The following is a 56027-nucleotide window of genomic DNA, read 5'->3' on the forward strand; positions in this document are numbered from 1 at the left end:
TGGTACTCACCGCCGTTGGGGCTCGCTGGGGTGGTGGTGGTGTTCGGGTTGCCCGCGACCTTGATGAAGGTCTGGAACTCCGGGTCCTTCGAGAGGTCGGGGGAGGCGAGCCCGGCGGGCGTCGAGGGGACGTTGTTGATGGTGTTGGCGAAGTTGACCAGCGACTGCGTGTCGGTGGTGAGGAACTTGGTGAACTCCCAGGCCGCGGCCTGCTGCTTGCTCGTCTTCGAGATGCCGACGATGGTGCCGCCGATGTAGCCGCGGCCGTAGGTGTCGGCGAGCTCGTCGGGCACCGGCACCGGCGCGGTGGCGTAGTCGACCTTGGAGGCGTCGGCCTTGATGGAGGCGACCCGCCACTCGCCGTCGATGGCCATCGCCACCTTGCCCGCCTCGAACGGGTTCTGCGCGGAGAACTCCTCGCCGAAGGTCGCGCGGTACTTCTCGAGCTTCGCCGCGCCGCCGAGCGAGTCGACGAGGTCCTTCTGGTACTTCAGGAACTCCGTGACCTTGGGGTCGGAGGCGAGGGCCGACTTGCCCGAGCTGTCGAGCCAGGTGATGCCGTACTGCGACATCCAGTGCGCGGGCGCGTTCTCGTACATGTGGAACAGCGGCATGAAGCCGAGCTGGGAGTAGCCGGTCGACGTCTGCTTCGTGAGCTTGAGCGCGTCGGCCTTCAGCTCGGAGAACGTCTTCGGCGGGGCGGTGATGCCGGCGGCCGCGAACATCGCCTTGTTGTAGTAGAGCCCGTAGGCGTCGCCGAGGAGCGGGAGCGCGCACTGCACGCCCTTGAAGGAGGTGTACTGGACCATCGTCTTGACGTAGGTCGTGTCCTTGTCGATGCCCGAGGCCTTCAGCAGCGGGTCGAGGTTGACCAGCGCCCCGTTGCAGAACGCGCCGACGTTGTCGGTCGTGAACGAGGACACGACGTCGGGACCGTTGCCCGAGCGGATGCCCTGCAGGATCTTGTCGTCGGTGATGTTGCCGGTCGACTTCACCGTGATGTTGGGGTGCGCCTTCTCGAACGACGCGATCGTCGCGTTGATCGCCTTGAGCTCGTGCGGCTGGCTCCAGCCGTGCCAGAACGTGATGGTCACCGGCTTCGCGGCGTCGACGGAGGTCGCGACGCTGGGGGAGCCGGCGGAGGTGCCCCCGCTCGTGCCCCCGGTGCAGGCCGAGAGCGCGAGCGGGATGCTCGCCGCGAGGGCGAGGGTGGCGAGACTGCGCTTCATCGGGGTCAACCTCCGGGACGGCGTGCGTGGTGTGGGTGGTGTGCTGTGGACTAGCGGGCCGCGGCGAAGGCCGCGTCACGAGCGGTGTCGAGCGCCGCGTGCAGGGCTCCGGCGAGGATGGGGGTGCGCAGAGCGCCCAGGCGCACCGCGGGGACGGTCATGGCGAGCTCGCCGAGCTGGCGCTCGACGCGGCTGCGCAGCGGCTCGCCGCCCGCCTGCAGGACGCTGCCCGAGAGGACGACGGCCTGCGGGTCGAGCACGGCGACGACGGCCGCGAGGCCGAGGGCGTAGCGCTCGGCCAGCTCGTCGAGCAGCTCGCCGGCGCCCTCGGCGGCCGAGCTCGCTGCCCGGCGCACGACGGTGACGGCACTGCGCCCGGGCACGCCGAACTCCTCGCCGAGCTCGAGGATCGCCGGCAGGCCGGCCAGCTTGACGAAGCCGCCGCTGTTGGCGCGGATGACGTGGCGGACGACGGGTGCGCCGGGCACCGGCAGGTAGCCGAGCTCCCCGGCGCCTCCGGTCGCGCCGCGGTGCAGCCGGCCGTCGACGACGATGGCGGCGCCGAAGCCGTCGTCGTCGTGCCACATCAGGCAGAAGTCCGACGCGTCGACGGCCGCGCCGTCGCGCTGCTCGGCGAGCGCGATCAGGTTGACGTCGTTCTCGACGTCGAGCTGGACGCCGACCTCGCGGCGCAGGCGGCCGAGGAGCCCGGGCTCCTGCCAGCCGGTGAGGTGCCGGGCGTAGCGCAGGTCGCCGGTCTCGGGGTCGAACGACCCGGGCGTCGAGATGACGACCGAGGCGAGGCCGGCGGGGTCCATGCCGGCGGCCGCGCTCGCGCCGGCCAGCCCTGCGGTGACGTCCTCCACGGCGTCGGCGGGCTGCTTGCGGGTCGCGCGGACCTCCGCCTCTCCCACGACGGTGCCGCGCAGGTCGCTGACGACGGCGACCAGGCGGCCGGGACGCACGTCGAGCGCCGCTGCGTAGGCCGCGGTGGGGTCGAGCTCGTAGACCTGGGCCGCCGGGCCGGGGCCGCCGCTGCTCGTGCCGACGCTGCGGACCAGGCCCGCCTCGACGAGCCGCACGAGCAACTGGCCTGCAGTGGGCTTCGAGAGTCCGGTCAGCGAGCTCACCTGCGTGCGGGTGAGCTGGCCGTGCTCGAGGAACAGTGCGAGCGCCGCGCGGTCGTTGATCGCGCGCAGCAGGCTCGGCGTCGCCGGCTGCTGGGTCGCGGCAGGTGACGTGCGCGTGACTCGGCCGATCGGCACCGGGCGGCTCCATCCGGTAGGAAGGTTTCCTATTGGTCGAGGACCATAGGAAGCCGCCGGCCATTCGTCAACACCCTTCCTCGAACGACTCCGAGTCGTTACACACCCGCAACGCGCTCAGCGCGGCGAGCGGGCCACCCACACGACGTCGGGCTCGCCGCGCGCCACCTCGGTCTCGTGCCGCGCGACGGTGGCGAAGCCGGCGCGCAGCCGCTGCTCGTAGGCCGCCGACCGCCCCGCGCTCCAGACCCCGAGTGCGCCGCCGGGCGCCAGCGCGCGCGCCGCCAGCGCGATGCCGTCGGCGTCGTAGAGCGCGGAGTTCGTGCTGCGGACGAGCCAGTCCGGGCCGTTGTCGGTGTCGAGGCAGATGGCGTCGAAGCCGCCGGCCGAGGCGGCGAGCAGGTCGCGGACGTCACCGAGCACGACGCGTACGCGTGCGTCCTCCACCGCGCCTCGCGTGATCTCGCGCAGCGGGCCGTCGGTGTGCCAGCGCACGACCTGCGGCTCCAGCTCGCTAACCACGACCTCGCCGACGTCCGGGAGCGACAGTGCCTCCAGCAGGCTGAAGCCGACACCGAGCCCGCCGACCAGCACGCGGGCGGGGGCGGCCGCCGAGGCGGCGACCGTCTCGCGCACCAGCAGCCGCTCGGAGCGCCCGTCGCGGGTGTCCATGAGGAAGACCCCGTCGGAGATCACCTGGAGCACGTCGCCCTCGCGCCGCAGGACCAGCTCGCCCGCGACGCCACGGACCCGCTGCAGGACCTCTGCGCTCACGTCGCCATTCTCGACCGCCGCCGTGCCGAGCGCACCAGCCACCAGCCGAGCATGCCCACCACCAGCGCCAGAGGTACGAAGGGCAGCACTGCACCCAGTGCCGTGAGCACGACCGTCACGCTCGCCGCGAAGGCGTCGGCGCCGGAGTGCAGGCCCGCGGTGAAGCCGGTGCGGTGCACCGGCACCACGGCCGAGCGGCCGACGAAGGTGACCGTCACGGTGGCGAGGGTCGTCGAGTCGCTGAGCGTCGCGTGCTGCGCCTCGAGCGACTCGAGGTCGGCGACCCGGCGCGACAGCTCGCCCTCCATGAGCACGACGTCCTTCACGTCCTTCGCCCGCGCGTAGAACTGGCGCACCCGGGCGACGCTGGCCCGGGCGTTGGCCAGCCGGGCGTCGACGTCCTGCACCTGCTGGGTCACGTCGAGGTCCTTGCGGGTGCGCACGAGCACGTCGCCGTAGCCCTCGACACCGGAGACCAGCGCGTCCACGCGGGCCGGCGGGACCCGGAGGACCACCTGCTCGCGCGCCGCCGCGCGGTCCTCGGGGTCGTCCCGGCCGTCCTCGCCCTCGACGTGCCCGCCGAGCCGCTGGGCCAGGGCGCTCGCTCCGGCGACGGCCTTCGCGACGTCGCGCACGCGCACGGTGCGGCCCACCGTCACCACCAGGGCCTGCGGGTGGAGGGCCGTCCGAGCGGCCGTGCCCCCGGCTGACGACCCCTCGGCGGCTGCCCCGCTCGACGCGGCGGGAGCCGCCATCGGCGCGCTGGCCGGCGCGGGCGCGGCGCCTACGTCCGCCGAGGCGGACGAGCCGGCCGAGCCGCTCGCCCCGCCAGCGCTGCACCCGCCGAGGGCGAGCCCCGCCGCGACCAGCCCCGCCACCAGTCCGGACACCACAGTCGTACGCCGCACGGCCGCCTCCTCGTCCCGCCGGCTCTGCGCCGGACGCAGGTGCGACGCGGCGGCCGGCGGACCCGTTCCACCGCCCGAGGGCACGGTTTGGTCACGGCGGATCATCGGCATGTCACTGTGGTGGGCATGCACGTAGTGGTCATCGGCGGCGGGATCGCCGGGCTGGCTGCCGCGCTCGAGCTCGCGCGCTCGCCGGAGCAGCCGACCGTGACGCTGCTCGAGGCGGGCAGCCGGCTGGGCGGCGCGCTGCGCGTCTCGGACGTCGGCGGCGTGCCCGTCGACGAGGGCGCCGAGTCCCTGCTGGCGCGGCGCACGGAGGCGGTCGAGCTCGCACGGTCGGTCGGACTCGGCCCGAGCCTGGTCAACCCCGCGCGCACCGACGCGGCCGTGTGGACGAGGGGGCGGCCGCGGCGGCTGCCCGCCGGCTCGGTGATGGGCGTGCCCGGCTCTGTGCGCTCGGTGCTGGGTGCCGACGCGCTGAGCGTCCCGGAGCGGGTGCGGGCGGCGGTGGGGCTCGTCTCGGGGGAGCGCTACCCCGTCGGCGACGTCGCCGTCGGGCCCTACCTGCGCCGCCGGCTCGGCGGCGGGGTGGTCGACCGCCTGGTCGAGCCGCTGCTCGGCGGCGTCTACGCGGGCCAGGTCGACGAGCTCTCGCTCCAGGCGACGGTCCCCGCTCTCGCCGGCTCGCTGTCCCGCCGGCGCACGCTGCTGGCCGCCACCTCGCGCGCGCGGCGGATGGCCGCGCTGCGTACCGGTCCGGTGTTCACCGCGCCCGTGGGCGGCGTCGGCCGCCTGCCCGAGGCTGTCGCCGCCGAGCTGCGGCGGCGTGAGGTCACGATCGCCCTCGACGCCCCTGTGACCATGCTGACCGGCAGCCGGCGGGGGTGGCAGGTCGTCTACGGCCACCCGCGCGGCTCGCAGGCGGTCCACGCCGACGGCGTGGTGGTCGCCGTGCCGGCACCGGCGGCGGCGCACCTGCTGTGCAACGACGTACCCGCCGCCAGCCGCGAGCTGGCGAGCGTGCAGTACGCCAGCGTGGGCATCGTCACGATGGCGTTCGACGAGCGCGACGGTGCCTGGGCCCCGCCCGGCAGCGGGCTGCTCGTGCCCGCGGTCGAGGGCCGGCTGGTCAAGGCGGTCACGCTGAGCTCGCGCAAGTGGGGGTGGTACGCCGAGGCCGCCCCCGGCCGGCTGCTGCTCCGGGCGTCGGTCGGCCGCTTCCGCGACGACGAGGCGCTCGGGCTCGACGACGACGCGCTGGTCAAGGCGGTGCGCGACGACCTCGTCGACCTGGTGCGCATCGCCGCCGAGCCGACGGACGTGCGCGTCACGCGCTGGGTCGACGCACTGCCGCAGTACGCGGTGGGCCATCCCCAGCGCGTGCGCCGGGTGCGCGACGCGGTCGCCGAGCGCCCTGGGCTCGCCGTCTGCGGAGCGGCCTACGACGGCGTGGGCATCCCGGCGGTCATCGCCTCGGCCCGCGAGGCCGCCCGCGCCGTGCTGGCCGGCGCCGGTCGCGCGACAATGGAGCCATGACCGACGAGACGACTGCACGACCGAAGGCCCGCGAGCTCAACAACGTCATCCGCTACACCATGTGGTCGGTGTTCAGGGCCAGCGGGCCGCTCGGCGACCCGGGTGCCCGCGCCGGGCTCGCCGACGAGGTCGAGGCCGTCTTCGCCGAGATGTCGCAGAAGCACGACGTCACGGTGCGCGGCACCTACGACGTGGCCGGCCTGCGCGCCGACGCCGACCTGATGCTGTGGGCGCACGCCCCGACCAGCGACGCGCTGCAGGAGACCTACTCGAAGCTCCGCCAGACGGCGCTCGGTCGCGCCCTGACGCCGGTGTGGTCGCAGATGGCGCTGCACCGCCCGGCGGAGTTCAACAAGGGCCACATCCCCGCGTTCCTCGCCGACGAGACGCCGCGGTCCTACATCAGCGTCTACCCGTTCGTCCGGTCCTACGAGTGGTACCTCCTGCCCGACGCCGAGCGCCGGGCGATGCTCGCCGAGCACGGGCAGATGGCGCGCGACTACCCCGACGTGCGGGCCAACACGGTCGCGTCGTTCTCGCTGGGCGACTACGAGTGGGTCCTCGCGTTCGAGGCTGACGAGCTGCACCGCATCGTCGACCTGATGCGCCACCTGCGCGGCTCGACCGCCCGTCGGCACGTGCGCGAGGAGGTGCCGTTCTACACCGGTCGGCGTCTCCCGCTCGCCGACCTCGTGGCGACCCTGCCCTAGGGCTCAGGCGGGGTCGAGCCGCAGCGCGACGGAGTTGATGCAGTAGCGCTGGTCGGTCGGGGTGGGGTAGCCCTCGCCCTCGAACACGTGGCCCAAGTGGGAGCCGCAGCTCGCGCAGCGGACCTCGGTGCGCACCATGCCGAGCGACCGGTCGCTGATCAGCTGGACGTTCTCTGCCTTGCTCGGGTCGTAGAACGAGGGCCACCCGCAGTGCGACTCGAACTTCGTGTCGCTGCGGAAGAGCTCGGTGCCGCACGCGCGGCACGAGTAGACGCCCTCGCGGGTCTCGTCGGTGTACTCGCCCGTGAAGGGCCGCTCGGTCGCGGCCTGGCGCAGCACCGCGTACTCCTCGGGGGAGAGCTGGGCGCGCCACTGCTCGTCGGTGCGCTGGACCGGGTACGTCTGTGCATCGCTCATGCATCGACCGTACGTGTGGTGCGCGGCGTCCGCGCGGCCGGGAAGATGGTTGCTCCTGCTAACGTTCTACTGCTCGATGTCACGGCTCCCGCAACGGCGAGGGACCCGGCGCCCCGTGCGCGCCCGGCACCGCCAGGTGGCACCGCGAGAAGAGACCGCGTCACTCCGAGGAGCACAGCCATGTCCGTCGCCACCACCCAGCGCCCCGCCTCGCGCGGGCTGTCCCGGCACGCCACCTGCGTGCACGACGGCGAGTGGGTCTACCGGGTCACCCTGACCGGCACCCACTGGTACCGCTGCACCGGCTGCGACGTCGAGGCGCCCGAGTCGGCGCTGCGCGGCGCCGCCTGACCGACCGTCCGGTAGGTCCCTCGGCGGGGTGATCGGGGCGGCGCTGCCCGCTCGCTATCCTGGCGGCTCGTGCCCAGGACAGTGGAAGGCCTTCCTCGATGACCGTACGCCGTGTCGCCCTGCTCACCGCCGGAGGGCTGGCGCCCTGCCTGTCCTCCGCCGTCGGGGGCCTCATCGAGCGCTACACCGAGATCGCGCCCGAGGTGGAGATCATGCTCTACCCCGACGGCTACGCCGGCCTGCTCGAGGGCCGCGGCACGCTGGTGACCCCCGAGGGGCGCGCGCAGGCGGGCAACCTGCACCGCTTCGGCGGCAGCCCGATCGGCAACAGCCGGGTCAAGCTCACCAACGTCAAGAACCTGGTCGAGCGCGGGCTGGTCGCCGAGGGCGCGAACCCGCTGCAGGTCGCCGCCGAGCAGCTGCAGAGCGACGGCGTCGACGTCCTGCACACCATCGGCGGGGACGACACCAACACCACGGCCGCCGACCTGGCCGCCTACCTCGCCGAGCACGACTACGCGCTCACGGTGGTGGGCCTGCCGAAGACCGTCGACAACGACGTGATCCCGATCCGGCAGAGCCTCGGCGCCTGGACGGCCGCGGAGCAGGGCGCGCTGTTCGCCCGCAACATCCTCAACGAGACGACCTCGAACCCGCGGATGCTCATCGTGCACGAGGTCATGGGCCGCCACTGCGGCTGGCTCACCGCCGCCACGGCCAAGGCCTACCGCGACGCGCTGGTCGCTGACGAGCGCGCCGGCCGCTTCGCCCCGGCGCTCGGCCTCGACGCCCGGCGCCTCGACGTCCACGGCGTCTACCTGCCCGAGCTCGAGTTCGACATCGAGGCCGAGGCGACCCGCCTCCAGGCGCTCATGGACGAGCTGGGCGGGGTCAACCTGTTCGTCAGCGAGGGCGCCGGCGTCTCGACGATCATCGCCGAGCTCGAGGCACGCGGCGAGGAGGTCCAGCGCGACCCCTTCGGCCACGTCAAGATCGACACGATCAACCCGGGTGCCTGGTTCGCCAAGCAGATGGCCGCCAAGGTCGGCGCCGAGAAGACGATGGTGCAGAAGTCGGGCTACTTCAGCCGGTCCGCGGCCGCCAACGCCGAGGACCTGCGCCTGATCAAGAGCTGCACCGACCTCGCGGTCGACGCGGCCCTCAAGGGCGAGCGCGGCGTCGTGGGCCACGACGAGGAGCGCGGCGGCGTGCTGCGGGCGATCGAGTTCGAGCGCATCAAGGGCGGCAAGGCGTTCGACACGACCACGCCGTGGTTCGTCGAGCTCATGGCGACGATCGGCCAGCCGGTCGGTGCGCCGGTCGCCGCCGACCACTGAGCCGGTGCCCGCGCTGAGGCGCGCCTGACGGAACGGATGACGACCACGGAGCGCACTCCTGCGGAGCTCGCCTCGGCTCTCGACGAGCTGGAGCGCCGGCGCGGTCTCGGCGTCGACGCGACGCTGGCCGAGGCCGTGCAGGCCCAGGAGCAGGCTGCGGCGCTCGAGGAGCCCGTCCTCGAGCGCCGGGCCGTGCTCGTGCAGTCCGACATGCTGGGCCGCAAGGGCGACCTCGCCGCCAGCGCGCAGCGGGTGTGGAGCGTGCACCAGTGGGCGATGGCCCACGAGAACCGCCCGCTGCTCGCGCGCAGCCACCGGCTCCTGACGCGTACGTTCCACAACCTCGGCGACGACTCCGCGAGCCTCGAGCACGCGGTGCTCGCCATGGAGGCGGCCGACGACGACACGGCGCCGGTGCTGCGCACCAGCCTGCTGTCCAACCTGGCCGACGCGCTGGGCAACAACGGCTCGTACCAAGCGGCCTACGAGCGCTACGCCGAGGCCGAGCGGCTGCTGGTGGCGCTCGACGCCCCTGAGGACCTGATCAACGTCCTCAACAACCACGCCTTCACGAGGTTCGAGGCCGGTGACCTGGCGACCGCCCAGCGCCTGGCCGGGCGGATGCTCGAGGTGTCGGAGTCGCGCGGGCTGGCTCTCAACCCCGGCATGCTCGACACCCTCGCGGCAGTCCGCCTCGCCGCCGGCGACTACGCGGCGGCCGAGCAGAGCGCGCTCGACGCGGTCGAGTTCATCAAGAGCGGGCGCTACCACCAGGTCGAGCTGCTCGCCCAGCACCTCGTGACCCTCGCGCGGGCGCGCCGGCTGCGCGGCGACCTCGAGAGCGCCGAGCGCGCGGTGCAGGAGGCGCTGAGCCGCTGCGAGGACTCGGACCTGCGCGGCTTCCGCGTACGCGCCCTGGCCGAGGCGGCCGCCGTGGCCGCCTCGACGGGGCAGTGGCAGCGTGCCTACGAGCTGCACGTCGCCTTCCACGACGAGGGCGAGGTGCTCACGTCGGCGCAGCGCGAGGCGGCCGCCCGCACCCGCCAGGCCATCTTCGAGACCGACGAGGCGCGCGCGGCGGCCGAGCGCTTCCGCGAGCAGGCGCTGCGCGACTCGTTGACCGGCCTGCGCAACCGGCGCTACTTCGACGAGGAGCTCGAGTCGATGCTCCAGGGCGCCGCGCCTGAGCAGCTCGTGCTCGCGCTGGTCGACCTCGACCACTTCAAGCACGTCAACGACACCTACTCCCACGAGGTGGGTGACAGCGTCCTGCGCGCGACGGCCGAGCTGCTCGAGGCCTGCCTGCGCGAGCGCAGCCCGGGCGACGGATGCTTCGCCGCCCGCATCGGCGGGGAGGAGTTCGGCATCGTCCTCCCCGGCGTCGCGCTCGACGACGCCACCTCGTTCGCCGAGCTGCTGCGCGTCCGGATGCGCAGCCACGACTGGAGCCCGCTGCTCCACGACGACGTCCAGACCATCAGCGTCGGGCTGGCCGTCGGAGCGGTCGGCCAGGGCGCTGCGAGCATCCTGCGCGAGGCCGACGCCAACCTCTACGCCGCCAAGGCGAGCGGGCGCGACCAGGTCGCGTGGACGCCCGCCGACGACGCGGCGGACCGGCGGCTCTACCGCTGAGGGCTCCGGACCTCGCTGTCCGTCGCGTTGAAGGTCCTCAACGCTGGGCAGCAGTGCTTGTCGCGCGCGTCGCCTGCCGGTAGGGTTCGAACACACGTTCGAACGACGGGAGGTGGTCTCGTGCGACCTGCAGGTCAGGTGCCTGTGGTGGGCTACGAGCCGCCGCCGGCGGACGCCACGTGGTCGGGCGAGCTGGTCGACCCCGAGGAGCTCGAGGACTGGGTCGACTGGTCCGACACGCAGTGGTCGGACGCGCAGTGGGCGGACGCGCACGGGATCGATGTCAGCCGGGCGGCGGGCGGTGACGAGTGGGGGCTGCTCGCGCGCCCGGGGCAGCTCTCCGGTGAGGTGCTGGCGGGGACGGCGCCCTCGACGGCGTTGGTGGCGGCGTTGTGCGCGGTCGCGGACCCGCGCGAGGCGGGCGCGTCGAGCTGGTGGGTGGACCCGGCCGGCCCGCGGCAGGAGTCGCGGGCGTTGGACGAGGCCGAGCTGATGGTCGGTGTCGCACAGGCCTGGGACCGGGTCGCCTCATGGGCTTGCGCGCGGCGGGAGACTGCGGTGCAGCAGGCCCGGACGCTGATGGTGGCGATGCCGGCTCCGGACCCGGTGGGGGTGCCGCGCTGGTCCGGGGCGGAGGCCGCCGCCGCCGAGCTGGCTGCGGCGCTGCGGATCTCCCCGCGGTCGATCGACGCCCGCCTGGAGCGCGGGGCCCGCCTGCACACCGCGCACCCGGGCGCGCTGTGGCTGCTGGAGCAGGGCCTGCTCAGCTGGGCGCACGCCGGAGCTGTGGTGGACGCGTGCGCGCCCCTGGCGGATCCGGCGCTGGTGGCGGCGGTGGAGGCGCGGGTGCTGCGCGCCGCGCCTGAGCAGACCCCCGCCCAGCTTCGGCGCTCGCTGGCGCGGGCGGTGGCCCGGGTCGACCCGGCCGGGCACGCCGCCCGCCACGAGCAGGCTGCGAGCGAGTCGGTCGGGGTGCGGATGGTGGCGCTGCCCGACGCCCTCGTCATGATCACTGCGGTGCTGCCCGCGCCGGCCGGGCGGAGCGTGCTCGGCGCCCTGGACACCCTCGCGACCGCGATGCGCGCCACCACCAGCACCACCGAGGACGACGCCACCACCAGCCGGGACGGCGACACCGCCGGCGGCACCGACGGCGGTGTCGGAGCGGGCGCGGGTCGGTCGGGGTCACGCAGGCGGGTGGGTGCGGCTGAGCGCGCGGACGCGTTGGTCGCGCTCGCCGCCGCGCTCGCCGCCCACCCCGAGCTGGTCCCCGGGCTGCTCGACGCCGAGCCCGCCCGCCCACTGGTCCGGGTCACGATCAGCGCCGCGACCCTGCTCGGACTCGCCGACGAGCCGGGTGAGCTCGCCGGCTACGGCCCGATCCCAGCCGGCATGGCCCGCGCGCTGGCCGCGGACGGCGTCTGGGCCCGGTTCGTCACCGACCCGGCCACCGGGCAGCTGCTCGAGGCCAGCCCGTACCGCTACACCCCCAGCGCCCGGACCCGCGCCTTCGTCCTGGCCCGCGACCAGACCTGCCGGCACCCCGGCTGCGCCACCCGCGCCGAGGCCACTGACCTCGACCACGTCGCACCGTTCGACCACGCAGACCCGCCCCGCGGCGGACCCACCACCCCCGCCAACCTGGCACCCCGCTGCCGGCGCCACCACAACCTCAAGACCTGGTACGGCTGGCGCACGCGCACCACACCCGACGGTGCCGTAGTCCACCGCACACCACTCGGGCGCACCTACACCGTGCCCGTCCCACCCCAACCCACCACCGAGCCGTGGTGACGGGTCGAGGTGTGCCGCGCTGAGGTGATCCCACCGGGTCGTGCTCGGCCGAGAGGGCAGTTAGTCGCCGACGTAGTCGGGGTCGGTGAACTCGCCGCCCTGGAGCGCGGGGTGCTCCGCTCCGGGCCATCGCTCGGCCCAGGCCTCCGCGTCGTCCTGGGGGTGGTAGCCGAGCACGTCCCAGCCCTCGGTGGAGAAGAACGAGCGCGTGTTGGCCGAGACGCCGTAGCACGTGAGCGGCGAGCGGACCGGCGCCGTCAGCGCAGCCGTCACCAGCCGGACGGTGTCGCCGTGGCTGAGCCAGCCCCAGAGGTACCCGGGTGCCACCGGCTCGGCGCCGAAGCCGATGATCCGCAGGTTCACGACCTCGAGGCCGTAGCGGTCGGCGTACATCGAGCCGAGGTGCTCGCCCCAGAGCTTGCTCAACGCGTAGAACGTGTCGGGGCGCGACGGCGCACCTGGAGCGACGGTCTCGCCCCACGGGTAGAAGCCCGAGACGTGGATGCTGCTCGCGAAGACGACTCGCCGCACGCCCTGCCTACGGGCCGCCTCGTAGACCGACCAGGTGGTGCGTACGTTGCTGTCCTGGATCTGGTCGAAGCTCGCCTCGTGCGCGCGGGCGGCGAGGTGCACCACCGCGTCGACGCCGGCCAGTGCGTCTTCCGTCGCCGCGAGGTCGCGCAGGTCGACCGTCCGGACGTCCTCACCAGGGTGGCGGCGCTCTGTGGGGACGATGTCGAGCAGTCGCAGCGTGAACAGCGCAGGATCCAGCCCGGTGCGCAGCGCCGAGCCGATGCCGCCGGCGGCACCCGTGACTGCGACCGTCAGTGGACTCATCGGCCGTCCTCTCGCTACAGCTCCGCTCGGCACAGCATGATGCACGTGCGCCTGCGCACCCCTGCGAGACGGACCGCTACGGCCACGTGTGGCGGGTCGAGCGCCCGGTCGCGCCGCGCGTGCCGGTCAAGGCGAGGTAGGCGCCAGGGCGAGGTAGTAGCGTCGCGCCATGGCCTCACCGTTCACCGAGGTCGAGGTCGGTGACCGTGTCGTCAAGGTGACCAACCCCGACCGCGTCTACTTCAGCGCCCGTGGCGAGACGAAGCTCGACCTCGTCAACTACTACCTCGCGGTGGGCGACGGGATCGTGCGCGCGCTGCGCGAGCGGCCATGCATGCTGCAGCGGTTCCCCGAGGGCGCCGAGGGCGAGAAGATCTACCAGAAGCGGGTGCCGACCTCGCACCCCGACTGGCTGCAGACCGTACGCGTCAAGTTCCCCAGCGGTCGGCACGCCGACGAGCTGTGCGTCACCCACCTCGCCGACGTGGTGTGGTGCGTGCAGATGTCGACGGTCGAGTTCCACCCGTGGCACTCCCGGCGCGCCGACACCGAGCGCCCGGACGAGATGCGCATCGACCTCGACCCGCAGCCGGGCACCGACTTCGACGACGCGCGCCGCGTGGCGCTCGAGGTCATCAAGCCGATGCTCGACGAGCTCGGCTGGGTGGGCTGGCCCAAGACCAGCGGCAACCGCGGCATGCACATCTACGTGCGCATCGAGCCGACCTACGAGTTCACCGACGTGCGCCGCGCTGCCCTGGCCTTTGCGCGCGAGGCCGAGCGGCGGGCGCCCGACCTCATCACCACCAAGTGGTGGAAGGAGGAGCGCGGCGAGCAGATCTTCGTCGACTACAACCAGAACGCGCGCGACCGCACGATCCGCTCGGCCTACTCCGTGCGGGCCTCGCCCGACGCCCGCGTCTCGACACCGCTGACATGGGGCGAGCTGGCGCACGTCGACCCGACGTCGTTCACCATCGCCACCGTGCCTGCGCGCTTCGCCGAGCTCGGCGACGTGCACGCCGGCATCGACGACGTGGCGGTGGGCATCGACCCGCTGCTCGAGTGGGCCGAGAAGGACGCGGTCGACCGCAAGCTCGAGGACGCGCCCTACCCGCCCAACTTCCCGAAGATGCCGGGTGAGCCGTCACGCGTGCAGCCGAGCCGCGCGAGGAAGCCCGCGAGCGACTAGTCCTGCTTGTCGAACGTCACGTCGACCTGCTCGAAGCCCTTGCTGCGAGCGGCTTTCGCGGTGCCGGTGTAGGTCTTCTCGTCGCCCGGGGTCAGGTCCACGTCGTCGGTGAACGGCGTGAGCAGCGCCCGCGGCCACAGGCGGTCGACGCGCACGACGTTGATCTCGGCGCACAGCACGGTGGCGGCCGACGCGAGGTAGAGGAACGCGAGCAGGCCCAGCACGACCGCGAACAGGCTGTTGACGGCGCTGGCGCTGCGCACGACGTGCGAGACGTAGGTGGCGCCGAAGCTCTGCAGCAGCTGGTAGACCACGGCCGCGCACACCGCCCCGGGGATGACCTGCCGGATGGTCAGCGACCGGGTCGTCGCGTGCCGGAAGGCGAGGACGAAGACGCCGGTGTTGACCACGACCGAGCCGGCCACGAAGCCCGCGCGCACGACGAGCTGCCACCACGTACCGTGCCCCTCGGTCAACGCGCCGGCGCCGGCCGCCAGCGACGAGAGCACCGCGGTCAGCGCCACTGCGACCCCTGCGGTCGCGAGCAGCGCCAGTCCGCGGAGGCGGGCGAGGAGCGGGTTCGGCCGGTTGTTGCGCGGCACCTGCCACACGGTGTTCATGGCGTTCTGCACGGCCTGGCCGATGCCGAGCCCGCCGTACAGCGCGCCGAGCAGTCCGATGACCAGACCGGTCGGGCCGCCGCCGATGCCGGCGGGGTTCTCGTCCAGCTGCTGGCGGGCGATCGGGAACTGGTGCAGCGCCGAGCCGACCACGGCGTCACGTGCCGACGCGTCGCCGGCGAGGACGAAGCCGGTCACGGTCGAGAGCAGCAGGAGCAGCGGGAACAGGGAGATGAAGCCGTAGTAGGTGATCAGCGCGGCGAGGTAGGGGCCCTGGTCGTCGGCGTACTTGTAGACCACAGCGATGGGCAGGCCCAGCGCGGGGCGGCGCTGCTGCAGCCGGTCGAGGCGGGCGGAGAGCGGCACGGGCACCTTCCCACTCCGGTCACGTCGTGTGACAAAGGGCACGGTTCCCCACCGGCGCCGCGTGGAATCACACTGTCAGTAGCGCTGTTGAGCATCACAGACGCCGCAACACGAAGGGGGAGTGCCATGATCGACACCGTGGAGATGCACGAGGCCGGCTCCGAGGAGATCGTGCTCGTCGCCAACCCGAAGCGCATCCGCCTCTAGCTCGTCCTCCGCTCCCAGAGCCCCGCAGCCACGACGGCTGCGGGGCTCTTCTGCGTCCGCGTCCTGTGCAAGACGCTCTAGGACACGACGCGGTCGGTGCCCGCCACGACGTGGAGCACCGGCTTGCCCGTCGCCTCGCGCACCCGGGAGGCCCAGTCGCGGCGCAGCGCCTCCTCGACCAGGTGCGGCGCGGTGACGACGATGACCTCGTCGGCGCGGGTGGCGGCCGTCACGGCATCGCCCACGGGGTCGTCGCCGGCCAGCTCGCCGCCGGCCTGCACGCCGACCTCCGACAGAGCGGCGAGCGAGGCGTCGAGGGCGGTCTGCGCGTAGCCGCTCGGGTCGCTGCGCAGCTCGGTACGCGGCACCAGCCGCCCGAGGGCCACCTCGTCGAGCGTGTCGACCAGGGTCGGGGCGTGCGTCTCGACCGGCACCAGCACGTGGGCCTGCACGGGCTCGTCGCCGTGGAGGGCGGCGATGCGGGCGACGTCGTGCGCCGTCAGCGCATCCTCGGTGAGGACCAGGATCGTGTACACGCGCTCACCGTACCGGTCAGGCTCCCGACAGCACCTCGCCGAGGTCGTAGCTCACCGGCACCTCGAGCTGGGCGTAGGTGCAGCTCTCGGGCGTGCGGTCCGGTCGCCAGCGGTTGAACTGCGCGGTGTGCCGGAAGCGGGTGCCTTCCATGTGGTCGTAGCGCACCTCCACCACGCGCTCCGGGCGCAGCGCCACCCACGAGAGGTCCTTGCCGGCGTTCCACCGCGACTGGGCGCCCGGCAGGCGGCCCTCGGCGTGCGCCTCTGCCTCGGCCCACTGCTGCCACGGGTGGCCGGTGGGGTCGTCCATGCGCAGCGGCGCGAGCTCCTCGACCAGCTCGGCGCGCCGCTTCATCGGGAACGAGGCGGAGACGCCGACGTGCTGCAGCGCTCCGTCGGCCGCGTAGAGCCCCAGCAGCAGCGAGCCGACGACGTCGCCGCTCTTGTGCCACCGGAAGCCGGCGACGACGCAGTCGGCGGTGCGCTCGTGCTTGATCTTGAGCATCGCCCGGACGTCGGGCTGGTAGGCGGTCGCCGTCGGCTTCGCGACCACGCCGTCGAGCCCGGCGCCCTCGAACGACTCGAACCAGCCCCGGGCCACCGACACGTCGTCGGTGGCCGAGGTGACGAATACCGGGGCCCGGGCTGCGCTGAGAGCCTGCGTGAGGCGAGCACGGCGCTCGGCGAAGGGCAGCGGCACCAGGTCGTCGTCGCCCAGGGCCAGCAGGTCGAACGCGACGAAGGAGGCGGGCGTCTCGGCGGCGAGCCGGTCGACGCGCGACTTGGCCGGGTGGATGCGCTGCAGCAGCGCCTCGAAGTCGAGGGTGTCGCCCGTCGCGCTCGGCACGATGACCTCGCCGTCGACGACGCAGCGCTCGGGCAGCTGCTCGAGGACGGCCGCGACCACCTCGGGGAAGTAGCGCGTCAGCGGCCGCTCGTTGCGCGACCCGAGCTCCACCTCGTCGCCGTCGCGGAAGACGATGCAGCGGAAGCCGTCCCACTTGGGCTCGTAGAGGTAGTCCCCGGTCGGGATGTCCTTGACGGCCTTCGCGAGCATCGGCGCCACGGGCGGCATCACGGGCAGCTGCATGTCCGGCATCCTGGCACGCCGGACCGACAGGGATGCTGGTCACGTGCACCGACTCGCACCAGGCCGGCGGACGCTGGCGTCGCTCCTCGCCACCTCGGGCGCGCTCCACTTCGCCCATCCCGAGCCGTTCGTGCGCATCGTGCCGCCGATGATCGGCCACCAGCGGACGTGGGTGTACGTGAGCGGTGCGGCGGAGCTCGGATGCGCGGCGGGTCTGCTCGCCCGCGGTCGCGTCCGCCGGGCGGCCGCTCTGTCCACGGCGGCCCTGCTCGTGGCGGTGTTCCCCGCCAACGTGTGGATGGCGTGGTCGGCGTGGCGCGACCGCCGGTCCGTGGCCTACCTGCTCGCCACGCTCGTACGCCTGCCGCTGCAGGTGCCGCTGGTCGCGGCCGCGCTCAGCGTCCGGTGACCCCGTCGACCATCTCGCGCAGGATGTCGGCGTGCCCCGCGTGACGGGCGGTCTCGCCGGTCATGTGGGCGAGCACCCACCGCAGCGGCAGCTGACGGCCGTCCACCGCTCGCGCCATGGGCGCTGCCGGGTCGTCGATCTCCCGGATGCGCTGGTCGCTCTCGGCGATGGCGGTGCGGTAGGCCTCGAGGACCTGCGCCACGCTCGCCGACCTGGGCGCCTCCATGGCCATGTCGGCCGACTCCTCGGGCACGTCAAGGCGGAGGTGGTAGCCGAACCAGTAGCGCTCGCAGCCGGTGAGGTGGTGGACCAGACCGAGCAGGGACGTGCCGCTGGGCACGCCGGGACGGCGCAGCTGCTGCTCGTCGAGCCCGGAGGTCTTCTTCAGCACGCTGGAGCGCACGAAGCCCAGGAACGCCAGCGCCACCTCCAGCTCGCTGCCGTCGGGGCGGGGGACCGGCTCGCGCTGCGACTCCGTCACCGCTCGAACCTACGCCCCTCCGCGGCCGTAGCGGAGGAACAGCGAGCCGTCCTCCTCCAGCACGCCGGTCAGTGCGAGGCCGGCGAACAGCGACGGCCCGTGCAGCACCCGGGGCGCGTCGCCGGCGCGCAGCTGCGGCGAGACGGTGAGGCAGAGCTCGTCGAGCCGGTCCGCCGCGACGACGTCGCGCAGCAGGCCCGGGCCGCCCTCGCACAGCACGCGCTCGAGACCCCGCTCGGCGAGCTGGTCCACCGCGGACGCGAGGTCGACCTCGTGCTCGCCGGCGACCACCACGTCGGCCACCTCGGCGAGCGCCGCGACGCGGGCGGGGTCGGCGGCCTCGCTGGTCACGACGAGGGTGCGGGCGCCGCCGGTGAACAGGGCCGAGCCGAGGTCGAGGTCGAGCGCCCGCGAGACCACGGCGATGGCCGCCGTGGGCGGCTGTCCGGCCGCCGCCCGGCGCTCGGGGAACGTCTCCTTGGGCAGCACCGCTGCGTACCCCTCGGCGCGTACGGTGCCCGCCCCCACCAGCACCACGTCCGCCAGCGCGCGCAGTACGCGGAAGACCCGGCGGTCGGCGGCGGAGGACAGGCCGCGGCTGCGGCCGTCGGCGGTGGCAGCGCCGTCCACGGAGGCGACCATGTTGCCGCGCACCCACGGGCGGTCGACGGGGTACGCGTACGCCTCGAACAGCGCGTCGTCGTCGAGCGGTCCGGCGGGGGAGGGGAGCAGTCGCTGCACCCGGCGCAGTCTGGCAGGCCACGTAGAGTCGTGCGCCGTGACCGCAGCCGAGCTCCGCGACGTCGACCGGCTCTCCGACAGGGCGCCGCGCGTGTCGCCGGAGCGGCTGGTCGCCGAGCTGGTGCCGCCGCCGCACTTCGCCGAGGCACGTTTCGAGACCTACGTGCCCGACCCCGCGCAGCCGACGCAGGCGGCTGCCGTCGCGGCGCTGTCGGGCTTCGCCGCAGAGCTGTCGTCCCCGCCGAAGAAGGGGCTGTTCCGGCGGGCTGCGCCGACCGGGCCGGGCGGGGTCTACCTCGACGGCGGCTTCGGCGTGGGCAAGACGCACCTGCTGGCCTCGCTGTGGTTCGCCGCGCCCGGGCCCAAGGCGTTCGGCACCTTCGTCGAGTTCACCAACCTGGTCGGCGCGCTCGGCTTCGCCCGGACCGTCGACGCGCTGGGGCAGCACCGCCTGGTCTGCATCGACGAGTTCGAGCTCGACGACCCGGGTGACACGGTGCTTGTCTCCTCGCTGCTCTCGAGGCTGTCCGAGCGCGGGGTGCGCCTGGCGGCGACCAGCAACACGCTGCCCGGCGCCCTGGGCGAGGGCCGCTTCGCCACGCAGGACTTCCTGCGCGAGATCCAGGGCTTGTCGGAGCGGTTCGCCTCCGTGCGCATCGACGGCGAGGACTACCGGCACCGCGGCCTGCCGTTGGCACCGCAGCCGCTGTCGGACGACGAGGTGCGCGCCGCAGCAGGGGCGCGCGACGGCGCCACGCTCGACGAGTTCGCCGTGCTGCTCGCGCACCTCGCGTCCGTGCACCCCAGCCGCTACGGCGCGCTGCTCGACGGGGTGGCCGCGGTGCACCTGCTCGGCGTCACGCCGGTGGCCGACCAGAACGCGGCGCTGCGGCTCGTGGTGCTGGCCGACCGGATGTACGACCGTGACATCGTCGTGCGCGCCAGCGGCGTGCCGCTCGACCAGCTGTTCCCCGACGAGCTGCTGCGCGGCGGCTACCGCAAGAAGTACCTCCGCGCGCTCTCCAGGCTCACCGCCCTGGCGCGCTGACCGGGTTCACCAGCCGTGGCGGTCCAGCACCTGCACCGACGGGCCTGACGGTCCAGGCACCTCGACGGCCACGCGCTCCTTCGCGCTGATCCCCACCACCCGCGAGCCGCGCGGGAGGGGCAGGTCCTTCGCGGCGTGGCCGTGGCGCCAGACGACCGGCCGGCACGGCGGCGGCCCGGCGCACGCGGCGACGTCGCCGTCGTAGCCGATCACCCCGCTCACGACGTCCACGCCGCCGGGCGCGACGAGGGCACGGCCGCGACCGTCGGGCTCCCAGAGCGCCAGGCCGCCCGTGCCCTGCCGCGCGACGTAGCTGCCCAGGACGTGGCCGTCCTGCGCCAGCGTGTGCGAGAGGTAGCCCGCGGGTGCCACGTCAGCGCCCCGCGGAGGCTGCAGCTGCGTCGTGCCGCCCGGGCCGCGCACGCTCGGGCGCACCCAGTGGGCGCCCTCCTCGTCGTAGCGGTAGTTCCAGCCCAGCAGCCGGCGACCGGGGGCGATGCCGAACGCCCCGTCCGGGACCGGCTGCCGGGTCCGCGTCGCAGGGTCCCAGATGGAGAACCCGGCGTAGATGAGCATGGCGTCGTCGTCGGCGATGCCGACGAAGTCGCCCTGGACCGGGTCGTTGACGGGGTACTGCTCCTCGGGCTGGGCGTCGGGACCGCGCCAGACGACCTGGTGGTCCTCCTCGCTCGAGTAGCCCTCCTCGTCCCATTCGTGGGTGAAGATCCGGCCGACGATCAGGTCGTGGCGGTTGACGGCGAAGACCTCCGAACGGTTCCCGAGCCCGGCCGTCTCCAGCACGTGCAGCGTGCCGTTCCGGTCGCTGGCGACCGCCTGCTCGTGGCCGGGGGGCCCGTTGGTGCCGACGACCAGGTCGTCGGTGATGCCGGCGTAGTTCCTCGACACCGGTCGGCGCGAGCGGCGGCCCCTCGGCAGCCGACGCGGGCGCGGCCAGGACGGTGGAGAGGAGCAGGACCACGGCGACGCGTACGGTGCGCACGCGCCGACCGTAGCCCTCCGGCTCACCCGACGGAAGGGCTCAGGCGTCGAGCTCCACGACGGCGACCGAGTCGGCCGGCAGGGTGAGTGCGGAGCCGGACAGGCGTACGCCGTCCTCGCTCGCCAGCAGCACCTCGCCGGTGACGGCGTGCTGCGCCTGCTCGGTCCCGAGGTTGGCGACCATCTGCACCACGCCGCGGCCGAGCACGACCACGGAGCCCTCGACCGAGAGCGTCACCTCGCTGAGCCGGGGGTCGGTGAGCTCAGGGCGCGTGCGCCGCAGCGCGATGAGCGAGCGGTACCACGCGAGCAGCCCGCGCTCGTCGCGCGCGCGCTCGTCCCAGTCGAGCACCGAGCGGTCGCGGGTCGCGGGGTCCTGCGGGTCGGGCACGTCCTCGGCGTCCCAGCCGTGGCCCGCGAACTCCTTGCGCCGCCCCTGCCGGATGGCCTCGGCCAGCTCGGGCTCCTGGTGGTCGGTGAAGTACTGCCAGGGCGTCGCCGCCGCGTACTCCTCGCCCATGAACAGCATCGGCGTGAACGGCGAGGCGAGCACGAGGGCGGCCGCGACCTTGAGCCGGCCGTCGGACAGCGTCGCGGCCAGGCGGTCGCCGGTCGCGCGGTTGCCGACCTGGTCGTGGGTCTGGGTGTAGGCGACGAAGCGGTACGCAGGGGTGAGCTCCCGGTCGACGGGCGCGCCGTGGTGCCTGCCGCGGAACGAGGACCAGGTGCCGGCGTGGAAGAACGCGCCGGTCATCGCGCGGGTCAGGGCGAGGTAGGGGTCCTCGGCGAAGTCGCTGTAGTAGCCCTGTCCCTCGCCGGTGACCAGCGCGTGGAGCGCGTGGTGCACGTCGTCGTCCCACTGCGCCGTCAGTCCGTAGCCCCCGGCCTCGCGCGGGCGCACGAAGCTCGCGTCGTTGCGGTCGCTCTCGGCGATCAACGACAGGGGTCGCCGCATCGCGGTAGACAAGCGGTCGACCTCGGCCGCGAGCTCGGCCAGCAGGTGGGTGGCGCGCTCGTCGACGAGCGCGTGGACCGCGTCGAGGCGCAGCCCGTCGATGTGAAACTCGCCGAGCCACTGCGTCGCGTTGTCGATGACCCAGCGGCGCACCTCGTCCGAGCCGGTGTCGTCGAGGTTGACGGCCTGGCCCCACGGGGTCGAGTGAAGGTCGGTGAAGTAGGGGCCGAAGCGCCCGAGGTAGTTGCCGCTCGGGCCCAGGTGGTTGTAGACGACGTCGAGCACGACGCCGAGACCTCGCGCGTGGCACGCGTCGACGAACCGCTTGAGCCCGTCGGGGCCGCCGTAGGGCTCGTGCACCGCGTAGAGGTGGACGCCGTCGTAGCCCCAGCCGTGGGTGCCGGGGAAGGCGGCCACCGGCATGACCTCCACCAGGTCGACACCGAGCTCGACGAGCGCGTCGAGGCGGCCGATCGCAGCGTCGAAGGTGCCCTCGGAGGTGAAGGTCCCGATGTGCAGCTCGTAGACCACCGAGCCCGCGAGCTGGCGACCGGTCCAGGCCGCGTCGGTCCACTCGAAGCGGTCCTCGTAGACGCGGCTCGCGGCGTGGACGCCCTCGGGCTGCCAGCGCGTGCGGGGGTCGGGGGTCGGGTCGCCGCCGTCGACGACGTAGGCGTAGTCGGTGCCGTGCTGGGCCTCCGGGACGTCGACCCCCCACCACCCCTGCGCCTGCGCGGACAGGGGCACGCGGCGCCCGCCGGTCTCGACCTCTACGGACTCGGCGTCAGGCGCCCACACTCGGAAGTACGTCACGGGTCGGAGCCTCCCACCGCGAGCGCCTCCCTAAGCCACCGGGAACCCGGAGCAACGACACGCGAACGTCACATCGCAGGAGCAGTCGCGAAACACGGCTCGGCGAGTGTGCTCCTCGCGGGGACGACGACCACGAGGGAGACTCTGTGACACCGACAGATGCGGACCTGGATGCCTACATCCGGACCCGTCTCGCCCTGCTGGGCATCGACATCAGCGTGCTCGCGCCGACCGGGCCCGCCGACCCCGCGACGGGCTCGCCCTCCCAGGAGGGGCTGCTGGCCAGCGTGCGCGGGCTGCTGACGGGCACGGTCCCGCAGATCTCGCCCTGGTTGCCGGCCGCCACGTCACCGGAGTACGCGCAGCAGCAGGCCGTTCCGGCCCTCTACCCCTCGATCCTCCAGGCCTGGAGCGGGAAGGTGCACGACTGATGAGGGACACACCGCTCGACGACACCGCCGCGCCGCTCGACAAGGGCATGGCCCGGCGCAGCTTCCTCGCCCGCACGCTCGCCGTGAGCGCGGCCGCGGCGGCCGGCGGCGCGACCCTCGCCCCGGGCCAGGCTCTCGCAGCCACGGGCGAGAAGCACTCCGACCCGAAGCCGGCGCCCACCCCGACGTTCTCGCCCGAGGCGTGGGTGAAGCCGCGGGCGGCCGCGGTCGCGGACATCACCGAGCTGACGGTGGCCGAGGCGGCCTACCAGATCCGCAGCGGAGCGGTGAAGCCCGCGGAGCTGGCCGCCGCGTACCTCGCGCGCATCGCCGAGCTCGACGGCACCTACAAGGCCTACAACGCGGTACGCAGCAGTGCCGTCGCCGCGGAGGCGAAGGCCGCGGGCCGGGGCGACGGCCGATCGCCGCTGCACGGCGTGCCGCTGTGCATCAAGGACAACTACTTCACCAAGGGCACCGAGACCACCGCCAACTCGACGATCTTCGAGGGCTTCGTGCCCGACTACGACGCGACGGCGGTGGCGCGGCTGAAGGCGGTCGGCGCGCTCGTCATCGGCAAGGGCCAGATGGGCCCGCTCGCGACGACCCGTGCCACCAAGCCCAACGGTGAGGTCACGACGGTCAACGCGTGGACGCCGACGGACCCCAGCTACGACCCCGGCGGCTCCTCGAGCGGCCCGGCGACCTCCACGGCGGCCCGTCTCGCGGCGTCGAGCATCGGCACGCAGACGGGTGGCTCGATCATCCTGCCCTCGGCGCAGCAGGGCCTGACCGGCCTCAAGCCGACGATGGGTCGTGTCTCGATCCACGGCGTCATCCCGCTCAGCTTCACCCGCGACCACTCCGGACCACTGGCTCGCACAGCGATGGACGCGGCCATCATGCTGACCGCCATGGCGGGCGCCGACCCGGCCGACCCGCGCACCCTGGGCCTGCCCAAGCCGGCCGACTACGTCAAGGCCGCTGCTCCCGTGGTCACCGGTGGCAAGCCCTCGATCCGCTGGCGCACGAAGATCGGCGTTCCGCCGGGCTACGTCAGCGGGCCGCAGGCGGCGCAGCGCAAGGCCTACCTCGACACCCTCGAGTCGATCCACAAGGTCGACCTGGTCGACGTGGCCCTGCCCGACGAGTGGGCGCTGCTGACCGGCGCCTTCAACGCCGTGCGGCTGCCCGAGCGCACCGAGCCGTTCCTGCCGTTCCTGCGAGAGGACGTGCGGCTGTTCGGCGTCTCGCTCGGCTCGTGGATCCAGGGGCTCTTCCTCTCCGGTGACGAGTTCATCACCGGCCAGCGGGCCAAGGCCGAGCTGCTCGACCGGGTCTACGCGACCTTCTTCGAGCACTGCGACGTCGTGCTGCAGACCGACGTGGTCCCCTTCGACATCCTCGGCCTGCCGGAGATCACCATGCCGATCGGCTTCACCACCTCACCCAACGGCGCGACGGTGCCGGTCGGCGCGATCCTCGGTGCGTCGGCCTACGCGGAGGACCGGCTGCTCGCGGTCGCCGCGGCCTACCAGCAGGTGACCGACTGGCACCTGCGTCGGCCGGCCGACCCGCCGAAGGCTGCGGCTCACCGCCTCTCGCTCTCCGCGCCGCTGCGGCTGTCGTTCGAGGAGGCCACCGCCCAGACGGCCTGACCCGCAACCGCGGCGAGGACGGCGAACAGCGCCGCCTCGCCGCGGTAGTGGAGGACCACTGCGTACCTCGCTGCCTCGGCGAGCAGGATCGCGGGTACGGCTGCGGCCCCCACCGCACGCCACCCGACGCTCGGGCCCTGCCTGCAGAGCCAGCCCGCGCCGGCGAACACCGGGCCGGCGACCAGACCCAGGACCGCCCAGGTGCTGACGTGGGCGCCCACCGGGAAGCCACGTGCTCCCGCTGTGAGGTAGTAGCCCGCGACCTCGGCCACGCACAGCAGCGCTCCTGCGGGGAGCGCCAGCGCCAGGGTGGGGGCCAGCACCCCGACGACGAAGGCCGGCGCCACCCAGGGCGAGGCTGCGTTCGCGAGCGCGGACCACGGCCCGTGGAGGACGGTCTGGGCCCACGACGTGGCGGCGCCGACCACCAGGCCGACGACGGCAGCGCGGAGCAGGGTGGGAGTCATGGTCCTGACCGTAGGCACTCCCGCGTGGCCAGGCCTCCGCCTCGGGTGCCGGTCGGCGGTACTCCAGGACCGGTCTAGCGCAGCCGCAGGCGCACCACGCGGAGACCGCCCGGTACTCGCAGGTCGCCTTCGACGCGGGCGGGATCGCAGTCGAGCGTGACCGGCTCGCTGGCGTCGACCACCGCGAAGAGCTCGTCGCCGCGGCGGGTCCAGCGCACCCACGGCTCGTCGGACGGGCGGGCGAGCGACGGGTCCACCGGCGTCACGGCGTTCACCACGTCGGCATTGACCGCCATCCAGTCGGCGAGGCCCTCGAGGCACCGGCGCTGCAGCTCAGGCACGCGGCCTGCGGCGTCCGGGCCGACGTTGAGGAGCAGGGTGCCGCCGCGCGACACCACGTCGACGAGGAGCTTGACCGCAGCAGGGCCGTCGAGGTGGTGGCTGGCGTCCTCCACCGAGTTGTAGCCGAACGACAGTCCGATGCCCCGGGTGTTCTGCCAGGGGCCGGTGCCCTCGACGGAGGTGCCGAGCTGGTACTCACTGGTCCGGAAGTCCCAGTGCGTCAGCCCCCGCCGGTCGTTGACGACACCCTCCGGCGCTGCGGCGTAGAAGCGGTCGAAGACGTCGGCGATGCTGAAGTCGCTCTCGGGCTTGCCGGCGTCGGGGTACTCGATGTCGCCCCACAGCAGGTCGGGGCGGTAACGCTCGACCAGGTCGACCAGGTGCGCGTGGGCGTAGCGGGCGTAGGTCTCGTCGTTGGGCCGGTGCTCCGAGAAGTCGTCGGTCGTCAGCGGCGGGAACGGCGCCGCGTGCCAGTCAAGACCACCGGAGTAGTAGACCCCGAAGCGCATGCCGGCCGCCCTCGTCGCGTCGGCGAAGGCGGCCACCAGGTCGCGACGGGGCCCGCGGTGCACGGTGTTGCGCGTGCCCGTGCCGGGCGCGTCCCACAGGGCGATGCCGTCGTGGTGCTTGGTGACCGGGACCAGGTAGGACGCGCCGGCCCTGCGGAAGAGCTCGACCATGCCGGCCGGGTCGAACTCCTCCGCATGCCACTGGTCGAGGAAGTCGTCGTACGGTGCGCCGCCGTGCACCTGCTGGTGGTGCAGCTGCGCCGGCGACGCGTCGATGCGGATGGTGTTCGCGTACCACTCGGCGTAGGGGTTGTGGACGAACCAGTACGCCGGGTCCACCGCCCCCAGCTCGCCCGTCGGCTCCGCCCACGCGGGCACCGAGTAGGCACCCCAGTGGACGAAGATCCCGAGCCCGGCCTCCGCGAACCAGCGGGGCACCGGGCGCACGAAGCGCTCGTAGGCCGCGGGGCGTACGGGTTCGTCAGCGAACATCGACACCGCAGGTCACCTCGTCAGCAGCGCCACCGGCAGCGTCCCGAGGAGGTCGGCGAGACGTACGTCGCCGCCGCTCCTCGTGCCGCCACCGAGCCGGTCGGTCCACGTGCCCTCGGGCAGCGCGACCGTCGCGTCGCCCCAGCCGCCGCTGCGCGCCAGCCCTTCGGGCAGCCGCGTGACGACGACCGCCACGTCGTCGCCGCGCAGGAAGGCCACGGCGTGGGGCGAGCTGGAGGCCAGCGGGGTGTAGCCGGCGGCCGCGTCGAAGGACCCCGGCCGCTCGGCGCGCAGCCGCATGGCACGGCTGGTGACGAGCAGCTTCTCGGCGTCCACGCCGTCGGCCGCGGCGCCCCCGTCGAGCGACTGGAGGAGGTCGCGTCGGCGGTCGTAGTCGACCGGCCGGCGGTTGTCGGGGTCGACGAGGGACAGGTCGACGAGCTCGGTGCCCTGGTAGACGTCGGGCACGCCGGGCATCGTCAGCTGCACGAGCTTCTGGCCCAGCAGGTTGGCGCGGGCGGCGGGAGCGAGGCGCTCGACGAACCTCGACACAGCGGCGACGACCTCGTCGTCGGCGAGCACCGACTCGGCGAAGCCCTTGACCGCCGCGTCGTAGGCCTCGTCGGGGGAGGTCCACGTGGTGTGCACCTTCGCCTCGCGCGTGGCCTTCTCGAGGTAGCCGGTGAGCCGCTCGGCGTCGATCGGCCAGGCTCCGACGACCGTCTGCCACACGAGGTGCTCGGTGGACGGGTCGGGCCAGCCCTCGCTGCTGCGGTGCTTGGCGGTGAGGGCGCGCCACTCGGTCACCGCGGTGGCCCACTCGGCGGCGATCTCGCTGAGGACGGCGAGCCGGGCCCGCACGTCCTCGGAGCGCTTGGTGTCGTGCGTCGACAGGCTGGTCATCGCCAGCGGCCAGCGCTCCTGCTGCCCGGCGGCCCACTCGTGGAACTCGTCGGCCGAGACGCCGAAGCGCGTCGGGTCGCCGCCGACCTCGTTGAGCGCGACCAGCGGGTGCCAGCGGTAGAACGCGGTGTCCTCGACGCCCTTGGCCATCACCGGCCCGCAGGTCTGCTGGAAGCGGGTGAGGAACTCGTCGCGCTTCGGCCCTCGGCCCAGGCGGCCGAGGACCAGCTCGCGCACCAGGTCGAGGGTGTCGTGCCGCTCCTCGGGCAGGTGCGCGCGCGCGACCTCGGTCGCCTCGTCGACGACCCGCACGGCCTCGGCCGACGGCTCCTCGCCGGGGACGACGTAGGCGCGGTAGACCGGGAAGGCGACCAGCAGCTCGACGATGGCCTCGCGCAGGCCGCGACGGGTGTGGTCGCGGTGGTGCACGTCGTCGGAGGCGACCGCGGCCGCCACCTCGACCAGCCGGGCGACCTCGGCGTAGAGCGCGTGCTCCACGACCCAGCGCTTGGACTCCTCGACGACGGCGGCGAAGTCGGTCCCGAGCCCGGTCAGGGAGTCGTAGAAGGTGGTCAGCGGCTCCTGCCCGGCGGGGTCGACGAACAGCCCGCAGACGCGCAGCATCGCGTCGTAGCCGGTGGTGCCGGCGCACGGCCAGTCCTCCGGCAGCTGCTCGTGCCCCTCGAGGATCTTCTCGACGACGACCCACGCGCCGCCCGTGGCCGCGTCGAGGCGGCGCAGGTAGCCGCGCGGGTCGGCGAGGCCGTCGGGGTGGTCGATGCGCAGGCCGTCGATGCCGCCCTCTCGCAGCAGCGCGAGCAGCACGGCGTGGGTCTCGGCGAAGACCGCCTCGTCCTCGACCCGCAGCCCGGCCAGGGTGTCGATGTCGAAGAAGCGGCGGTAGTTGAGCTCCTCGTCGGCGACCCGCCAGTAGGCCAGGCGGTACCACTGCCGGTCGACGAGCTGCGGCATCGGCAGCGACTCCGTGCCCGGGCGCACCGGGAACACGTGGTCGTAGTAGCGCAGCAGCGGCTCGTCGCCCTTGAGGTCGAGGGTGAGCTCGCCGCCGTCGAGCACCTCGCCGATGCGCGAGCCGAGCACCGGCATCAGCAGCGCGTGCGACTCGACCGACCAGTCCACGTCGAACCACCGGGCGTAGGGCGAGCCCGGCCCGTCGCGCAGCACCGACCAGAGGGCGCCGTTCAGCGTCTCCGGTGTCGGCACGGCCATGTGGTTGGGCACCACGTCGACGACGGCGCCGAGCCCGGCCGCGCCCAGGCGCTCGCGCAGCTGCGCGAACGCCTGAGCGCCACCGAGGTCGTCGCTGAGCCGGGTGTGGTCGACCACGTCGTAGCCGTGGGTGCTGCCCGGCGCGGCCTGCAGCACCGGCGAGAGGTAGACGTGCGAGACCCCCAGGTCACGCAGGTAGTCGACCTGCTGCGCGAGGTCGGCGAAGCCCCACTCCGGCCGCAGCTGCAGCCGGTAGGTGCCGGTCGGCACCGGCCGGCCGCTCGGTGTGCTGGGCATCAGTGCGCCCGGCGCATGATCAGCAGCGAGCGCGGCTCCACCTCGATGTCGTTGCCGGCCTTGACCGGCGGACGGTCCTCCACCAGGGGAGCGGCGGTGTCGAGCTCGACGTCCCACGCCGAGCCGTAGGCGCCGTCCGGCATCGTGAAGGACACCGGCTCGTGCGAGGCGTTGAAGGCGAGGATGAACGAGTTGTCGCTCACCGCCTGGCCGCGCTCGTCGGGCTCGCTGATGGCGTCGCCGTTGAGGAACACGCCGACGGCCTTGGCCTCGGCCTGGTCCCAGTCGCCTCCGCCCATCAGCTCGCCGCTCGGCTTGAACCAGGCGATGTCGCTGATGGCGTCCTCGGTGCCCCGGATCGGGCGGCCGTGGAAGAAGCGGCGGCGGCGGAAGACCGGGTGCTCACGGCGCAGGCGCACGACCCGCTGGGTGAACTCGAGCAGCGACCACTCGGCGCGCGACTCCTTCCAGTCGACCCACGCGATCTCGTTGTCCTGGCAGTAGACGTTGTTGTTGCCGCCCTGGGTGCGGCTCATCTCGTCGCCGTGCAGGATCATCGGCACACCCTGCGACAGCACGAGCGTCGCGAGGAAGTTGCGCTTCTGCTGCTCGCGCAGCGCGACGATGTCGACGTCGTCGGTCGGGCCTTCCGTGCCGCAGTTCCACGAGCGGTTGTGGCTCTCGCCGTCGGCCCCGCCCTCGCCGTTGGCCTCGTTGTGCTTGTCGTTGTAGGACACGAGGTCCTGCAGCGTGAAGCCGTCGTGGGCGGTGACGAAGTTGATGCTGGCGAAGGGCCGGCGCCGGTCGTCCTGGTAGAGGTCGCTCGAGCCGGTCAGGCGCGAGGCGAACTCCGCCAGGGTCGCCGGCTCGCCGCGCCAGAAGTCGCGGACGGTGTCGCGGTACTTGCCGTTCCACTCGGTCCACAGCGGCGGGAAGTTGCCGACCTGGTAGCCGCCCTCGCCGACGTCCCACGGCTCGGCGATGAGCTTGACCTGGCTGACGATCGGGTCCTGCTGCACGAGGTCGAAGAACGCCGACAGGCGGTCGACCTCGTGGAACTGGCGGGCCAGGGTCGAGGCGAGGTCGAAGCGGAAGCCGTCGACGTGCATCTCGGTGACCCAGTAGCGCAGCGAGTCCATGATCAGCTGGAGCACGTGCGGGTGGCGCATCAGCAGCGTGTTGCCGGTGCCGGTGGTGTCGTAGTAGTGCTGCGGGTCGCCGTCGACCAGGCGGTAGTAGGCCTGGTTGTCGATGCCGCGGAACGACAGCGTCGGGCCCATGTGGTTGCCCTCGGCGGTGTGGTTGTAGACCACGTCGAGGATCACCTCGATGTCGGCCTGGTGCAGCGCGCGCACCATCGACTTGAACTCGAGCACCTGCTCGCCGCGCTGGCCGCTCGAGGAGTAGGTGTTCTGCGGGGCGAAGAACCCGATGGTGTTGTAGCCCCAGTAGTTCTTCAGACCGCGCTCGACCAGGTGGTGGTCCTGCACGAACTGGTGCACCGGCATCAGCTCGACGGCCGTGACCCCCAGCGACTTCAGGTGGTCGATCATCACCGGGTGCGCGAGCCCCGCGTAGGTGCCGCGGATCTCCTCGGGGATGTCGGGGTGCTGGATCGTGAGGCCCTTGACGTGGGCCTCGTAGATCACCGTCTCGTGGTAGCCCCGGCGGGGGTGCCGGTCCTCCTGCCAGTCGAAGTAGGGGTTGATCACGACCGACTTCATGGCGTGCGGTGCCGAGTCCAGGTCGTTGACCTGGTCGGGCGCGTCGAACTTGTAGTCGAACAGCGCCTCGTCCCAGTCGATGTCGCCCTCGTATGCCTTCGCGTACGGGTCGAGCAGCAGCTTCGCGGGGTTGCACCGCAGCCCCTGCCCGGGGTCGCGGGGCCCGTGGACCCGGAACCCGTAGCGCTGCCCGGGGCGGACCCGGGGCAGGTAGCCGTGCCACACGAAGGCGTCGACCTCGGGGAGGTCGACCCGCGTCTCGGTGCCGTCCCTGTCGAACAGGCACAGCTCCACGCGCTCGGCAACCTCGGTGAACAGCGCGAAGTTGGTCCCCGCGCCGTCGAATGTCGCACCCAGGGGGTACGCGCTTCCCGGCCAGACCTCCATGCTCTCCCTCACGTCGTTCGTTCGTGTCCAGGGCGCGCGAGAGCGCGCCTGTTCGGCGCCCACCCTCTCATCGGGCGCGGCGCGCTACCCCAGCCTGCCCCGGGGTGGCTCACTCCATGCGGCGACCGCCCCGACGACGACGACGGCGGGGGCGCGTACGCCGCGCTGCGTCGCGACCTCGGCCACCGTCCCGAGGGTGGCCCGGGTGAGCCGCTGCTGGGCGGTGTAGCCGGACTCGACGACCGCCACGGGCAGCGCCGCGTCGGCGCCGGCGTCGCGCAGCGCCTCCGACACCGCACCGAGGTGCGTCACCCCCATGAGCAGCACGAGCGTCCCGCCGGAGCCGAGCAGCGCAGCGAGACCTCCGGCGACGCCAGGCTCGAGCAGGTCGTGCCCCGAGGAGACGGTGAAGGAGCGGGCCAACCCGCGGCTGGTGACCGGGATGCCCTCGGCGGCGGGGACGGCGACCGCGCTGGTGACGCCGGGCACGACCTCGACCGGCACGCCGGCCGCGCGGCAGGCGGCGAGCTCCTCGGGGCCGCGGCCGAACACGTAGGGGTCGCCGCCCTTGAGCCGCACCACCCGCCGCCCGGCGCGCGCGTGCTCGACGAGCAGCCGCTCGATGTCGCGCTGGGGCACGGGGTGGTTGCCGGGCTGCTTGCCGACGTCGACCACGACGACGTCGTCGTCGAGCTCGTCGAGCAGCGCGAGCGGGGCCAGCCGGTCGGTGACCACGACGTCGGCCTCCGCGAGCAGCCGCCGGCCCCGCGTCGTGAGCAGCCCGGGGTCGCCGGGCCCTCCGCCGACGAGGGCCACCGAGCCCATGCCGTCGGCGGGCGGGCGGTGCCTGCGCAGGGGGAGCGAGCCGGTGTCGAGAGCCAGGGCCACGGCGTCCCGCAGCGCGCGGGCGCGGCGGGGGTCGCGCCCGCCGGAGACCGCGACCACGACGTCGCCGCGCCGGGACACTGCGGGCGTCCACGCGGTGGAGGCGGCTGCGTCGTCGGCGCGCACGCACCAGACGCGCGCCCGCTCGGCGTCCGCGGCGACCGCGGAGTCGACCGCGGGGGAGCCCGTGGCCGTCTGCACGAGCCAGGCGCCGGCGAGGTCGGCCGGCTCGTAGTCGCCCCGCCGCCAGGTGACGGCGCCCGACTCGGCGAGCGTGCGGAGGTCGCCGATGACGTCGGGCGCGACGACCAGGACGTCGGCGCGGGCGTCGAGCAGACCGCGTACGCGTCGCAGCGCCACCGGGCCCCCGCCCACGACGAGCGCCCGGCGCCCGGCGAGCCCCAGCAGCAGCGGGTAGCCGGGGTCGGGCGAGGGCTCGGGGGAGTCGCTCATGTCGGGCGGCAGCCTACCGAGACCCGTGCCGACCCAGGTGCATCACGCGGCTGCGGAGCTGCTCAGCACAGGTGGGACGGCACGGAGGGGGAGCCATCATGCAGACGGTGCACGCGCAGCTGCGCCTGGAGCGCGACGAGCGCAGTGGCGCCCGGCGCTGGCAGGCGGTCGTCGCCGAGCCGAGCTCGGCGCTCGACGGGCTCTGCGCCTACGGGCACACCTTCGGCAGCGCCCGCGACGCGCTGCTCGGCCAGCTCGCGGCCGTGCTGCCCGGCGACCAGATGCCCGCCGGGCTCGTGCTCGACGCGAGCGTCCAGGCCGACGGGGCTACTCGGCTGAGCGCAGCGACTCGTGCGACCAGCGCAGCGAGCTGAGGTAGGCCGAGGAGAGCTCGCCCACGTCGATGCCGTGGGAGCGGGCCGCGCCGAGGTCGTGGCGCTCGTGGCCGAGCACCACCTCGAGCACGGCGCGCTCGGGCGTGGGCTCGCCGCGCAGGCCGTCGGCGAGGGACCCCTCGAGCGGGATCTGGGTGAGCAGGTCGGCGCCGCTCATCCCCAGCAGGCCGGCGACGCCCTCGAGGATCCCGAGCGTGAACGCGGTGTCGGGGCTCGCCCGCGGCACGCGGTCGGCGAGCAGCTGGCAGGCGCGGGCCCGCGCGGTCACGGCCTCGATGTCGGAGCCGCCCGAGCCGGCCGCGACCGTCGAGACGCTCAGCAGCATCACCCAGGCACGGAGCTGCGCCAGGCCCACCCGCACCATCGCCTCGCGCAGCGAGCCGATGCTGCGGTTGGCCGCCGAGCCGGCCGAGTTGGCGACCCGCAGCAGCTTCCAGGTGAGGGCGGGGTCCTGGGCGACCAGGCGCTCGACGGCGTCGAACTCGACGGCCGGGTCGGCCAGCGCCGCGAGCAGCTGCACGGCGGCGAGCTGGGCCGGCGCGAGAGTCTGGGTCGTCATGGTCTGCGGGCGGCCGAGGTGGTAGCCCTGGAACAGCTCGAAGCCGAGCGCCCGGCAGCGCTCGAGCATCGCGGCGTCCTCGATCTTCTCGGCGAGGAGGACGGCGCCGTGGCCCGCCGACACGCCGGCGACGCGGACGACCTCGTCCCACGTGGTCTCGAGCACGTCGACCTTCACGTAGTCGGCGAAGGGCAGCAGCGGCTCGGTCTCGGCGCAGAGCACGAAGTCGTCGAGCGCGATGCGGTAGCCGGCCGCCTTGAGCCGCTCGACACCGGCGAGCAGCTCGTCGTCGACGACCAGGGACTCGAGGATCTCGAGCACCGCCACGTCGGGGGAGAACGGCACGGGCAGCTCGCCGACCGCAAAGGCGCGGCTGAGGTTCACGAACCCCCGGCGGCCGCCCAGCAGCAGCGAGGCGTCGAAGTCGGCGAAGGCGGCGACGATGACGGCCGTGGTCGCCCGGTCGGCGTCGGCCGTGGCCACCTGCGCGGCCGAGGCGTCGGTCGCCGAGCGGAAGAGCAGCTCGTATGCCTGCAGGGTGCCGTCGGCGTCGTAGATGCCCTGGCGCCCGACGTGCACGGGTACGCCGGTGGCAGTCTCGCTGGTGGCTGCCCGGGCGCTCTTCTGTGCCATGGGCCTCACGTCGGCCGCGAGGGCGCGCTCCTGAGGAGAACGCTGCCGGATCAGCGCGCCTGCAGCAGCCCGCGGCGGCGCAGCACGAGCCGCTCGACCGGGGCGAAGATCGCCAGCTCGACGACGATGCCGACCACGAGGATGCAGAGCACGCCGGAGAAGACCCACGGCAGGTCGTTGAGGTCGCGCCCGTTGTTGAGGAACGAGCCGAGGCCGAGCTTGATGTCGCTCGTGCGCACGATGAGCTCGGCGGCCATGAGCGAGCGCCACGAGAACGCCCAGCCCTGCTTGAGCCCGGCCATGTAGCCCGGCAGCGCCGCGGGGAGCACCACGTGCCAGACCGCGCGCAGGCCGCGGGCGCCCAGCACCCGGCCGACCCGCAGGTAGAGCGGGGGCACCTGGTCGACGCCGGCGAGCAGGCCGTTGGCGATCGAGGGCACCGCGCCGAGCAGGACGACGGTGAGCATCGCCTTCTCGGTCAGGCCGAACCAGATGACGGCCACCGGCACCCAGGCGACCGAGGGCAGCACCTGCAGGCCGGTGAGCAGCGGGCCGAAGCCGGCGCGGACGAACCTCACCTGCGCGAGCAGGACGCCGAGGACGGTGCCGACCAGCAGCGCGAGCAGGAAGCCGACCAGCGCGCGCTCGAGGCTGCCCTGGAACGCCTCGGGGATGGTGCCGAGCTGCCACTGGTGCCGGAAGCTGCTCCAGACGTCGGCCGGACCGGGGAAGACGTTGGAGCCCGGCCGGAACGCGGCGACGTAGACGTTCCAGACGACGAGCAGCCCGACGGTGACGGCGACCGGCGGGAAGGCGGCGGTGGAAGCGCGCCGCCACCACGGCGCCCGGCTCTCCGCCTCGGTCGCCAGCGCGTCGAGGCCTGCCTCCAGCCGGTCGTCCTCAGCACTCACGGGCGCGCCTCGCAGGATCTCTTCATCGACGGACATCGAGGGGCTCCTCGGTTCGGGACGATCCTGCACCGTTGGCGCTGGCGTGGCGACGGATCTCGGCGCTGAGGTGCTCGGTGATCTCACCGGCGAGCCGGGAGACGCCCTCGGACTCGATGCGCCGGGGCTGCGGGAGGTCGACCTGCCACTCGCGCAGCACCCGCCCGGGGCGCGAGGAGAGCAGCACGACGCGCTGACCGAGGCGTACGGCCTCGCGCACGTTGTGGGTGACGAAGACGACTGCGAGCCCGGTCTCCTCCCACAGCCGCACGAGCTCGGTGTGCAGCGCGTCGCGGGTGATGGCGTCGAGCGCGGAGAACGGCTCGTCCATGAGCAGGACCTGGCGTTGCTGGGCCAGCGCCCGGGCCAGGGCCACGCGCTGGCGCATGCCGCCTGACAGCTCGTGGGGCCGCTTGCCGTAGGCGCCCTCCAGCCGCACGAGGCCGAGCAGGCGCTCGGCCTCGGTGCGGCGCTCGGAGCGGCCCATCCCGCGCAGGCGCAGAGCTAGCTCGACGTTGCGCCCGGCGGTCAGCCAGGGGAAGAGCCCGCCCTCCTGCGGCATGAGCGCGGCGCCGTCCCCGGCCACCGCGATCGAGCCGGCGCTCGGCTCGTCCAGGCCCGCGATCAGCGAGAGCAGGGTCGACTTGCCGCACCCGGACGCGCCGAGCAGCGCCACGAACTCGCCCGGCGCCACGTCGAGCGAGACGCGGTCGAGCGCGAAGACGGCGGAGGCCCCGCGGCCGAAGGCCTTGCGGACGTCCTTCACCGACACGACGGGTGCGGCAGTCATCTGGTCTCCTCCTCAGACGCCGAGACCGGCGGCGTCCACCGCAGGCTCGCCGTGCTCCTGCAGCACCTGGTCGAGCAGGCGCAGGTCGTAGATGCCGGAGAGGTCCGGCGGGTCGAGCAGGCCGGCCGAGACCGCGTTCTGCGCCGACTGCTTGAGCGAGCTGGCGATCGGGTCGTCGGTCACCGCGATGTTCTTCCAGGCGGCGTCGAGGACGTCCTGCTCGAGGGCCTTCCCGGAGATGTCGGGGTCGGCCAGCTGGGCGTTGACGTCGGCCTTCGCCTTGTCGGGGTTGGCCTTGATCCAGGCGGTGGTCTCGACCTGGCCCTCGAGCAGCTTCTTGACGGTGCCGGGGTACTTGTCGAGGAACTCCTGCGACACGACCAGGTGGGTCGTGACGAACTTCCCGGCGGGCCACAGCGTCTTCTCGTCGACCAGCACCTTCGCGCCGGCCTCGATCACCAGGCGCGAGGCCCAGGGCTCGGGCAGCCAGGCGCCGTCGATCGCGCCGGCCTGGAACTGCTGGAGGGTCGTCGCGTTCTCGGCGTTGATGATCGAGACGTCGCCCTTGCCCGACACGGGCACCTTGAGCCCGTGGGTGTTGAGGAACGCGCGGAGCGCGACGTCCTGGGTGCCGCCGAGCTGCGGGGTGGCGAGCTTGGCGCCCTTGAGCTGGGCGACCGAGGTGATCGAGGGCTTGACGACCAGGGCGGCTCCGCCCGAGGTGGCACCGGCGATGATGCGCAGCAGCTTGCCCTTGCTCTTGACGTAGCCGTTGATCGCGGGGTTCGGGCCGAGGTAGGCCGCGTCGAGCGAGCCGCCCGTGATCGCCTCGACCGCGGCAGGGCCGGCGTTGAAGATCTTGGTGGAGATCGTCGTAGAGCCAAGGGCCTTGGCGTAGATGCCCTCCTTGAGCCCGACCAGCGGCGTGGCGTGCGTGACGTTGCCGAAGAAGCCCAGGCGCAAGGTCTTCGACTCCGCGAGCGGGGCGGCGGAGTCGGTCGTGGAGGCGGCGGCCGGGGTCGAGGCCGACGAGCCGGACTGCGGCTTCGAGTCGGCGCTGGCGCAGGCGGCCAGCGCCGAGACCAGGGGGACGGCGGCGGCGAGGGCGAGCGTGCGTCGCCAGCGGGTCGTGCGGGTCATGGAGTGGCCCTTCGCGAGGTGCTAAGTTGACTGGACGGGTCAGGTTTGAACTCGCCCAGTCTACTGAAGTGGTGTGGTTGGAGCGCCAGACCTGCTGGCCGCCGTGTCGTCGTGCTCATCGGGAGAGGAGGGGCTCAGAGGTGGATGCCGCACTCGGACTTCGCCGAGCCTGCCCAGCGCCCGCTCCGGGCGTCCTCGCCGGGCTCGACGCGACGGGTGCAGGGTGCGCAGCCGATGGAGGTGTAGTCGTCCCACACCAGCGGGTTGACCAGCGTGCCGTGGGTGGCGGCGTAGGCCTCGACGTCTGCGGCGCTCCAGCGGGCCAGCGGGCTCACCTTGACCTTGCCGCGCTTGGCGTCGAACCCGACCACGGGGGTGAGGGAGCGCAGCGGGGACTCGTCACGGCGTACACCGGTGCCCCAGGCGTCGTAGTCGCCGAGCGCGGCGTCGAGCGGCGCGACCTTGCGCATCGAGCAGCAGAGGTCGGGGTCGCGGTCGTGCAGGCGGGGGCCGTAGGCCGCGTCCTGCTCGGCGACGCTGAGCATCGGCAGCAGGGTGCGCACGCGCACGTCGTAGACCGCGTCGACCGCGTCACGAGTGCCGAGCGTCTCGGCGAAGTGGTAGCCGGTGTCGAGGAACAGCACGGTGATGCCCGGCACCACGCGCGAGGCGAGGTGGGAGAGCACGGTGTCGGTGCCCATCGAGCCGGTGACGGCGAAGCGGTCGCCGAAGGTCTCGGCGGCCCAGCTCAGCACCTGCTCGGCGGAGGCGTCCTCCAGCTCGCGGCCGGCGGCCAGCGCGAGCTCGCGCAGCTCCTCGGGCGTGCGCAGGCCGCTGTGGGCGTCTGCAGCGCAGGTCATCGGGCCTCCTTCCCTGCTGAGTCGGCACTGATCGCGAGCAACTGGACCTCGAAGACCCGACGGCACGCGCCGCACGTCCACGCTCGGGGACTCGCCTCCGACGGGCGGAGGTCCTCCTCGGCGCAGTAGGGGCAGTGGAAGACCACTGCCCGCTCGTCGGGTGCAACGCTCATGTCAGGTCGGCTTCTTCCGCCCGGGCGACCCAGGCGGCGAACGCCTCGTCGCCCTGGCGCTGCTGGGAGAAGCGGGTGGTGACCCGCTCGATGTAGTCGGGCAGCTCCTCGGCGGTGACCTTGAGCCCGCGCAGCTTGCGCCCGAAGCCGGCGTGCAGCCCGAGCCCGCCGCCCAGGTGGACCTGGAAGCCGTCGACGTGCTCGCCGTCGGCGCCGGTCATGACCATGCCCTTGAGCCCGATGTCGGCGGTCTGGGTGCGCGCGCACGCGTTGGGGCAGCCGTTGAGGTGCACCGAGAGCGGGGCGTCGAACTCCGGCATGCGCCGCTCGAGCTCGTCGATGACCGCGCTGGCGCGCGCCTTGGTCTCGACGATCGCCAGCTTGCAGAACTCGATGCCGGTGCAGGCCATCGTGCCGCGGCGGAACGAGGACGGCCGGGCCGGCAGGTCGAGCGCGGCGAGGGCCGCGACGAGCTCCTCCACGCGGTCGCCGGGGACGTCGAGGACGAGCAGGTGCTGCTGCGGGGTGAGCCGGACCCGGTCGCTGCCCACCGACTCGACCAGGTCGGCGACCTGCCCGAGCAGGGTGCCGTTGACCCGGCCGGTGCGGGGGGCGACGCCGACGTAGAAGAGGCCGTCCTTCTGCGGGTGGACGCCGATGTGGTCGCGCTCGTCGGCGCGCGGGGGCGTCGGAGCCGGCCCGTCGAGCATCGGGCGGTGGAGGTACTCGGTCTCCATCACCTCGCGGAAGCGCTCGACGCCCCAGTCGGCGACGAGGAACTTCAGGCGCGCCCGGTTGCGCAGGCGGCGGTAGCCGTAGTCGCGGAACACCGAGACGACCGCGGCCCAGACCTCGGGCACCTCGTCGAGCGGGACCCACGCGCCGAGCCGCTTGGCGAGCATCGGGTTGGTCGAGAGACCGCCGCCGACCCACACGTCGAAGCCGGGGCCGTGCTCCGGGTGCTCGACGCCGACGAACGAGACGTCGTCGAGCTCAGGTGCGACGTCCTGGCGGGGTGAGCCGCTGACCGAGGTCTTGAACTTGCGGGGGAGGTTCGAGAACTCCGGGCTGCCGATGTAGCGGCGCCGGATCTCCTCGAGCGCGGGGGTGCCGTCCAGGATCTCGTCGGCGGCGATGCCGGCGACCGGCGAGCCGAGCATGGTGCGCGGGGTGTCGCCGCAGGCCTCGGTCGTGATCAGGCCGACCAGCTCGAGCCGCGCCCACACCTCAGGCATGTCCTCGATGCGGATCCAGTGGTACTGGATGTTCTGCCGGTCGGTGATGTCGGCGGTGCCGCGGGCGAAGTCGGTGGAGATGCCCGCCAGCACCCGCAGCTGGGCGAGGCTCAGGCCACCGCCGTCGATGCGCACCCGCAGCATGAAGTACTCGTCGTCGAGCTCGGCCGGGTCGAGCGTGGCGGTCTGGCCACCCGGGATGCCCTGGCGGCGCTGGGTGTAGAGCCCCCACCAGCGCATCCGGCCGCGCAGGTCCTGCCCGTCGATCGACTCGAAGCCGCCGCGCGCGTAGACGTCGAGGATGCGGGCGCGCACGTTGAGGCCGTCGTCGTCGCGCTTGACCTGCTCGTTGGCGTTGAGCGGCGTGCGGTAGCCGAGGGCCCACTGGCCCTCGCCCTTCTTGCGCCGCGGAGTGGTCGACGGCTGTGCAGGCGGCACGCGGGAAGTTCCTTCGTCAGGGGTGGTGCACCGCGGCGCCGCCACTCTGCGGCCGACCGCGTGCGGCGCGAGCCGCTGTGCGGGGGAGGAGGTGCCTCAGGGCACGCGCAGTGCCCGTCAGCCGCGCAGGGGGGAGTGAGCCTGCCGTCTCAGCAGGGCAGACAGACCGCGCTCGACACGTGACCGAGGTCGACGTGGAGACGCGCCACGAGGCGCAGGCCTGTCATGCTCCCCAGAGTGCTCGCTCCGGCCCCGGAACGGCAACTCGGGTCCGCATGCTGAGACCGGCCGTCCACGACCGGCCGCGTGCGTGCGGCGGGCGGGTCAGGCACGGTGCTGTGGGTACCGTAGCGCTGTGTCGTCGGGTGCGCGGAGGGTCATCGCCGACACCGTGCGCGCCTGCTTCAAGTACCGCGTCACCGGGCTGGCCGCCGAGGCGGGATTCTTCGCACTGCTCTCGCTGCCCCCGCTGCTGCTGGGGCTCGTCGGCTCGCTCGGCTTCTTCGTGCGCCCGGTCCTCGGCGACGCGGTCGTGGCCGAGATCCGCAGCTCGATCGTGCGCGCGGCGTCCTCGGCGCTGAACCAGAGCACGGTCGACGACGTCATCGCCAAGACCTTCGACGACGTCCTCAACAGCAGCGGGCGCATCGACATCATCTCCGTCGGCTTCCTGCTCTCGCTGTGGTCGGGCTCGCGGGCCCTCAACGTCTACATCGACACCGTGACGATCATGTACGGCCTGGGCGGGCACCGCGGCATCATCCGCACGCGGGCGCTGAGCTTCACGCTGTACGTGCTCGCCCTCCTCGTCGGGTGCGCGGCCCTGCCGCTGGTGGTGGCCGGGCCCGGCCTGGTGGGCGACGCGCTGCCCCGGGGCTTCGGCGTCTGGGTCAACGCGGCCTACTGGCCGACGGTGCTGCTGCTGTGCGTGCTGTTCCTCGCGACGCTCTACCACTTCGCGGTGCCCGTACGCGGTCGCTGGCGCCGCGACCTCCCGGGCGCCGGGCTCGCCGTCGCGCTCTGGCTCCTGCTCAGCTGGGTGCTCCGCACGGTCATCGCGGCGAGCGTGGGCGGCGCTTCGATCTACGGCCCGCTCTCGGCGCCGATCGTGGTGCTGGTGTGGCTCTACTTCCTCGCCATCAGCGTGCTCATCGGTGCTGCGTTCAACGCGGCGATCGACGCGGGCCGGCTGCGCGAGGAGCACCCCGAGGCGGCTGCTGCGCCGTCGGCGCCCGCGCTCGCCGAAAACCCGCTGACACCGGTGCACACCGAGCGCTAGCGTCTCCCCGCCAGCGCAGCGACGACGAGAGGAGCCAGCCGTGGACACGACCTTCCGCGCGCCCGCCCACCGTCGTCGCGGCCTCCGCTCCTGCTGAGCGAGGCCCCTCGGGACAAGGACTCCCGCGTTGCCCGCTGATCCAGCACCACTCTCAGGACCATCCACCGTCACGCGCGTCGACCGCGGCTGGTGCGACGTGCGCACCCCCAGCGGACCCCTGCGCGCGGCCGTCGCGCCGGCGCTGCTCGCCCGCGCGCTCACCGAGCCGGCGGCGGCCCCCGCCGTCGGTGACTCCGTGCTCCTCGACGACGGCCGCGTCGTCGAGGTGCTGCCACGGCGCACCTGCTTCCAGCGGCTGTCCGCGGCCCCCGGCACCAGCGCGGTCCAGGTGCTCGCGGCCAACGTCGACGTAGCTGTGGTCGTCGAGCCGCTGCAGCCTGAACCGCACGCCGGGCGCGTGGAGCGGCTGCTCGCCCTCGCCTGGGAGAGCGGCGCCCAGCCTCTCGTCGTGCTGACCAAGGCCGACCTGGCGCCCGACGCCGACGCACTGCGCGAGGAGGTGGCCGGCTGGGCACCCGGCGTCGACGTGCTGGTCACGAGCTCGAGCACCGGCGAGGGGCTGGAGCTGCTCACCGCGTACGCGTCGCCCGGCACCACGCTGTGCCTGCTCGGGCCCTCGGGAGCGGGGAAGTCCTCGCTCGTCGCCGCCCTGGGCGGCGCGGCCGTCGTGGGCGAGACCCGCGCCGACGGCAAGGGCCGGCACACCACCGTGCACCGCGAGCTCGTCGAGCTCGCCGGCGGCGCGTTCCTGCTCGACACGCCCGGTCTGCGCGGCATCGGGGTGGCGGCAGGGGAGGAGGCGCTCGCCCTGGCCTTCGCCGACGTCGAGGCGCTCGCCCAGCGGTGCCGCTTCGCCGACTGCAGGCACGCTGCCGAGCCGGGCTGCGCGGTGCAGGAGGCGATCGAGTCGGGCGAGCTGGCGGAGCGACGGCTCGCCAGCTGGCGCAAGCTCGAGCGCGAGGCCGCGTGGATCGCACGGCGCCAGGACGTGCGCCTCCAGGCCGTCGAGCGCGCGAGGTGGAAGGCGCTCCACAAGGAGGTCCGGCGCAGCGGGCGCGTGCGGCCCTGAGGCCCTCACCCCGGCCGTGCGTGAGCACGGCCGGGCAGGGCACAATCGCCCGCATGAGCCACTCGGTCGAGCAGCCCCGGTCGGAGTCGTCCGCGCAGGACCCCCTGGACACGCCCTACGTCCGGCGACAGTCCGTCGAGGACGCGTGGGACACGCTGGGTCGCGTGGCGCTCGTCGTCGGCGGCGCCGTCTTCGTGATCGCCGTGGCGGCCTACGGCGTGGTGCTCGGCCTCGCCGTCAACGGGCACTAGCGCCCGCTCAGTCGCGCGCCGCCGGCGCGAGCCTCGGGCCCTCCGGCTCCTCGCTCCACAGCCCGGTGAGCAGGCGTAGGTCGGCGATCTGCGCGTCGAGCCACTTGGCCACGTCGTTGCCGCGCACGACGTTGGCGGCGGCCGCCTGCCGGTCGGCCCGCTCGCGCGCCGGCATGGTCAGCGCCGCGTAGAGCGCGTCGGCCTGCTGCTGGATGTCGAACGGGTTCAGCGTCACGGCGAAGGCGCCCAGCTCGGCGTGCGCTCCCGTGCTCTCCGACAGGCAGAGCACCGCGTGGTGCCGGCTGACCGTCACGGCCTCCTTGGCCACCAGGTTCATGCCGTCGGCGAGCGAGTTGACCATCACCGCGTCGCACAGCGTGTAGGCCGCGACCGCGGTCGGGTAGTGCTCCTGGAGCCGCAGGTCGATCGGGGCGACGCCGGCCCGCGCGTGCCTGGCGTTGACCCGGGCGACGATCGCGCCGATGCGGCCGAGGTAGTCGCTGTACTCCGGGACGTCGAGCCGGCTGGGCTGCAGGAACGCGAGGAACCGCAGCGTGCCGACCAGCTCCGGGTGCTGCTCGAGCAGCAACTCGAACGCGAGGAAACCGCGCACGATGTTCTTCGAGGGGTCGGTGCGGTCGACGCGCAGCAGCAGCTGCTGGCCGTCGGGCAGCAGCTCGCGCTGCAGCTCGGCCGCGAGCTCCTCGACCTCGTCGGAGGTGGCCATCTCGACCAGGGCGTCGACGTCGATGGAGATCGGGTAGGTGCGCGCCGCGACGACGCGGCCACCCACGCGCACGGTCTTGGTGTCGAGGTCGATCGGCAGACCGAGCAGCTCCTGGCAGCACAGCAGGAAGTTGCGGGCGAAGCGCTCGGTGTGGAAGGCGACGACGTCGTTGCCCAGCAGCCCGCGCAGGATCTGCTCGCGGATGTCGGCCGGCAGGACGAGCCATGCGTCGGGCCCCGGCCACGGGATGTGGATGAAGTGGGAGAGCACGACCTCGGGGCAGCGCGCGCGGACGCGGTCGGCCACCAGGTAGAAGTGGTAGTCGTGCAGCATCACGAGCGCGCGCCCGCCGCGCGCCTCGACCTCCTCGGCGACCGCGTCGGCGAAGGCCTCGTTGACCGGCACGTAGCCCTGCTCGTAGGCGTCGCGCTCGGTGCGGCCGATGTTGGGCGAGGTCGCGAGTCCGTAGAGCCCGTGCTGGATGAACCACAGCAGCGGGTTCGAGACCACCTGGTAGAAGTCCTCGTGCTGCTCGGGGTCGACGTCGACAAGGCGCACGCCGAGCACGGGCGCGTCGTCGGCCTCGTTGCCGTCCGCCGGCGTCGGCTCGGCCGTCATCACCAGGGGCACCGCGCCGCCGTCGTGCTCCGCGGCCGCCGCCGAGTCCTCGTCGGTCGTCGCCGCGCACACCCACACCGCGTCGTCGAGCTGCCCGGCCAGGCCGACCAGCGCCGTCACCAGGCCGCCGGCGCCCCGACGGATCAGCCGCTTGCCCTGCTCGCGCCGGAACTGCACCGGCGCGCGGTGGCTCAGCACCACCACCGGCACGTCGAGCCGCGCCGCCGCGGTGGTGTCCTGCTCTGCCTTCGCCGTGTTCGCCATGCCCACACTCTCTCCTAGGGCGTCCGGTCCACACGTCGCTGTGCCACGATGCGGCCGTGGGCAAGCACTCGCGCGCCGTCGACCCGGCGCAGCTGACCGACCTCCTGCGGCTCGAGCCGGGGCACGGTGTCGACCTGCTGAGCACGAGCACCGGTGCGACGCCGGGCATCTCCGGCGGCAAGTCGGCGGCTCGTGAGCTGCAGGCCGACCTCGCGCCGCGGCTCGCCGACCTGCAGGAGCGGCTGTACGCGGTGGGACGCTCCGGCGGCCGGCAGCGGGTCCTCGTGGTGCTGCAGGGTATGGACACCTCGGGCAAGGGCGGCGTGTCGCGCCACGTGCTCGGCCAGGTCGACCCGCAGGGCGTCACGATCGCCGGGTTCGGTGCGCCGACCGAGGAGGAGCGCGCCCACGACTTCCTGTGGCGCATCGAGGCCAAGCTGCCGCGGCCGGGCCAGATCGGCGTCTTCGACCGCTCGCACTACGAGGACATCGTCGCCGTGCGCGTGCACGAGCTGCTGCCCCCGGCGGTCTGGGAGGCGCGCTACGACCGCATCAACGAGTGGGAGGCCGGGCTGGTCGCCGACGGCGTCCTGCTCGTCAAGGTCTTCTTGCACATCTCGCGCGAGACGTCGAAGAAGCGGCTGCTCGCGCGGCTCGACGACCCGACGAAGTTCTGGAAGTACAACCCGGGCGACGTCGACGACCGGGCGAAGTGGCCGGCCTTCCAGCAGGCGTACCAGGACGTGCTGGAGCGCTGCGGGACCGATGCGGCGCCGTGGTACCTCGTGCCGGCCGACCACAAGTGGTACCGCGACTTCGCCGTCACCTCGCTGCTCGTCGAGCTGCTCGAGGCCCAGCACCTCGAGTGGCCGGGCGCCGACTTCGACGTCGAGGCCGAGAAGGCGCGGCTGCTCGCGGCGGAGTAGCGGGGCCTCGGTCCGGGGGTTGTCGCCAATACAGGGACAGGGCCGAACGAGTGATGGCACAGTGCACGGGCTCGGCGACAAAGGTGGGGCCTCGACCGAGGGCCGGTCGCCGTGCAGGGGAGGATCTTTCCGTGCGCCGACCTATCGCCGTTCTCGTCGCTCTGACAGCTGCTGGGTGTCTTGCCGTGCCCGCGGCGGCCGCGGCGACGCAACCGCAGCCAAAGCTCGTCATCCACGTGAGCCACCGAACGTCGCCGATCTTCCTGGGTGATCTCGGGCTCGCCGAACCGCAGCTCGTGAACGCCGTGTCGATCGACGCGACAGTGACCGGCTGCCGGCCTGGCTCGCACATCCAGATGACCGACGCGATGTGGCAGGACGGTCGACCGTTGACTCGTGTGGAGGGCAGCCTGGCGTTCGGAGAGTACGACTGCACGTCAGCCGGCAGCTTCCGCTTCGCGGACGAGTTCACCAGCCCGGACATCCACCCGGGCAAGGTGAGGATCAGGCTCACGGTGACTGGCGGCGCCGCGCGCCTCGACACGAAGACCTCACAGGCCACCATCCCTCCGCGGGCCCGTTCGGCCAGGACGCTCCGGATCCAGGTCAACCACCGCGCAGCCCCGATTGAGGTAACTGACGTCAACTTCTGGTCCGACCAACCTGACTTCCAGCCTGTCACTCGCGTCTGGGTCTCGGCATCCGGTTGCACCCCAGGTGCAGAGGTGGCTCTCTACGGTTCTGCCACACAGGACGGCAAGCGCCTGGACGACTGGGCGGGCACGCACCCTGGCTTCGGCATGACCGGCTGCGACGAGGACGGGGTCGCTCGCATCTCGCAGGAGTTCTTCGGGCACGACCTGCACGCGGGCAAGCTGCGTGTCGAGTTCACGGCGGAGGAGTACGGGAGCAACCCCATCCCGCCGACGTCCCGAACGACACAGGTAAGAGTCCCTGCCTGATCGACAGACGAAGGAGCCCCGTCAGCCGGTGGGCTGACGGGGCTCCCTCATGCACATCTCGAGCGGTGGGCGATACTGGGATTGAACCAGTGACCTCTTCCGTGTCAAGGAAGCGCTCTCCCACTGAGCTAATCGCCCGCAGAACGCACCGAGCACGGTGCCTTCGGAGGTGGAGACGGGATTTGAACCCGTGTAGACGGCTTTGCAGGCCGTTGCCTCGCCTCTCGGCCACTCCACCGAGTCGAGGTCAAGGTCCCGACCTCTCCGAGCGGACGACGGGATTCGAACCCGCGACCCTCACCTTGGCAAGGTGATGCTCTACCAACTGAGCCACGTCCGCATGCCAGCGCCCCGAGGTTCCCCTCCGGCCGAAGCGAGTGAAACTGTACCGCACCCGCGACGGCCCCTGCGACGGGGCTCCTCCGGCTAGCGTGCGCGGCATGTCGCGAGCACCGCTGGCCTGGTTCGGCGCCCGCGCGTCCGAGGGCGTCCTGGCCACCGGGCTGCGCGAGGTCGTCGACGACCCGGCGGCCCTGGACTTCGGTGGCTGGTGGGCGGTCGTCGCGACCTTCGAGGGCAGCTTCCGGGCCGCGCGGTTCGCAGACGTACGCCGTGCGCCCCTGCCGCCCGCGGACAGCTGGCGCGGACCCGCGGCGGGGTCGTGGAAGTCGTCGCTGGATCGGCAGGCCTACGTCGACGGCGTGCGCGAGGTGCGGGCGCGGATCGCGCGCGGCGAGGTCTACCAGGCCAACCTGTGCCGGGTGGTGCGAGCGCCGGCGCCGCCGGGCGCGGACGTCGTGGTGCTCGCGCACGTGCTCGCGGCGGGCAACCCGGCGCCGTACGCAGGGGTGGTCGACGTGCCCGGCGTCGGGTCGGTGTGCACCGCCAGCCCGGAGCTCTTCCTCGGCCGGCACGGCGACCGGGTCGAGTCCCGGCCGATCAAGGGCACCGCCGCCGAGGCGAGCGGACTGAGCGCCAAGGACGAGGCCGAGAACGTCATGATCGTCGACCTCGTGCGCAACGACCTGGGCCGGGTGTGCGTGGCCGGCAGCGTCGGCGTGCCCGAGCTGCTCGCGGTCGAGGAGCATCCCGGGCTCGTGCACCTCGTGTCGACGGTCGTCGGAAGCCTGCGGCCGGGCGTCGGCTGGGGCGAGCTGCTCGCGGCGACCTCGCCGCCAGGCTCGGTCAGCGGCGCCCCCAAGCAGGCGGCCCTGTCGCTGCTGCGGGAGCTCGAGGTGGGAGAGCGCGGGCCCTACTGCGGCGCGGTGGGCTGGGTCGACGCCGACCGGCAGGAGGCGGTCCTAGCGGTGGGCATCCGGACCTTCTGGCTGGCCGACGGGGTGCTGCACTTCGGCACCGGCGCCGGCATCACGTGGGGCTCCGACCCGGACTCGGAGTGGCGCGAGACCGAGCTGAAGGCGGCGCGGCTAGTGTCCCTCGCATCGAGCTGAGGGAGGCGCCGTGGAGTCGGGCGTGACCGTCTGGGTCCAGGGCCGCATCCTGCCGGCCGAGGACGCCGTCGTAGGGGTGCTGGACCACGGCTTCACCGTGGGCGACGGGGTGTTCGAGACCGTACGCGTCTCCGCCAACGTCCCGATCGCCCTGTCGCGCCACCTCGCGAGGCTGACCCGGTCGGCGACCGCGCTGGGGCTGCCGGCGCCCGACCTCGGGCTGGTGCGCGCGGCTGTCGACGACCTGCTCTCCGGAGTGCCCACCGCGTCGCCGCACCGGCTGCGCATCACGGTCACCAGCGGGCCGGGGCCGCTCGGGTCCGCCCGCGGCGACTCCGAGCCGACGCTGGTCGTCGCACTGGTGGCGGCGGCGCCGTGGCCGGCCGACTGCGCCGTCGTGACCGTGCCGTGGGTGCGCAACGAGCGCTCGCCGCTCGCGGGCGTGAAGAGCACGTCCTACGCGGAGAACGCCGTCGCGCTCGAGTGGGCGCACCAGCGCGGCGCCCAGGAGGCGCTGATCGCGAACACCCGGGGCGAGCTGTGCGAGGGCACCGGGTCCAACGTCTTCGTGGTCGTCGACGGGCAGCTGCTGACGCCCTCGCTCCGCAGCGGGTGCCTGGCCGGCGTGACGCGCGGGCTGGTGCTCGAGGTGTCCGACGCGCAGGAGGCCGACCTGCCACTGGGCGTCCTCGAGCACGCCGAGGAGGTCTTCATCACCTCGGCGACCCGCGGCGCGATGCCGGTCACCCGCGTCGACGGGCGGGAGCTCGCAGCCGGTCCGGTGACCGCGGAGGTCGCCGCTGCGTACGCCGCGCTGCTGGAGACGACGCCCGACCCGTGAGGCCGCGTCAGGTCGCGAGCAGCGCGGCGAGCGTCGAGTCGATGTCCAGGTAGCGGGACTCCTCGCCCGGGGGCACCACGAGCGCGGTGCGGGCGACGAAGTCGCGCAGCAGGTAGCCCGGGGCCTCGAGCAGCGCGCGGCCGTCGGGGGAGGACAGTGCCAGGTAGACGACGTCGTCGTCGTCCGGGCCCGCGCCGGGCCACATGCGGACGTCGCCCTGGCCGACCGGGCGGTTGACGCCGGCGGCGACGAGCTCGCGGGCGAAGACCCACTCGACGCCCTGCCCGCCCGTGCGGAAGGTCGCCTGGACGGCGTAGGGGTCGGCGGAGTCGTAGCGGAGGTGGACGGGCACCGGCACGGAGGCCTCGCCGGGTACGACCAGGCGTACCTCGAGCTCGCACGTGACCGTGGCTGCGGGGCGGCGGTCCATGTTCGACCTCTCAGTGCTCGACGGGCGGAGCCCGTGGCGGGGAACTCGTGGTGCACGCCGCTCGTCCGTCAAGCGACGAGTAGTGGCTGCCCGCGACCGGTCCTCGGCAAACCGCCAGTAGCCTGGTCGGCTCACACGGAGGGACCGACGTGTCTGAGATGACGGCCACGGCTACGCGCATGGAGCGCTACCGGCTCTGGCGGGACACCCACGTGGCCACCAGCCCGCTGCGCCGGCGGCTGTGGCGCGCCCTCGTCGGTGTGGTCGGCACCCTCATCTCCCTCGGCGGGCTGGCGCTCGTGCCGCTGCCGGGGCCCGGCTGGCTGGTCGTCGTGCTCGGCCTCGCGGTGCTCGCGACCGAGTTCGCGTGGGCCGAGCGCCTGCTCACGATGCTCCGGGCGGCGCTCGACGCGTGGGCGGAGTGGCTGCGGCGCGCGCCGTGGTGGGCGCGCGTGCTCGTCGGGCTCGTCGGGCTGGTGGTCGTGGCCGCCGTGCTGGTGCTCGTGCTGCGGCTGACCGGGACGCCCGGGTGGGTGCCGGAGTGGGTGCCGTTCGTCGGCTAGAGTGTGCGTCGCACTCGGGCGATTAGCTCAGTGGGAGAGCGCCTCGTTCACACCGAGGAGGTCGGCGGTTCGAAACCGCCATCGCCCACCCGAGACCCCTGCTCCACCGGGCCGGCAGCGACGCGGCCCCCGGCACCACCTCGCACTCAGCGGTAGCGACCGCGGTCCGGCGGTAGCCCAGGGGGTACCGGCCGCCGGTCCTTGCTACCGCTCGCCTGTTCGGTGCTCCGCTTCGCGACGTGGGCGTAGGGGTGGGGCTACCTCAGCGGTAGCAGCGTCGGCCAGGCGGTAGTGCTCTGGCTCTGAGCGGTAGCGACCGCGGCCCGGCGGTAGCCCAGGGGGTACCGGCCGCCGGTCCTTGCTACCGCTCGCCCGGGTCACCCCGCCAGGTGGGCCGCAAACGGGTGGAGGGGTGCTGCGCGTGCCTCGGTAGGCTGCGGAGGGGCGCCAGTCGGGCGCGCCGCGTACGCCGAGAGGACCCTCCGTGCCGAACCTGCGCATCACCGTCGCGACTGCTGCCGAGCGGGCCGAGCGCGAGGTGGCGACGGGCACGACGGCGGCGGACCTGTTCGGCGACGACAAGGCGGTCGTGGTCGCCCGGGTCAACGGCACGCTGCGCGACCTGTCGCACGCGCTGGCCGAGGGTGACGTGGTGGAGCCCGTGCGTGCCGACGAGCCCGACGGCCGCCAGGTCGTGCGGCACTCCGCTGCCCACGTGCTGGCCCAGGCGGTGCAGGACATCAACCCGAGCGCGAAGCTGGGCATCGGCCCGCCCATCGTCAACGGGTTCTACTACGACTTCGACGTCGAGACCCCGTTCACCCCTGACGACCTCGCCAAGATCGAGAAGCGCATGCAGGCCATCCAGAAGGAGGGCCAGTCGTTCGCCCGCCGGGTGGTCACCGACGACGAGGCGCGCGCCGAGCTCGCCGACGAGCCCTACAAGCTCGAGCTCATCGGGCTCAAGGGCGGGGCGGGCGACGAGGGCGACGCCTCGGTCGAGGTCGGCGGCGCCGAGCTGACGATCTACGACAACCTCAAGCGCGACGGCTCGCTGGCGTGGAAGGACCTCTGCCGGGGCCCGCACGTGCCGACGACCCGGCACATCCCGGCGTTCGCGCTGCAGCGCAGCGCGGCCGCCTACTGGCGCGGCAGCGAGAAGAACCCGCAGCTGCAGCGCATCTACGGCACCGCGTGGGAGTCGCGCGAGGCGCTCAAGGACTACCAGACCATGCTGGTCGAGGCCGAGAAGCGCGACCATCGCCGCCTGGGCACCGAGCTCGACCTGTTCTCCATCCCGGACGAGATCGGCTCGGGCCTCGCCGTCTTTCACCCCAAGGGCGGCGTCGTGCGCCGGGTGATGGAGGACTACTCGCGCCGCCGGCACGAGGAGGCCGACTACTCCTTCGTCAACACCCCGCACCTGACCAAGAGCTCGCTGTTCGAGACCTCGGGCCACCTCGACTGGTACGCCGACGGCATGTACCCGCCCATGCAGCTCGACGAGGGCCAGAGCTACCACCTCAAGCCGATGAACTGCCCCATGCACAACCTGGTCTTCCGCAGCCGCGGACGGTCCTACCGCGAGCTGCCGCTGCGGCTGTTCGAGTTCGGCACCGTCTACCGCTACGAGAAGTCCGGCGTCGTGCACGGGCTGACCCGAGCCCGCGGCTTCACCCAGGACGACGCCCACATCTACTGCACCAAGGAGCAGATGCCGGGCGAGCTCGACAGCCTGCTTACCTTCGTGCTCGACCTGCTGCGCGACTACGGCCTCTCGGAGTTCTACCTCGAGCTCTCCACCCGCGACCCGGAGAAGTCCGTCGGCAGCGACGAGGACTGGGCCGAGGCGACCGAGGCGCTCCGCGCGGCCGCCGAGAAGCAGGACCTCGAGCTGGTCATGGACCCCGGCGGCGCCGCGTTCTACGGCCCGAAGATCTCCGTACAGGCCAAGGACGCCATCGGGCGCACGTGGCAGCTCTCGACCATCCAGGTCGACTTCCAGCTGCCGCAGCGCTTCGACCTCGAGTACCAAGCGGCCGACGGCACCCGGCAGCGCCCGGTGATGATCCACCGCGCGCTGTTCGGCTCGATCGAGCGCTTCTTCGCCGTGCTGCTCGAGCACTACGCCGGCGCGTTTCCCGCGTGGCTGGCGCCTGTGCAGGTCGTGGGCATCCCGATCACCGAGGCGCACGTCGAGCACCTGCGCGAGGTGGCCGCGGAGCTCAAGCGTCACGGCGTACGCGTCGAGGTCGACGCCTCGGACGACCGGATGCAGAAGAAGATCCGCAACGCGCAGAAGCAGAAGGTCCCGTTCATGCTGCTCGCGGGCGACGAGGACGTCGCCAAGGGCGCCGTCTCGTTCCGCTACCGCGACGGCGAGCAGAAGAACGGCGTGCCGGTCTCCGAGGCGGTCGCCGAGATCGTGGCAGCCATCGCCGGGCGCCAGGCGGCCACGCACTAGGGTCGGGCGCCATGGATGGGGACGCGTTCGACCGGCTGTGGACCCCGCACCGGATGGCCTACATCAAGGGCGAGGGCAAGCCCGGCGACGACGGCGAGTACTGCCCCTTCTGCCGCATCCCGACCCTCGGCGACGAGGAGGGGCTGGTCGTCGCGCGCGGGCGCTCGGTCTACGCGGTGCTCAACCTCTACCCCTACAACGCCGGGCACCTGCTCGTGGTCCCCTACCGCCACGTGCCCGACTACACCGACATCGACGTCGACGAGACGGCGGAGTTCGGCGCGTTCACCAAGCGGGCGATGACCGTCATCCGCTCGGTGAGCGGCGCCCACGGCTTCAACATCGGCATGAACCAGGGCTCGATCGCCGGTGCCGGCATCGCCGCCCACCTCCACCAGCACGTGGTGCCGAGGTGGGGCGGCGACACCAACTTCATGCCGGTGGTGGCGCAGACGCGGGTGCTCCCGCAGCTGCTCGCTGATACTCGCGACCTGCTGGCGGAGGCGTGGGCGGGCTGAGGCGGGTCCACCACCGCTCGAGCGGCAGGAAGGCCGCCAGGCAGATGATGTGCGGCCAGAACATGATGGTGATGCCGGCGTAGGTCGCGAGGTGGAAGCTGAGCCAGAACGCGACCACCCGCACTTGCCAGCGCAGGGGCAGGAACAGCGCGACCGGCGAGAGCAGCTCGAAGGCCAGGATGACGTACTGGCCGACGTGCAGCGTCCAGGGCACGTCGAGCATCCAGTTCGAGAGGAACGTGCCACGGCGTACCACTGCGCGCGCCAGCGTCGCCGAGTCGACCCAGCCCCAGCCACCGAAGCGGACCTTCGTCACGCCGGCGAGGAAGTACGTCGCGACCACCGCGAGCTGGATGCAGCGCAATGCCCAGCCCGCGGCCTCCGACGGGTGCGGCAGGCCGGTGGTGCGGCCTACGCGCAGCCGGCCGACCGTGGGCAGCACCGCCAGGGCGATGAGCAGGTCGAAGCGGTCGTGGTCGACCTTGCCGTAGGAGAAGGCGATGACCTGGTACTCGCCCCACAGCGCGAAGACCGTCCACCCGAGCAGGCGCGGCGCGCGCCCGGTCAGCGCGAGCAGGGCGGCGACCGCGGAGCCGTACTTGCAGACGTCGACGAGCGCGACGCTCGGCGTGGGCAGGTGGAGCAGGTCGCCGACGACCAGCGGGGTGTAGAGGTCGGGGCTCGCGCTGCCGTGCGGGTCGCCCCACGTGTGCAGCAGCAGCACGTCGACCGGGATGAACAGGTAGACCAGCCAGCGCAACGCTGCGACGCGCTCGCGGGGAAGCGCCGGCACGAGCGCGGACACGACGCGGTTCACGGCGCGGTCCAGGTCGCGAGCGTCTCGCGGCGGACCTCGCCGGTCGGGCCGCCGTCATGGAGGACGGTCGCGACGCGGACGACGCGCAGACCGGTCCACGGCGCACCACCGGGGGCCAGACGCGCGTGCGTGGCAGCCAGGTCGCCGAGCAGCTCCGGGTCGGCCACCAGGCGGGGCAGCTGGCCCTCAGCCTCGGCGCGGTTGATGCCGACGCTGCCGGGAGTCAGCGGTGCGGGCGTCCAGCCGTCGGTGGTGCGTGCCTCGAGGGTCAGCACGGTGACGACGCCGTCGGGGTCGGTGCTGGTCGCGTACATCTTCATCGGCGCCAGGGGCCACCAGTCGTCGTAGCCCCACAGCGTGCCCGAGACGGCTCCCACGACCAGCAGCACGGTCACGGCGACCCGCCAGCTCCGGCTCGCCGGCGGCAGCGCCACCGGCTCCACGTCGGCCGCGGGCGTCGAGGTCGGCACGCTGCGAGCGTAGCCCGCGCCTGCTGGGTGGCCCGGTAGCCTGGCGGAGGTGAGCACGCGCTGGAAGGTCGGGGGCGCGGTCGTCGCGGTCCTCGCGATCTCGCTCACCACTGCGTACGCCACAGCTGAGCCCCGCGGCGCAGCCGTGCTCCCGCACCCGAAGACGGTCGGCATCGCCGGGCGCCCCGGCAGCGTCGTCGCCTACGCCTCGGCCCCCGAGGGCGCGAGCTGGGTGCCGCACAGCAGCGTCCTGCGCCTGGCGGACGGGTCGTACGTCGCGGCCGCGCCCCAGCCCCGCACCGGGTTCGCCACCCCGGACCCGAGCGCCGACGACGCGGCCCGCATCGCGGCCCTCGCCGAGGCGAGGTCGCAGCAGGCCTGGCTCGCGGCCGGGCACGTGCCGGGCGACCCGGGGCTGCGGCCCATGGCCGAGCGCGCCCTGCTCGACCTGCGGCTGCTGACCGCAGCCGACGGCGCGGTCGTCGCCGCGCCCTACGGCATCTGGTCCTACGTCTGGCCGCGCGACTCGGCGTCTGTGGCAGCGGCCTACGCGGTCACCGCCCACCTGCCGGAAGCGGTGTCGGTGCTCCGCTGGGTCGCGTCCCAGCAGCGCGACGACGGCACGTGGGCCGCACGCACGCGTCCGGACGGGAGCGGGCCGCCCGACGACCGGCCCGACCAGCTCGACGCCGGCGGGTGGTTCTCGTGGGCTGTGTGGTTCGTCGCGGCGGAGCAGTCCCGGTCCGGCGACCGGCGCGGCGCTGAGGCGACCCTGCGCGAGCTCGGCCCGCAGGTGCTGCTCGCGGCGCGCGCGGTCGACGCGCGTGTCGACGACGACGGCATGCCCGGCACGACGCCTGACTACTGGGAGAACGACGTCTCCGGCCCGACGCTCGGGACGGCGGCGGTGCTGCTCTCCGGCATGCGCGCAGCTGCCGACGTGGCGCGACGCCTGGGGCAGCAGTCACCGGCGAGCGAGGTCGCCTCCCGGCTCGAGGGTGCCCTCACCGAGCACTGGCTGGTCTCACCCTCGCGCTACGCCGACGGCGAGGGCGGCGCGGACGCGGCGCTGGCCTGGGCGGGTCCGCCCTTCTCGCCGGCCGGCGCCGACCGCCTGCAGCTGCTGCGCGCGGCCGAGACGGCCTTGCGCGCGCCCAACGGCGGCCTGCGGCCGGGGGAGCGGTTCAAGGACGCGCAGACGTCCTGGACGCCTGAGACGGCGGCGTTCGCGCTGGCGCACGCGGCGCTCGGCGACCGCGACGGAGCGCTCGCGCAGCTGCGCTGGCTGGACGCGCACCGTACGGCTCTGGGCGCCCTGCCTGAGAAGGTCGACAGCACCGGCCGTCCGGTGTCGGTCGCGCCACTCGCGTGGACCGACGCGACCGTGCTGCTGGCGCTGACGGCCCTCGAGCGCCCCTTGCCGGTGCCCTAGCCGCTCAGTGCGCGGCGGCCTCGGCGAGGACCTTCGCAGCCAGGTGCGAGGGCATGGGCTCGTGGCGGACGAACGAGCGGGTGAAGCTGCCGCCGCCGTGGGAGAGCGAGCGCAGGTCGACCGCGTAGGTCGTGACCTCGCTGGCGGGCACCTCCGCCTTGATCATGGTGCGGCCGCCGGCGACCGGCTCCTGGCCGAGGACCCGGCCGCGCCGGCCCGACAGGTCGGACATGACGGCGCCGAGGAACTCGTCGGAGACCAGCACCGAGAGCAGGTCGACCGGCTCGAGCAGGCTGACCGCGCCCGAGGACGCCGCGTCCTTGAGGGCCAGCGCACCGGCGGTCTGGAAGGCCGCGTCGGAGGAGTCGACCGAGTGCGCCTTGCCGTCGGTCAGCGTGACGCGCAGGTCGACCACGGGGTAGCCGGCCGTGAGCCCGCGTGCCATCTGGGTGCGGACGCCCTTCTCGACCGAGCCGATGAACTGGCGGGGGACCGCGCCGCCGACGACCTTGTCGACGAACTCGAAGCCGCCGCCGACGGGCAGCGGCTCGATCTCGATGTCGACGACGGCGAACTGGCCGTGCCCGCCGGACTGCTTGACGTGTCGGCCGTGTCCCTTGGCCGGCCCGCTGAAGGTCTCGCGCAGCGACATCCGCACCGGCACGGTGTCGACCGCGACGCCGTAGCGGCCGGACAGGCGCGAGAGCACGACCTCGACGTGCGCCTCGCCCATGCACCAGAGCACGAGCTGCCCGTCGGAGATCTCCGAGTCCTCGCTGCCCTGCTCGAGGCGCAGGGTCGGGTCCTCGGCGACCAGGCGGGCCAGCGCGGTGGCGAGCTTGTCCTCGTCGGCGCGTGACCGGGCGGTGACCGCCACCGGGAGCAGCGGCTCGGGCATGGTCCAGGGCTCGACCAGCGCGGGCAGGTCCTTCGCCGACAGCGTGTCGCCGGTCTCGGCGTGGGTGAGCTTGGCGACCGCCACGACGTCGCCGGCCACGGCGTACGGCACCTGGCGCTGGCTGCGGCCGGAGGGCGAGCTCAGCGCGCCCGTGCGCTCGTCGTCGTCGTGGTCGGCGTGCCCGGTCGTGCCGCCGAAGAACGACGCCGCGTGGCCGGAGACGTGCACGGGCGCGTCGGGCAGCAGCGTGCCCGAGAAGACCCGCACCAGGCTGAGCCGCCCGACGTAGGGGTCGCTCACCGTCTTGACCACCTCGGCCACCAGCGGCCCCGAGGGGTCGGCGGACTCGATGCCCAGCGGCTGGCCGGTGGGCGTGGTCACCGCCGGCAGCGGGTGCTCGAGCGGGGTGGGGAACGCGTCGACGACGAGGTCGAGCACCTCCTGCATGCCCACGCCGGACAGCGGCGCGACGGCCAGCACCGGGTGGAAGGCGCCTCGGGCCACGGCCTTCTCGAGGTCCTCGACAACGACGCCGAGCTCGATCTCCTCGCCGGCGAGGTAGCGGTCGAGCAGCGTCTCGTCCTCGGACTCGCTGATGATCGCCTCGAGCAGCGTGCCGCGGGCGTCGACCGTCGCGTCGACGTGCTCGTGCTCGGCGGGCCGCTCGCTGCGGGACCCGCCGCTGTAGTCGACGATGCGCTGGCCGAGCAGCTCGTAGATGCCGGCCACGGAGCCGTCGTCGTCGAGCAGCGGCACGTGCAGCGGCACCACGCCGTCGCCGAAGACCCGCTG

The 56027-nt window shown here is 73.3% G+C and carries 52 protein-coding genes and 4 tRNA genes (2 of these 56 only partly in view); 24 read left to right on the plus strand and 32 right to left on the minus strand.

Annotated features, from left to right (window positions below):
* The 4 genes from CLV35_RS06685 to CLV35_RS06700 all read right to left on the minus strand — a co-directional run.
* Nucleotides 1-1229 carry the 5' portion of an ABC transporter substrate-binding protein gene (locus CLV35_RS06685; RefSeq protein WP_121192680.1) on the minus strand. The gene continues 118 nt to the left of window position 1, outside the view, so 1229 of the gene's 1347 nt are visible here — the first part of the coding sequence; it begins with the start codon at nt 1227-1229; its stop codon lies beyond the left edge, outside the window.
* A 50-nt stretch (nt 1230-1279) separates the two neighbouring features.
* Nucleotides 1280-2494 carry an ROK family protein gene (locus CLV35_RS06690; protein WP_231121562.1) on the minus strand — a complete coding sequence of 405 codons (1215 nt, stop codon included), beginning with the start codon at nt 2492-2494 and terminating at the stop codon, nt 1280-1282.
* A 117-nt stretch (nt 2495-2611) separates the two neighbouring features.
* Complete coding sequence (locus CLV35_RS06695; RefSeq protein WP_121192988.1) at nt 2612-3268, minus strand: spermine/spermidine synthase domain-containing protein; 657 nt, start codon at nt 3266-3268, stop codon at nt 2612-2614.
* Complete coding sequence (locus tag CLV35_RS06700) at nt 3265-4176, minus strand: DUF4349 domain-containing protein (RefSeq protein ID WP_183061853.1); 912 nt, start codon at nt 4174-4176, stop codon at nt 3265-3267. The genes CLV35_RS06695 and CLV35_RS06700 overlap by 4 nt, the downstream gene beginning before the upstream one ends.
* 126 nt (nt 4177-4302) lie before the next feature.
* Here CLV35_RS06700 and hemG point away from each other — a divergent pair, with 126 nt between their 5' ends.
* Nucleotides 4303-5712, plus strand: a complete 1410-nt coding sequence (gene hemG / locus CLV35_RS06705) for a protoporphyrinogen oxidase (RefSeq protein WP_121192682.1) — start codon at nt 4303-4305, stop codon at nt 5710-5712.
* On the plus strand, nt 5709-6422 hold the full coding sequence (gene hemQ / locus CLV35_RS06710; protein WP_121192683.1) for a hydrogen peroxide-dependent heme synthase: 714 nt from the start codon (nt 5709-5711) through the stop codon (nt 6420-6422). The genes hemG and hemQ overlap by 4 nt, the downstream gene beginning before the upstream one ends.
* Nucleotides 6423-6425: 3 nt before the next feature.
* Here the strand turns inward: hemQ and msrB are convergent, their stop codons facing one another.
* The gene (gene msrB / locus CLV35_RS06715; protein WP_121192684.1) at nt 6426-6839 is read right to left on the minus strand and encodes a peptide-methionine (R)-S-oxide reductase MsrB; all 414 of its coding nucleotides are present in this window, start codon (nt 6837-6839) and stop codon (nt 6426-6428) included.
* Nucleotides 6840-7019: 180 nt separating this feature from the next.
* Here msrB and CLV35_RS19965 point away from each other — a divergent pair, with 180 nt between their 5' ends.
* From CLV35_RS19965 to CLV35_RS06730, 4 genes are all read left to right on the plus strand, one after another.
* The gene (locus tag CLV35_RS19965; protein ID WP_183061854.1) at nt 7020-7190 is read left to right on the plus strand and encodes a hypothetical protein; all 171 of its coding nucleotides are present in this window, start codon (nt 7020-7022) and stop codon (nt 7188-7190) included.
* Nucleotides 7191-7288: 98 nt separating this feature from the next.
* The gene (locus CLV35_RS06720) at nt 7289-8527 is read left to right on the plus strand and encodes a pyrophosphate--fructose-6-phosphate 1-phosphotransferase (RefSeq protein ID WP_121192685.1); all 1239 of its coding nucleotides are present in this window, start codon (nt 7289-7291) and stop codon (nt 8525-8527) included.
* 36 nt (nt 8528-8563) lie between these two features.
* Nucleotides 8564-10159, plus strand: a complete 1596-nt coding sequence (locus tag CLV35_RS06725; protein WP_121192686.1) for a GGDEF domain-containing protein — start codon at nt 8564-8566, stop codon at nt 10157-10159.
* Between the two features lie 120 nt (nt 10160-10279).
* A complete protein-coding gene (locus tag CLV35_RS06730) occupies nt 10280-11953 on the plus strand; it encodes an HNH endonuclease signature motif containing protein (RefSeq protein ID WP_147431900.1) in 1674 nt (557 codons plus the stop codon).
* 60 nt (nt 11954-12013) lie between these two features.
* On the opposite strand, the gene CLV35_RS06735 is transcribed toward CLV35_RS06730, so the two are convergent.
* Complete coding sequence (locus CLV35_RS06735) at nt 12014-12790, minus strand: NAD-dependent epimerase/dehydratase family protein (RefSeq protein WP_121192688.1); 777 nt, start codon at nt 12788-12790, stop codon at nt 12014-12016.
* Nucleotides 12791-12959: 169 nt separating this feature from the next.
* Between CLV35_RS06735 and ligD the strand changes: the two genes are divergently transcribed.
* The gene (gene ligD / locus CLV35_RS06740; RefSeq protein WP_121192689.1) at nt 12960-13982 is read left to right on the plus strand and encodes a non-homologous end-joining DNA ligase; all 1023 of its coding nucleotides are present in this window, start codon (nt 12960-12962) and stop codon (nt 13980-13982) included.
* Here the strand turns inward: ligD and CLV35_RS06745 are convergent.
* The 3 genes from CLV35_RS06745 to CLV35_RS06755 form a co-directional block, all read right to left on the minus strand.
* Nucleotides 13979-14968 (minus strand): YihY/virulence factor BrkB family protein, encoded by a 990-nt coding sequence (locus CLV35_RS06745; protein WP_121192989.1) that lies wholly within the window; start codon nt 14966-14968, stop codon nt 13979-13981. The genes ligD and CLV35_RS06745 overlap by 4 nt on opposite strands.
* Before the next feature lie 284 nt (nt 14969-15252).
* Complete coding sequence (locus CLV35_RS06750) at nt 15253-15711, minus strand: indole-3-glycerol phosphate synthase (RefSeq protein ID WP_121192690.1); 459 nt, start codon at nt 15709-15711, stop codon at nt 15253-15255.
* A 16-nt stretch (nt 15712-15727) separates the two neighbouring features.
* Nucleotides 15728-16801, minus strand: a complete 1074-nt coding sequence (locus tag CLV35_RS06755; RefSeq protein WP_121192691.1) for an ATP-dependent DNA ligase — start codon at nt 16799-16801, stop codon at nt 15728-15730.
* A 43-nt stretch (nt 16802-16844) separates the two neighbouring features.
* On the opposite strand from CLV35_RS06755, the gene CLV35_RS06760 reads away from it, so the two are divergent.
* Nucleotides 16845-17210: a DoxX family protein gene (locus tag CLV35_RS06760; protein WP_121192692.1), complete on the plus strand. Its 366-nt coding sequence runs from the start codon at nt 16845-16847 to the stop codon at nt 17208-17210.
* Here CLV35_RS06760 and CLV35_RS06765 read toward each other — a convergent pair.
* Nucleotides 17197-17691, minus strand: coding sequence for a DinB family protein (locus tag CLV35_RS06765; RefSeq protein ID WP_121192693.1), 495 nt, complete (start codon nt 17689-17691; stop codon nt 17197-17199). The genes CLV35_RS06760 and CLV35_RS06765 overlap by 14 nt on opposite strands.
* 9 nt (nt 17692-17700) lie before the next feature.
* Nucleotides 17701-18432 (minus strand): pyrimidine reductase family protein, encoded by a 732-nt coding sequence (locus CLV35_RS06770; protein WP_121192990.1) that lies wholly within the window; start codon nt 18430-18432, stop codon nt 17701-17703.
* Between the two features lie 37 nt (nt 18433-18469).
* Here CLV35_RS06770 and zapE point away from each other — a divergent pair, with 37 nt between their 5' ends.
* Nucleotides 18470-19480 carry a cell division protein ZapE gene (gene zapE, locus CLV35_RS06775; RefSeq protein WP_231121563.1) on the plus strand — a complete coding sequence of 337 codons (1011 nt, stop codon included), beginning with the start codon at nt 18470-18472 and terminating at the stop codon, nt 19478-19480.
* 6 nt (nt 19481-19486) lie between these two features.
* Here the strand turns inward: zapE and CLV35_RS06780 are convergent, their stop codons facing one another.
* Both CLV35_RS06780 and treZ read right to left on the minus strand, forming a co-directional pair.
* Nucleotides 19487-20386, minus strand: coding sequence for a hypothetical protein (locus tag CLV35_RS06780; protein ID WP_121192694.1), 900 nt, complete (start codon nt 20384-20386; stop codon nt 19487-19489).
* A gap of 133 nt (nt 20387-20519) precedes the next feature.
* Entirely contained in the window at nt 20520-22247 is a 1728-nt protein-coding gene (gene treZ / locus CLV35_RS06785; RefSeq protein ID WP_121192695.1) for a malto-oligosyltrehalose trehalohydrolase, read from the minus strand.
* A 146-nt stretch (nt 22248-22393) separates the two neighbouring features.
* Here treZ and CLV35_RS06790 point away from each other — a divergent pair, with 146 nt between their 5' ends.
* Both CLV35_RS06790 and CLV35_RS06795 read left to right on the plus strand, forming a co-directional pair.
* Nucleotides 22394-22678 (plus strand): hypothetical protein, encoded by a 285-nt coding sequence (locus CLV35_RS06790; protein ID WP_121192696.1) that lies wholly within the window; start codon nt 22394-22396, stop codon nt 22676-22678.
* Complete coding sequence (locus CLV35_RS06795) at nt 22678-24336, plus strand: amidase (protein WP_121192697.1); 1659 nt, start codon at nt 22678-22680, stop codon at nt 24334-24336. The genes CLV35_RS06790 and CLV35_RS06795 overlap by 1 nt, the downstream gene beginning before the upstream one ends.
* On the opposite strand, the gene CLV35_RS06800 is transcribed toward CLV35_RS06795, so the two are convergent.
* The 5 genes from CLV35_RS06800 to cobA all read right to left on the minus strand — a co-directional run bounded on the left by CLV35_RS06800 (nt 24270) and on the right by cobA (nt 32025).
* On the minus strand, nt 24270-24803 hold the full coding sequence (locus CLV35_RS06800) for a DUF6518 family protein (protein ID WP_121192698.1): 534 nt from the start codon (nt 24801-24803) through the stop codon (nt 24270-24272). The genes CLV35_RS06795 and CLV35_RS06800 overlap by 67 nt on opposite strands.
* A gap of 74 nt (nt 24804-24877) precedes the next feature.
* Nucleotides 24878-26146, minus strand: a complete 1269-nt coding sequence (locus tag CLV35_RS06805) for an alpha-L-fucosidase (RefSeq protein WP_231121603.1) — start codon at nt 26144-26146, stop codon at nt 24878-24880.
* A 12-nt stretch (nt 26147-26158) separates the two neighbouring features.
* Entirely contained in the window at nt 26159-28576 is a 2418-nt protein-coding gene (treY, locus tag CLV35_RS06810) for a malto-oligosyltrehalose synthase (RefSeq protein ID WP_121192700.1), read from the minus strand.
* Complete coding sequence (gene glgX, locus CLV35_RS06815; protein WP_121192701.1) at nt 28576-30687, minus strand: glycogen debranching protein GlgX; 2112 nt, start codon at nt 30685-30687, stop codon at nt 28576-28578. The genes treY and glgX overlap by 1 nt, the downstream gene beginning before the upstream one ends.
* A gap of 84 nt (nt 30688-30771) precedes the next feature.
* Nucleotides 30772-32025, minus strand: a complete 1254-nt coding sequence (cobA, locus tag CLV35_RS06820) for a uroporphyrinogen-III C-methyltransferase (RefSeq protein ID WP_121192702.1) — start codon at nt 32023-32025, stop codon at nt 30772-30774.
* Nucleotides 32026-32123: 98 nt separating this feature from the next.
* Here cobA and CLV35_RS06825 point away from each other — a divergent pair, with 98 nt between their 5' ends.
* Nucleotides 32124-32399 (plus strand): hypothetical protein, encoded by a 276-nt coding sequence (locus CLV35_RS06825; protein WP_121192703.1) that lies wholly within the window; start codon nt 32124-32126, stop codon nt 32397-32399.
* On the opposite strand, the gene CLV35_RS06830 is transcribed toward CLV35_RS06825, so the two are convergent.
* From CLV35_RS06830 to CLV35_RS06860, 6 genes are all read right to left on the minus strand, one after another.
* A complete protein-coding gene (locus CLV35_RS06830; protein ID WP_121192704.1) occupies nt 32353-33612 on the minus strand; it encodes an EAL and HDOD domain-containing protein in 1260 nt (419 codons plus the stop codon). The genes CLV35_RS06825 and CLV35_RS06830 overlap by 47 nt on opposite strands.
* 50 nt (nt 33613-33662) lie before the next feature.
* Nucleotides 33663-34559, minus strand: coding sequence for an ABC transporter permease (locus tag CLV35_RS06835; RefSeq protein WP_121192705.1), 897 nt, complete (start codon nt 34557-34559; stop codon nt 33663-33665).
* Nucleotides 34546-35349 carry an ABC transporter ATP-binding protein gene (locus CLV35_RS06840; protein ID WP_121192706.1) on the minus strand — a complete coding sequence of 268 codons (804 nt, stop codon included), beginning with the start codon at nt 35347-35349 and terminating at the stop codon, nt 34546-34548. Before CLV35_RS06840 ends, CLV35_RS06835 begins: the two co-directional genes overlap by 14 nt.
* A gap of 12 nt (nt 35350-35361) precedes the next feature.
* Nucleotides 35362-36489 (minus strand): ABC transporter substrate-binding protein, encoded by a 1128-nt coding sequence (locus CLV35_RS06845; RefSeq protein WP_121192707.1) that lies wholly within the window; start codon nt 36487-36489, stop codon nt 35362-35364.
* 134 nt (nt 36490-36623) lie between these two features.
* Entirely contained in the window at nt 36624-37349 is a 726-nt protein-coding gene (locus CLV35_RS06850; RefSeq protein ID WP_121192708.1) for a phosphoadenylyl-sulfate reductase, read from the minus strand.
* 169 nt (nt 37350-37518) lie between these two features.
* Nucleotides 37519-39195, minus strand: a complete 1677-nt coding sequence (locus CLV35_RS06860; protein ID WP_121192710.1) for a nitrite/sulfite reductase — start codon at nt 39193-39195, stop codon at nt 37519-37521.
* Nucleotides 39196-39550: 355 nt separating this feature from the next.
* On the opposite strand from CLV35_RS06860, the gene CLV35_RS06865 reads away from it, so the two are divergent.
* The 3 genes from CLV35_RS06865 (at nt 39551) to CLV35_RS06875 (ending at nt 41854) form a co-directional block, all read left to right on the plus strand.
* The gene (locus CLV35_RS06865; RefSeq protein ID WP_121192711.1) at nt 39551-40474 is read left to right on the plus strand and encodes a YihY/virulence factor BrkB family protein; all 924 of its coding nucleotides are present in this window, start codon (nt 39551-39553) and stop codon (nt 40472-40474) included.
* A gap of 196 nt (nt 40475-40670) precedes the next feature.
* Complete coding sequence (rsgA, locus tag CLV35_RS06870; RefSeq protein ID WP_231121565.1) at nt 40671-41603, plus strand: ribosome small subunit-dependent GTPase A; 933 nt, start codon at nt 40671-40673, stop codon at nt 41601-41603.
* A 53-nt stretch (nt 41604-41656) separates the two neighbouring features.
* Nucleotides 41657-41854, plus strand: a complete 198-nt coding sequence (locus tag CLV35_RS06875) for a hypothetical protein (protein ID WP_121192713.1) — start codon at nt 41657-41659, stop codon at nt 41852-41854.
* A gap of 7 nt (nt 41855-41861) precedes the next feature.
* On the opposite strand, the gene CLV35_RS06880 is transcribed toward CLV35_RS06875, so the two are convergent.
* Complete coding sequence (locus tag CLV35_RS06880) at nt 41862-43463, minus strand: alpha,alpha-trehalose-phosphate synthase (UDP-forming) (protein ID WP_121192992.1); 1602 nt, start codon at nt 43461-43463, stop codon at nt 41862-41864.
* 56 nt (nt 43464-43519) lie between these two features.
* Between CLV35_RS06880 and CLV35_RS06885 the strand changes: the two genes are divergently transcribed.
* Entirely contained in the window at nt 43520-44389 is an 870-nt protein-coding gene (locus CLV35_RS06885) for a PPK2 family polyphosphate kinase (protein WP_121192714.1), read from the plus strand.
* A gap of 185 nt (nt 44390-44574) precedes the next feature.
* The gene (locus tag CLV35_RS06890) at nt 44575-45351 is read left to right on the plus strand and encodes a hypothetical protein (protein ID WP_121192715.1); all 777 of its coding nucleotides are present in this window, start codon (nt 44575-44577) and stop codon (nt 45349-45351) included.
* A gap of 66 nt (nt 45352-45417) precedes the next feature.
* Here CLV35_RS06890 and CLV35_RS06895 read toward each other — a convergent pair.
* The 3 genes from CLV35_RS06895 to CLV35_RS06905 form a co-directional block, all read right to left on the minus strand.
* A tRNA-Val gene (locus tag CLV35_RS06895) sits at nt 45418-45489 on the minus strand.
* A 29-nt stretch (nt 45490-45518) separates the two neighbouring features.
* Nucleotides 45519-45589, minus strand: a tRNA-Cys gene (locus CLV35_RS06900).
* 29 nt (nt 45590-45618) lie between these two features.
* A tRNA-Gly gene (locus tag CLV35_RS06905) sits at nt 45619-45691 on the minus strand.
* Nucleotides 45692-45791: 100 nt separating this feature from the next.
* Between CLV35_RS06905 and CLV35_RS06910 the strand changes: the two genes are divergently transcribed.
* Nucleotides 45792-46802 (plus strand): chorismate-binding protein, encoded by a 1011-nt coding sequence (locus tag CLV35_RS06910; protein WP_121192716.1) that lies wholly within the window; start codon nt 45792-45794, stop codon nt 46800-46802.
* Nucleotides 46803-46824: 22 nt separating this feature from the next.
* Complete coding sequence (locus CLV35_RS06915; RefSeq protein WP_121192993.1) at nt 46825-47643, plus strand: aminotransferase class IV; 819 nt, start codon at nt 46825-46827, stop codon at nt 47641-47643.
* A 7-nt stretch (nt 47644-47650) separates the two neighbouring features.
* Here the strand turns inward: CLV35_RS06915 and CLV35_RS06920 are convergent, their stop codons facing one another.
* A complete protein-coding gene (locus CLV35_RS06920) occupies nt 47651-48073 on the minus strand; it encodes an SsgA family sporulation/cell division regulator (RefSeq protein WP_121192717.1) in 423 nt (140 codons plus the stop codon).
* Nucleotides 48074-48231: 158 nt separating this feature from the next.
* On the opposite strand from CLV35_RS06920, the gene CLV35_RS06925 reads away from it, so the two are divergent.
* The 4 genes from CLV35_RS06925 to CLV35_RS06940 all read left to right on the plus strand — a co-directional run bounded on the left by CLV35_RS06925 (nt 48232) and on the right by CLV35_RS06940 (nt 51618).
* Nucleotides 48232-48636, plus strand: coding sequence for a PGPGW domain-containing protein (locus CLV35_RS06925; protein WP_231121604.1), 405 nt, complete (start codon nt 48232-48234; stop codon nt 48634-48636).
* Between the two features lie 16 nt (nt 48637-48652).
* Nucleotides 48653-48724, plus strand: a tRNA-Val gene (locus tag CLV35_RS06930).
* 396 nt (nt 48725-49120) lie between these two features.
* A complete protein-coding gene (thrS, locus tag CLV35_RS06935; protein ID WP_121192719.1) occupies nt 49121-51100 on the plus strand; it encodes a threonine--tRNA ligase in 1980 nt (659 codons plus the stop codon).
* A gap of 11 nt (nt 51101-51111) precedes the next feature.
* The gene (locus CLV35_RS06940) at nt 51112-51618 is read left to right on the plus strand and encodes an HIT family protein (protein ID WP_121192720.1); all 507 of its coding nucleotides are present in this window, start codon (nt 51112-51114) and stop codon (nt 51616-51618) included.
* Here CLV35_RS06940 and CLV35_RS06945 read toward each other — a convergent pair.
* Nucleotides 51533-52435, minus strand: a complete 903-nt coding sequence (locus tag CLV35_RS06945) for an MFS transporter permease (protein ID WP_121192721.1) — start codon at nt 52433-52435, stop codon at nt 51533-51535. The two genes, CLV35_RS06940 and CLV35_RS06945, sit on opposite strands and share 86 nt — an antisense overlap.
* The gene (locus CLV35_RS06950; protein ID WP_147431902.1) at nt 52432-52905 is read right to left on the minus strand and encodes a hypothetical protein; all 474 of its coding nucleotides are present in this window, start codon (nt 52903-52905) and stop codon (nt 52432-52434) included. The genes CLV35_RS06945 and CLV35_RS06950 overlap by 4 nt, the downstream gene beginning before the upstream one ends.
* Nucleotides 52906-52954: 49 nt before the next feature.
* On the opposite strand from CLV35_RS06950, the gene CLV35_RS06955 reads away from it, so the two are divergent.
* The gene (locus CLV35_RS06955; protein ID WP_121192723.1) at nt 52955-54337 is read left to right on the plus strand and encodes a glycoside hydrolase family 15 protein; all 1383 of its coding nucleotides are present in this window, start codon (nt 52955-52957) and stop codon (nt 54335-54337) included.
* 4 nt (nt 54338-54341) lie between these two features.
* On the opposite strand, the gene CLV35_RS06960 is transcribed toward CLV35_RS06955, so the two are convergent.
* On the minus strand, nt 54342-56027 hold the 3' portion of the coding sequence (locus tag CLV35_RS06960; RefSeq protein WP_121192724.1) for an elongation factor G-like protein EF-G2. It continues 492 nt past the right edge of the window; the window shows 1686 of its 2178 coding nt (coding positions 493-2178); the start codon falls outside the window, past its right edge — the gene reads right to left on this strand; it ends in the stop codon at nt 54342-54344.

It is taken from the genome of Motilibacter peucedani (assembly GCF_003634695.1).
GTDB lineage: Bacteria > Actinomycetota > Actinomycetes > Motilibacterales > Motilibacteraceae > Motilibacter > Motilibacter peucedani.

What these genes read in the sequence shown, in the direction of transcription:
- cobA (WP_121192702.1), bottom strand. Translation starts at nt 32,025, where the DNA reads ATGAGCGACTCCCCCGAGCCCTCGCCCGACCCCGGCTACCCGCTGCTG.
- glgX (WP_121192701.1), bottom strand. Translation starts at nt 30,687, where the DNA reads ATGGAGGTCTGGCCGGGAAGCGCGTACCCCCTGGGTGCGACATTCGAC.
- CLV35_RS06830 (WP_121192704.1), bottom strand. Translation starts at nt 33,612, where the DNA reads ATGGCACAGAAGAGCGCCCGGGCAGCCACCAGCGAGACTGCCACCGGC.
- CLV35_RS06875 (WP_121192713.1), top strand. Translation starts at nt 41,657, where the DNA reads ATGAGCCACTCGGTCGAGCAGCCCCGGTCGGAGTCGTCCGCGCAGGAC.
- CLV35_RS06805 (WP_231121603.1), bottom strand. Translation starts at nt 26,146, where the DNA reads ATGTTCGCTGACGAACCCGTACGCCCCGCGGCCTACGAGCGCTTCGTG.
- hemQ (WP_121192683.1), top strand. Translation starts at nt 5,709, where the DNA reads ATGACCGACGAGACGACTGCACGACCGAAGGCCCGCGAGCTCAACAAC.
- CLV35_RS06920 (WP_121192717.1), bottom strand. Translation starts at nt 48,073, where the DNA reads ATGGACCGCCGCCCCGCAGCCACGGTCACGTGCGAGCTCGAGGTACGC.
- CLV35_RS06725 (WP_121192686.1), top strand. Translation starts at nt 8,564, where the DNA reads ATGACGACCACGGAGCGCACTCCTGCGGAGCTCGCCTCGGCTCTCGAC.
- CLV35_RS06835 (WP_121192705.1), bottom strand. Translation starts at nt 34,559, where the DNA reads ATGTCCGTCGATGAAGAGATCCTGCGAGGCGCGCCCGTGAGTGCTGAG.
- CLV35_RS06845 (WP_121192707.1), bottom strand. Translation starts at nt 36,489, where the DNA reads ATGACCCGCACGACCCGCTGGCGACGCACGCTCGCCCTCGCCGCCGCC.
- CLV35_RS06795 (WP_121192697.1), top strand. Translation starts at nt 22,678, where the DNA reads ATGAGGGACACACCGCTCGACGACACCGCCGCGCCGCTCGACAAGGGC.
- CLV35_RS06840 (WP_121192706.1), bottom strand. Translation starts at nt 35,349, where the DNA reads ATGACTGCCGCACCCGTCGTGTCGGTGAAGGACGTCCGCAAGGCCTTC.
- CLV35_RS06850 (WP_121192708.1), bottom strand. Translation starts at nt 37,349, where the DNA reads ATGACCTGCGCTGCAGACGCCCACAGCGGCCTGCGCACGCCCGAGGAG.
- CLV35_RS06910 (WP_121192716.1), top strand. Translation starts at nt 45,792, where the DNA reads ATGTCGCGAGCACCGCTGGCCTGGTTCGGCGCCCGCGCGTCCGAGGGC.
- CLV35_RS06800 (WP_121192698.1), bottom strand. Translation starts at nt 24,803, where the DNA reads ATGACTCCCACCCTGCTCCGCGCTGCCGTCGTCGGCCTGGTGGTCGGC.
- CLV35_RS06735 (WP_121192688.1), bottom strand. Translation starts at nt 12,790, where the DNA reads ATGAGTCCACTGACGGTCGCAGTCACGGGTGCCGCCGGCGGCATCGGC.
- CLV35_RS19965 (WP_183061854.1), top strand. Translation starts at nt 7,020, where the DNA reads ATGTCCGTCGCCACCACCCAGCGCCCCGCCTCGCGCGGGCTGTCCCGG.
- hemG (WP_121192682.1), top strand. Translation starts at nt 4,303, where the DNA reads ATGCACGTAGTGGTCATCGGCGGCGGGATCGCCGGGCTGGCTGCCGCG.
- CLV35_RS06825 (WP_121192703.1), top strand. Translation starts at nt 32,124, where the DNA reads ATGCAGACGGTGCACGCGCAGCTGCGCCTGGAGCGCGACGAGCGCAGT.
- CLV35_RS06720 (WP_121192685.1), top strand. Translation starts at nt 7,289, where the DNA reads ATGACCGTACGCCGTGTCGCCCTGCTCACCGCCGGAGGGCTGGCGCCC.
- CLV35_RS06880 (WP_121192992.1), bottom strand. Translation starts at nt 43,463, where the DNA reads ATGGCGAACACGGCGAAGGCAGAGCAGGACACCACCGCGGCGGCGCGG.
- CLV35_RS06755 (WP_121192691.1), bottom strand. Translation starts at nt 16,801, where the DNA reads ATGCAGCTGCCCGTGATGCCGCCCGTGGCGCCGATGCTCGCGAAGGCC.
- msrB (WP_121192684.1), bottom strand. Translation starts at nt 6,839, where the DNA reads ATGAGCGATGCACAGACGTACCCGGTCCAGCGCACCGACGAGCAGTGG.
- CLV35_RS06925 (WP_231121604.1), top strand. Translation starts at nt 48,232, where the DNA reads ATGACGGCCACGGCTACGCGCATGGAGCGCTACCGGCTCTGGCGGGAC.
- ligD (WP_121192689.1), top strand. Translation starts at nt 12,960, where the DNA reads ATGGCCTCACCGTTCACCGAGGTCGAGGTCGGTGACCGTGTCGTCAAG.
- treY (WP_121192700.1), bottom strand. Translation starts at nt 28,576, where the DNA reads ATGCCCAGCACACCGAGCGGCCGGCCGGTGCCGACCGGCACCTACCGG.
- CLV35_RS06940 (WP_121192720.1), top strand. Translation starts at nt 51,112, where the DNA reads ATGGATGGGGACGCGTTCGACCGGCTGTGGACCCCGCACCGGATGGCC.